The 57,463-nt window shown below is 56.0% G+C and carries 53 protein-coding genes, 2 pseudogenes and 1 other annotated feature (2 of these 56 cut by a window edge); of the genes and pseudogenes, 17 read left to right on the top strand and 38 right to left on the bottom strand.

The genetic code is table 11. The annotated features are described in order from the left end of the window. A pseudogene (locus AC4OVU_RS04045) lies at positions 1-305 on the top strand (autotransporter family protein) (its annotated part extends 499 nt beyond the left edge of the window); the annotation flags it as partial. Positions 306-353: 48 nt separating this feature from the next. Here AC4OVU_RS04045 and AC4OVU_RS04040 read toward each other — a convergent pair. The 5 genes from AC4OVU_RS04040 to AC4OVU_RS04020 all read right to left on the bottom strand — a co-directional run bounded on the left by AC4OVU_RS04040 (position 354) and on the right by AC4OVU_RS04020 (position 7,535). Continuing rightward, positions 354-587, bottom strand: a complete 234-nt coding sequence (locus AC4OVU_RS04040; protein ID WP_003856439.1) for a YgdI/YgdR family lipoprotein — start codon at positions 585-587, stop codon at positions 354-356. A gap of 140 nt (positions 588-727) precedes the next feature. Beyond that, the gene (gene carB, locus AC4OVU_RS04035; RefSeq protein ID WP_023295906.1) at positions 728-3,952 is read right to left on the bottom strand and encodes a carbamoyl-phosphate synthase large subunit; all 3,225 of its coding nucleotides are present in this window, start codon (positions 3,950-3,952) and stop codon (positions 728-730) included. 18 nt (positions 3,953-3,970) lie between these two features. Further along, complete coding sequence (gene carA / locus AC4OVU_RS04030) at positions 3,971-5,119, bottom strand: glutamine-hydrolyzing carbamoyl-phosphate synthase small subunit (RefSeq protein ID WP_023295905.1); 1,149 nt, start codon at positions 5,117-5,119, stop codon at positions 3,971-3,973. Positions 5,120-5,573: 454 nt separating this feature from the next. Continuing rightward, entirely contained in the window at positions 5,574-6,395 is an 822-nt protein-coding gene (dapB, locus tag AC4OVU_RS04025) for a 4-hydroxy-tetrahydrodipicolinate reductase (RefSeq protein ID WP_491928624.1), read from the bottom strand. A 132-nt stretch (positions 6,396-6,527) separates the two neighbouring features. After that, complete coding sequence (locus tag AC4OVU_RS04020) at positions 6,528-7,535, bottom strand: LacI family DNA-binding transcriptional regulator (RefSeq protein WP_015572642.1); 1,008 nt, start codon at positions 7,533-7,535, stop codon at positions 6,528-6,530. 187 nt (positions 7,536-7,722) lie between these two features. Between AC4OVU_RS04020 and AC4OVU_RS04015 the strand changes: the two genes are divergently transcribed. The 5 genes from AC4OVU_RS04015 to AC4OVU_RS03995 are packed head-to-tail and all read left to right on the top strand — an operon-like array spanning position 7,723 to position 12,027. Beyond that, complete coding sequence (locus tag AC4OVU_RS04015) at positions 7,723-9,465, top strand: class I mannose-6-phosphate isomerase (protein ID WP_047728772.1); 1,743 nt, start codon at positions 7,723-7,725, stop codon at positions 9,463-9,465. 2 nt (positions 9,466-9,467) lie between these two features. Next, complete coding sequence (locus AC4OVU_RS04010; RefSeq protein WP_047737167.1) at positions 9,468-9,896, top strand: PTS sugar transporter subunit IIA; 429 nt, start codon at positions 9,468-9,470, stop codon at positions 9,894-9,896. A gap of 10 nt (positions 9,897-9,906) precedes the next feature. Next, on the top strand, positions 9,907-10,401 hold the full coding sequence (locus AC4OVU_RS04005) for a PTS sugar transporter subunit IIB (RefSeq protein WP_015572639.1): 495 nt from the start codon (positions 9,907-9,909) through the stop codon (positions 10,399-10,401). Positions 10,402-10,411: 10 nt separating this feature from the next. Next, positions 10,412-11,209, top strand: a complete 798-nt coding sequence (locus tag AC4OVU_RS04000) for a PTS mannose/fructose/sorbose/N-acetylgalactosamine transporter subunit IIC (protein ID WP_110293000.1) — start codon at positions 10,412-10,414, stop codon at positions 11,207-11,209. Continuing rightward, positions 11,209-12,027: a PTS system mannose/fructose/sorbose family transporter subunit IID gene (locus AC4OVU_RS03995; protein WP_015572637.1), complete on the top strand. Its 819-nt coding sequence runs from the start codon at positions 11,209-11,211 to the stop codon at positions 12,025-12,027. Before AC4OVU_RS04000 ends, AC4OVU_RS03995 begins: the two co-directional genes overlap by 1 nt. Positions 12,028-12,054: 27 nt before the next feature. Here AC4OVU_RS03995 and AC4OVU_RS03990 read toward each other — a convergent pair whose 3' ends face one another. From AC4OVU_RS03990 to AC4OVU_RS03955, 8 genes and pseudogenes are all read right to left on the bottom strand, one after another. After that, positions 12,055-12,825 carry a glucose-6-phosphate isomerase family protein gene (locus AC4OVU_RS03990; protein WP_017694538.1) on the bottom strand — a complete coding sequence of 257 codons (771 nt, stop codon included), beginning with the start codon at positions 12,823-12,825 and terminating at the stop codon, positions 12,055-12,057. Next, on the bottom strand, positions 12,818-13,372 hold the full coding sequence (locus AC4OVU_RS03985) for a glucose-6-phosphate isomerase family protein (RefSeq protein WP_017383813.1): 555 nt from the start codon (positions 13,370-13,372) through the stop codon (positions 12,818-12,820). The genes AC4OVU_RS03990 and AC4OVU_RS03985 overlap by 8 nt, the downstream gene beginning before the upstream one ends. A gap of 156 nt (positions 13,373-13,528) precedes the next feature. Then, entirely contained in the window at positions 13,529-14,479 is a 951-nt protein-coding gene (gene ispH / locus AC4OVU_RS03980; RefSeq protein ID WP_017383814.1) for a 4-hydroxy-3-methylbut-2-enyl diphosphate reductase, read from the bottom strand. A 1-nt stretch (position 14,480) separates the two neighbouring features. Continuing rightward, the gene (gene fkpB, locus AC4OVU_RS03975; RefSeq protein WP_015572634.1) at positions 14,481-14,930 is read right to left on the bottom strand and encodes an FKBP-type peptidyl-prolyl cis-trans isomerase; all 450 of its coding nucleotides are present in this window, start codon (positions 14,928-14,930) and stop codon (positions 14,481-14,483) included. A 116-nt stretch (positions 14,931-15,046) separates the two neighbouring features. Beyond that, a complete protein-coding gene (lspA, locus tag AC4OVU_RS03970; RefSeq protein ID WP_003856452.1) occupies positions 15,047-15,547 on the bottom strand; it encodes a signal peptidase II in 501 nt (166 codons plus the stop codon). Beyond that, a complete protein-coding gene (ileS, locus tag AC4OVU_RS03965) occupies positions 15,547-18,363 on the bottom strand; it encodes an isoleucine--tRNA ligase (protein WP_023303060.1) in 2,817 nt (938 codons plus the stop codon). The genes lspA and ileS overlap by 1 nt, the downstream gene beginning before the upstream one ends. Positions 18,364-18,408: 45 nt before the next feature. After that, positions 18,409-19,335, bottom strand: a complete 927-nt coding sequence (ribF, locus tag AC4OVU_RS03960) for a bifunctional riboflavin kinase/FAD synthetase (protein WP_003856456.1) — start codon at positions 19,333-19,335, stop codon at positions 18,409-18,411. Positions 19,336-19,342: 7 nt separating this feature from the next. Beyond that, positions 19,343-19,548: pseudogene (locus tag AC4OVU_RS03955) on the bottom strand (DUF2575 domain-containing protein); the annotation flags it as partial. A gap of 115 nt (positions 19,549-19,663) precedes the next feature. Between AC4OVU_RS03955 and rpsT the strand changes: the two are divergent. Then, positions 19,664-19,927 (top strand): 30S ribosomal protein S20, encoded by a 264-nt coding sequence (gene rpsT, locus AC4OVU_RS03950; protein WP_003856458.1) that lies wholly within the window; start codon positions 19,664-19,666, stop codon positions 19,925-19,927. Positions 19,928-19,985: 58 nt separating this feature from the next. Here rpsT and nhaR read toward each other — a convergent pair whose 3' ends face one another. From nhaR to dnaK, 4 genes are all read right to left on the bottom strand, one after another. Next, complete coding sequence (gene nhaR, locus AC4OVU_RS03945) at positions 19,986-20,885, bottom strand: transcriptional activator NhaR (RefSeq protein WP_017694543.1); 900 nt, start codon at positions 20,883-20,885, stop codon at positions 19,986-19,988. Between the two features lie 59 nt (positions 20,886-20,944). Next, positions 20,945-22,120 (bottom strand): Na+/H+ antiporter NhaA, encoded by a 1,176-nt coding sequence (gene nhaA / locus AC4OVU_RS03940; RefSeq protein ID WP_017383817.1) that lies wholly within the window; start codon positions 22,118-22,120, stop codon positions 20,945-20,947. Between the two features lie 172 nt (positions 22,121-22,292). After that, a complete protein-coding gene (gene dnaJ / locus AC4OVU_RS03935) occupies positions 22,293-23,438 on the bottom strand; it encodes a molecular chaperone DnaJ (RefSeq protein WP_014830600.1) in 1,146 nt (381 codons plus the stop codon). Between the two features lie 87 nt (positions 23,439-23,525). Continuing rightward, complete coding sequence (dnaK, locus tag AC4OVU_RS03930) at positions 23,526-25,439, bottom strand: molecular chaperone DnaK (RefSeq protein ID WP_006810169.1); 1,914 nt, start codon at positions 25,437-25,439, stop codon at positions 23,526-23,528. A 296-nt stretch (positions 25,440-25,735) separates the two neighbouring features. On the opposite strand from dnaK, the gene satP reads away from it, so the two are divergent. Further along, positions 25,736-26,302, top strand: a complete 567-nt coding sequence (satP, locus tag AC4OVU_RS03925) for an acetate uptake transporter (RefSeq protein ID WP_003856474.1) — start codon at positions 25,736-25,738, stop codon at positions 26,300-26,302. Here the strand turns inward: satP and AC4OVU_RS03920 are convergent. From AC4OVU_RS03920 to tal, 3 genes are all read right to left on the bottom strand, one after another. Beyond that, positions 26,279-27,601: an MFS transporter gene (locus tag AC4OVU_RS03920; protein WP_045141628.1), complete on the bottom strand. Its 1,323-nt coding sequence runs from the start codon at positions 27,599-27,601 to the stop codon at positions 26,279-26,281. The genes satP and AC4OVU_RS03920 overlap by 24 nt on opposite strands. Before the next feature lie 122 nt (positions 27,602-27,723). Continuing rightward, positions 27,724-28,311, bottom strand: a complete 588-nt coding sequence (mog, locus tag AC4OVU_RS03915; protein ID WP_017383820.1) for a molybdopterin adenylyltransferase — start codon at positions 28,309-28,311, stop codon at positions 27,724-27,726. 110 nt (positions 28,312-28,421) lie between these two features. Next, positions 28,422-29,375, bottom strand: a complete 954-nt coding sequence (tal, locus tag AC4OVU_RS03910; RefSeq protein WP_003856481.1) for a transaldolase — start codon at positions 29,373-29,375, stop codon at positions 28,422-28,424. A gap of 262 nt (positions 29,376-29,637) precedes the next feature. Here tal and AC4OVU_RS03905 point away from each other — a divergent pair, with 262 nt between their 5' ends. Next, positions 29,638-31,071: an alanine/glycine:cation symporter family protein gene (locus AC4OVU_RS03905; RefSeq protein WP_491928623.1), complete on the top strand. Its 1,434-nt coding sequence runs from the start codon at positions 29,638-29,640 to the stop codon at positions 31,069-31,071. Positions 31,072-31,137: 66 nt separating this feature from the next. Beyond that, positions 31,138-31,911, top strand: coding sequence for a peroxide stress protein YaaA (gene yaaA, locus AC4OVU_RS03900; RefSeq protein ID WP_015572628.1), 774 nt, complete (start codon positions 31,138-31,140; stop codon positions 31,909-31,911). A 32-nt stretch (positions 31,912-31,943) separates the two neighbouring features. On the opposite strand, the gene AC4OVU_RS03895 is transcribed toward yaaA, so the two are convergent. From AC4OVU_RS03895 to yjjY, 7 genes are all read right to left on the bottom strand, one after another. Continuing rightward, positions 31,944-32,231, bottom strand: a complete 288-nt coding sequence (locus AC4OVU_RS03895; RefSeq protein ID WP_015572627.1) for a DUF2502 domain-containing protein — start codon at positions 32,229-32,231, stop codon at positions 31,944-31,946. A 248-nt stretch (positions 32,232-32,479) separates the two neighbouring features. Then, entirely contained in the window at positions 32,480-33,766 is a 1,287-nt protein-coding gene (gene thrC / locus AC4OVU_RS03890) for a threonine synthase (RefSeq protein ID WP_110292496.1), read from the bottom strand. A 3-nt stretch (positions 33,767-33,769) separates the two neighbouring features. Then, the gene (thrB, locus tag AC4OVU_RS03885) at positions 33,770-34,699 is read right to left on the bottom strand and encodes a homoserine kinase (RefSeq protein ID WP_022650380.1); all 930 of its coding nucleotides are present in this window, start codon (positions 34,697-34,699) and stop codon (positions 33,770-33,772) included. Position 34,700: 1 nt separating this feature from the next. Beyond that, positions 34,701-37,163, bottom strand: coding sequence for a bifunctional aspartate kinase/homoserine dehydrogenase I (gene thrA / locus AC4OVU_RS03880; RefSeq protein ID WP_023295899.1), 2,463 nt, complete (start codon positions 37,161-37,163; stop codon positions 34,701-34,703). Between the two features lie 24 nt (positions 37,164-37,187). Further along, positions 37,188-37,305 (bottom strand) — a sequence feature (Thr leader region). Further along, positions 37,244-37,312 carry a thr operon leader peptide gene (gene thrL / locus AC4OVU_RS03875; protein WP_015572623.1) on the bottom strand — a complete coding sequence of 23 codons (69 nt, stop codon included), beginning with the start codon at positions 37,310-37,312 and terminating at the stop codon, positions 37,244-37,246. It overlaps the preceding feature by 62 nt. Positions 37,313-37,523: 211 nt before the next feature. Then, positions 37,524-38,210, bottom strand: coding sequence for a tRNA/rRNA methyltransferase (locus AC4OVU_RS03870; protein ID WP_023295898.1), 687 nt, complete (start codon positions 38,208-38,210; stop codon positions 37,524-37,526). A 399-nt stretch (positions 38,211-38,609) separates the two neighbouring features. Then, complete coding sequence (gene yjjY, locus AC4OVU_RS03865) at positions 38,610-38,750, bottom strand: YjjY family protein (protein ID WP_001541509.1); 141 nt, start codon at positions 38,748-38,750, stop codon at positions 38,610-38,612. Positions 38,751-38,845: 95 nt separating this feature from the next. On the opposite strand from yjjY, the gene arcA reads away from it, so the two are divergent. Then, positions 38,846-39,562, top strand: a complete 717-nt coding sequence (gene arcA, locus AC4OVU_RS03860; protein ID WP_003856501.1) for a two-component system response regulator ArcA — start codon at positions 38,846-38,848, stop codon at positions 39,560-39,562. Between the two features lie 48 nt (positions 39,563-39,610). Here the strand turns inward: arcA and creA are convergent, their stop codons facing one another. Next, on the bottom strand, positions 39,611-40,081 hold the full coding sequence (gene creA / locus AC4OVU_RS03855; RefSeq protein WP_017383825.1) for a protein CreA: 471 nt from the start codon (positions 40,079-40,081) through the stop codon (positions 39,611-39,613). Positions 40,082-40,295: 214 nt separating this feature from the next. On the opposite strand from creA, the gene robA reads away from it, so the two are divergent. Next, the gene (robA, locus tag AC4OVU_RS03850) at positions 40,296-41,165 is read left to right on the top strand and encodes an MDR efflux pump AcrAB transcriptional activator RobA (RefSeq protein ID WP_491928622.1); all 870 of its coding nucleotides are present in this window, start codon (positions 40,296-40,298) and stop codon (positions 41,163-41,165) included. On the opposite strand, the gene gpmB is transcribed toward robA, so the two are convergent. Next, complete coding sequence (gene gpmB / locus AC4OVU_RS03845; protein WP_110292495.1) at positions 41,162-41,809, bottom strand: 2,3-diphosphoglycerate-dependent phosphoglycerate mutase GpmB; 648 nt, start codon at positions 41,807-41,809, stop codon at positions 41,162-41,164. The two genes, robA and gpmB, sit on opposite strands and share 4 nt — an antisense overlap. 48 nt (positions 41,810-41,857) lie before the next feature. On the opposite strand from gpmB, the gene yjjX reads away from it, so the two are divergent. After that, entirely contained in the window at positions 41,858-42,373 is a 516-nt protein-coding gene (gene yjjX, locus AC4OVU_RS03840; RefSeq protein WP_015572619.1) for an inosine/xanthosine triphosphatase, read from the top strand. Between the two features lie 27 nt (positions 42,374-42,400). On the opposite strand, the gene trpR is transcribed toward yjjX, so the two are convergent. Both trpR and sltY read right to left on the bottom strand, forming a co-directional pair. Further along, positions 42,401-42,730, bottom strand: coding sequence for a trp operon repressor (gene trpR / locus AC4OVU_RS03835; RefSeq protein WP_003856511.1), 330 nt, complete (start codon positions 42,728-42,730; stop codon positions 42,401-42,403). 55 nt (positions 42,731-42,785) lie between these two features. Next, positions 42,786-44,723: a murein transglycosylase gene (gene sltY, locus AC4OVU_RS03830; RefSeq protein WP_110292494.1), complete on the bottom strand. Its 1,938-nt coding sequence runs from the start codon at positions 44,721-44,723 to the stop codon at positions 42,786-42,788. 226 nt (positions 44,724-44,949) lie between these two features. Here sltY and ettA point away from each other — a divergent pair, with 226 nt between their 5' ends. Then, entirely contained in the window at positions 44,950-46,617 is a 1,668-nt protein-coding gene (gene ettA, locus AC4OVU_RS03825) for an energy-dependent translational throttle protein EttA (protein WP_006810191.1), read from the top strand. A 128-nt stretch (positions 46,618-46,745) separates the two neighbouring features. On the opposite strand, the gene AC4OVU_RS03820 is transcribed toward ettA, so the two are convergent. Next, complete coding sequence (locus tag AC4OVU_RS03820; protein ID WP_110292493.1) at positions 46,746-47,645, bottom strand: LysR family transcriptional regulator; 900 nt, start codon at positions 47,643-47,645, stop codon at positions 46,746-46,748. 108 nt (positions 47,646-47,753) lie between these two features. On the opposite strand from AC4OVU_RS03820, the gene AC4OVU_RS03815 reads away from it, so the two are divergent. After that, positions 47,754-48,755: a zinc-binding alcohol dehydrogenase family protein gene (locus tag AC4OVU_RS03815; protein WP_032652513.1), complete on the top strand. Its 1,002-nt coding sequence runs from the start codon at positions 47,754-47,756 to the stop codon at positions 48,753-48,755. Between the two features lie 85 nt (positions 48,756-48,840). Here AC4OVU_RS03815 and nadR read toward each other — a convergent pair whose 3' ends face one another. From nadR to serB, 3 genes are all read right to left on the bottom strand, one after another. Further along, a complete protein-coding gene (gene nadR / locus AC4OVU_RS03810) occupies positions 48,841-50,073 on the bottom strand; it encodes a multifunctional transcriptional regulator/nicotinamide-nucleotide adenylyltransferase/ribosylnicotinamide kinase NadR (protein ID WP_045344445.1) in 1,233 nt (410 codons plus the stop codon). 35 nt (positions 50,074-50,108) lie between these two features. Further along, a complete protein-coding gene (gene radA, locus AC4OVU_RS03805; RefSeq protein WP_017383829.1) occupies positions 50,109-51,494 on the bottom strand; it encodes a DNA repair protein RadA in 1,386 nt (461 codons plus the stop codon). A gap of 75 nt (positions 51,495-51,569) precedes the next feature. Continuing rightward, complete coding sequence (serB, locus tag AC4OVU_RS03800; protein WP_003856524.1) at positions 51,570-52,538, bottom strand: phosphoserine phosphatase; 969 nt, start codon at positions 52,536-52,538, stop codon at positions 51,570-51,572. 117 nt (positions 52,539-52,655) lie between these two features. On the opposite strand from serB, the gene AC4OVU_RS03795 reads away from it, so the two are divergent. Then, complete coding sequence (locus AC4OVU_RS03795; protein WP_015572615.1) at positions 52,656-53,300, top strand: YtjB family periplasmic protein; 645 nt, start codon at positions 52,656-52,658, stop codon at positions 53,298-53,300. Between the two features lie 39 nt (positions 53,301-53,339). Next, the gene (gene lplA / locus AC4OVU_RS03790; RefSeq protein WP_110292492.1) at positions 53,340-54,356 is read left to right on the top strand and encodes a lipoate--protein ligase; all 1,017 of its coding nucleotides are present in this window, start codon (positions 53,340-53,342) and stop codon (positions 54,354-54,356) included. A gap of 85 nt (positions 54,357-54,441) precedes the next feature. On the opposite strand, the gene deoD is transcribed toward lplA, so the two are convergent. The 3 genes from deoD to deoA all read right to left on the bottom strand — a co-directional run. Beyond that, entirely contained in the window at positions 54,442-55,161 is a 720-nt protein-coding gene (deoD, locus tag AC4OVU_RS03785) for a purine-nucleoside phosphorylase (RefSeq protein ID WP_003856538.1), read from the bottom strand. A gap of 125 nt (positions 55,162-55,286) precedes the next feature. Beyond that, positions 55,287-56,510, bottom strand: coding sequence for a phosphopentomutase (deoB, locus tag AC4OVU_RS03780; RefSeq protein WP_003856540.1), 1,224 nt, complete (start codon positions 56,508-56,510; stop codon positions 55,287-55,289). A gap of 53 nt (positions 56,511-56,563) precedes the next feature. After that, positions 56,564-57,463 carry the 3' portion of a thymidine phosphorylase gene (gene deoA / locus AC4OVU_RS03775; RefSeq protein WP_017383831.1) on the bottom strand. The gene runs 423 nt beyond the window's last position, so 900 of the gene's 1,323 nt are visible here — the last part of the coding sequence; its start codon lies off the right edge, out of view — the gene reads right to left on this strand; the stop codon is at positions 56,564-56,566.

Below are 57,463 nucleotides of genomic sequence, written 5' to 3'. Positions count from 1 at the left end.
CCCTGGACAATGACAGCGTCTTTGGTCGTCTCGGCGTTAAAGCAAGCTACTTCCAGCAGAAGGACGTCAAGGCCTGGCAGCCGTACGTTGCGGTTAACTGGTTGAAAGGTGCTGGTCAAAACGATCTGGCATTCAACGACGAGACCGTCAGCAACGATACGCCGGAAGATCGTGGTCAGTTAGAGTTGGGCTTAACCGGCAACCTGAACGAAACCACGACGATCTCCCTTCGTGCCAGCGGCGAGTGGGGTGAAAACAGCTATGCCGCCTACGGCGGTCATATTTTGTTAAACCATCGCTGGTAATCGATCATCCTGAAGCAAAAAAGCAGTGGCATGTGCCACTGCTTTTTTTTAGTTATCCAGCTCGCCCATTGATTTAACCTGGTCACGGTTAATCTGTTCAGTTTGACCGGTTTCGGCGTTTTTGTACGATACCAGACCGGTATCGTCATCCACCTGCGGTTTCCCGTCAGTAACAATCGTTTTGCCATCGGTGGTTTTTACGGCCTGATTGGACGAACAGCCCGCCACGGTGAACATTGCGGTGGCAGCCAGAACGGAAGCGATCAGTAGTTTATTTTGCATGGTGTATTCCCCTGCTCTCAGTTGAATTTTCGTTATCGACCTAACTATTTTAGGCTAACTGACTGAAAGCGGATGAAAAACCAGAAGGTTCTTAAGATGGGAAAATTGCCCGGTAACCGGATGGCACCGGGCAATGTGTGTTACTTGCTAATCTGAGCGTGCATTTCCTGCACCGAAATCACCTTCTCGGTGGCATCCGCATTCAGCGCCATGGCCGTCGCGAAACCGCCGTTCAGGGTGGTGTCGTAATGCACTTTGTACTGGAGCGCGCTGCGGCGAATCAGTTTGGAGTCTTCAATCGCCTGGCGACCTGCGGTGGTGTTAATGATGTAGGTGTACTCGCCATTCTTAATGCGGTCCTGAATGTGCGGACGACCTTCATGCACTTTGTTCACCAGACGCGGGTTGATACCCGCTTCACCCAACACAATCGCCGTACCGTGAGTGGCGTCCAGCTCGAAGCCCTGTTTCAGCAGCTTGGCAGCCAGGTCAACCACGCGCTCTTTATCGCCTTCGCGAACGGAGAGCAGCGCACGGCCAGATTTTCTCATGGTGGAGCTACTGCCCAGCTGCGCTTTCGCAAACGCTTCTGCGAAGGTACGGCCAACGCCCATCACTTCCCCGGTAGAGCGCATCTCTGGCCCTAACAGCGGGTCAACGCCCGGGAATTTGTTGAACGGCAGTACCACCTCTTTCACCGAGTAGTAAGGCGGGATAATTTCTTTCGTGACGCCCTGCTGAGCCAGCGTCTGGCCAGCCATCACGCGCGCCGCCACTTTCGCCAGCGGAATACCGGTCGCTTTGGAGACGAACGGTACGGTACGCGCCGCACGCGGGTTGACTTCAATCAGATAGACTTCGTTGTCTTTTACCGCGAACTGAACGTTCATCAGGCCGCGAACCTGAAGCTCGAAGGCCAGCTTCTGCACCTGCTGGCGCATTACGTCCTGAATCTCCTGGCTCAGGGTGTACGCTGGCAGAGAACAGGCGGAGTCACCGGAGTGCACGCCCGCCTGCTCGATGTGCTCCATGATGCCGCCAATCAGCACCCTTTCGCCGTCGCAGATGGCATCCACGTCGACTTCAACCGCGTCGTCGAGGAAGCGGTCGAGCAGCACAGGCGCATCGTTGGAAACGCTCACCGCCGTCTGGAAGTAGCGACGCAGGTCCGCTTCGTCGTAGACGATTTCCATCGCGCGGCCGCCCAGTACGTAGGATGGACGCACCACCAGCGGGTAGCCGATCTCTTTCGCTTTCTCAACGGCCATTTCAATTGCGGTCACGGTGGCGTTCGCCGGCTGTTTCAGTTTGAGACGGTCAACCGCCTGCTGGAAACGCTCGCGGTCTTCCGCACGGTCAATCGCATCCGGGCTGGTGCCGATAACCGGCACACCTGCTGCTTCCAGCGCGCGCGCCAGCTTCAGCGGAGTCTGGCCGCCGTACTGCACGATCACGCCTTTTGGCTTCTCGATGCGCACGATTTCCAGCACGTCTTCCAGGGTGACCGGCTCGAAGTAGAGGCGGTCGGAAGTGTCGTAGTCGGTCGAGACGGTTTCCGGGTTACAGTTGACCATAATGGTCTCGTAACCGTCTTCGCGCAGCGCCAGTGAGGCGTGTACGCAGCAGTAGTCAAACTCGATGCCCTGGCCGATACGGTTTGGACCGCCGCCCAGCACCATAATCTTGTCGCGGTCGACGGACGGGTTCGCTTCGCACTCCTCTTCATAGGTGGAGTACATGTATGCGGTATCGGTCGAGAATTCAGCCGCACAGGTGTCCACGCGCTTGTAGACCGGGTGCAGGTCGTACTGGTCGCGCAGCTTGCGGATTTCCGCTTCACGCACGCCCGCCAGCTTAGCCAGACGCGCATCGGCGAAGCCTTTACGCTTCAACATGCGCAGGAAGTCTGCGTCCAGGCCGTTGATGCCCAGCTCCGCCACTTTCTCTTCCAGACGCACCAGCTCTTCAATCTGCACCAGGAACCAGCGGTCAATGTTAGTCAGGTTAAATACGCCGTCGACGGACAGGCCCGCGCGGAAGGCATCGGCAATGTACCAGATACGCTCTGCGCCCGCGTCTTTCAGCTCGCGGCGGATTTTGGTCAGTGCTTCCGGGTCGTCCAGGCTGACTTTCGGGTCAAAGCCGGTCGCGCCCACTTCCAGGCCGCGCAGCGCTTTTTGCAGGGATTCCTGCTGCGTGCGGCCAATCGCCATGACTTCACCAACGGATTTCATCTGGGTAGTCAGACGGTCGTTGGCACCGACGAATTTCTCGAAGTTAAAGCGTGGAATTTTGGTCACAACGTAGTCGATGGACGGTTCGAAGGACGCTGGCGTGCGGCCACCGGTGATATCGTTCATCAGCTCGTCAAGGGTGTAACCCACCGCCAGTTTCGCCGCCACTTTCGCAATCGGGAAGCCGGTGGCTTTGGAGGCCAGCGCGGAGGAACGGGACACACGCGGGTTCATTTCGATAACAATCAGACGGCCGGTTTTCGGGTTCACCGAGAACTGCACGTTAGAGCCGCCGGTTTCCACGCCGATTTCACGCAGTACCGCCATCGAGGCGTTACGCATGATTTGGTACTCTTTGTCGGTCAGCGTCTGAGCTGGCGCAACGGTGATGGAGTCACCGGTGTGGATCCCCATCGCGTCGAAGTTTTCGATGGAGCAGACGATGATGCAGTTGTCATTTTTATCACGCACCACTTCCATCTCGTACTCTTTCCAGCCAATCAGCGATTCATCAATCAGCAACTCTTTGGTTGGGGAGAGATCCAGGCCGCGCTCGCAAATCTCTTCAAACTCTTCGCGGTTGTAGGCAATGCCGCCGCCGGTGCCGCCCATGGTGAAGGAAGGGCGGATAATGCACGGATAACCCACTTCAGCCGCAACGGCCAGCGCTTCTTCCATATTGTGCGCGATACCGGAACGTGCGGTATCAAGGCCAATTTTTTTCATTGCCACGTCGAAGCGGCGACGGTCTTCTGCTTTATCAATCGCGTCGGCGGTCGCACCGATCATGGTCACGCCGAACTCTTCCAGCACGCCCTGACGCTCCAGCTCCAGCGCACAGTTCAGCGCCGTCTGGCCGCCCATGGTCGGCAGCACCGCGTCCGGACGCTCTTTCTCGATAATTTTGCGTACCACTTCCCAGTGAATCGGCTCGATGTAGGTCGCATCCGCCATTTCCGGGTCGGTCATGATGGTGGCCGGGTTAGAGTTTACCAGGATGACACGGTAACCCTCTTCACGCAGGGCTTTACACGCCTGCGCGCCGGAGTAGTCGAATTCGCAGGCCTGGCCGATGACAATCGGGCCAGCGCCAAGGATCAGGATGCTTTTTATGTCTGTACGTTTTGGCATGGTCTTCTCAGCTCCTGATTATTTAGCGGTCTTACGGTATTGCTCGATAAGTTCGATGAAGTGATCGAACAGCGGCGCGGCATCGTGTGGGCCCGGGCTGGCTTCAGGGTGGCCCTGGAAGCTGAACGCAGGCTTATCGGTGCGATGGATACCCTGCAAGGTACCATCGAACAGTGACTTATGCGTCACGCGCAGGTTAGCTGGCATCGTCGCTTCATCCACAGCGAAGCCGTGGTTCTGCGCGGTGATCATCACCGTGTTGTTGTCGATATCTTTCACCGGGTGGTTACCACCGTGGTGGCCAAACTTCATCTTGACGGTGTTCGCTCCGCTCGCCAGCGCCAGCAGCTGATGGCCGAGACAGATGCCGAATACCGGGATGTCGGTTTCAAGGAAGGACTTGATGGCGTCGATAGCGTAGTCGCACGGCGCCGGGTCGCCAGGACCGTTAGAGAGGAAGATGCCGTCCGGGTTCATCTTCAGAACATCTTCAGCAGAGGTTTTCGCCGGAACCACCGTCAGGCGGCAGCCACGGTCAACCAGCATACGCAGGATGTTGCGCTTGGCGCCAAAATCGTAGGCCACCACGTGGAACGGCAGCTCGCTTTCCGGTTTCGCTTCCGGCAGGTCGCCTTCCAGCGTCCAGCTTCCCTGCGTCCAGCTGTAGGCTTCAGCGGTGGTCACTTCTTTCGCCAGGTCCATACCGTTCAGTCCCGGGAAGGCTTTCGCTTTTTCCAGCGCCAGCGTCGCATCGAGGTTATCCCCTGCGATGATACAACCGTTTTGTGCACCCTTCTCGCGCAGCAGACGCGTCAGCTTACGGGTATCGATATCGGCAATCGCCACAATGTTGTGGCGCTTCAGGTAAGAAGAGAGGTCTTCGGTGTTGCGGAAGTTGCTGGCAATCAGCGGCAGGTCGCGAATGACCAGGCCTTGCGCATGTACCTGAGAGGATTCTTCGTCAGCCGCATTGGTGCCGACATTGCCGATATGAGGATAAGTAAGAGTAACGATTTGGCGAGAATAGGAAGGATCAGTGAGGATTTCTTGATAACCGGTCATTGAAGTATTGAAAACGACTTCCCCAACCGCCGAACCCGTTGCCCCTATGGCTCGACCGATAAACTGGGTTCCGTCTTCCAGAACCAATAGCGCTGACTTAATCAAAACACCCTCCAGAGAATATTCACTCACTTTATTTGCATATTAATTCATAACCATGTCATGGATCAATGCAAATGTGTTGCCAGCGGATTTTTGGCAAACGGCGGCATTCTGGGGATTTGCCATGTAAAAGTCAACTTAAAACGGGAGTTTTGTATATTCTTTTGCAAGCCTGGCGGTCTGAACTCAGATTAAGCGGCAAAAAGATCAACTAAATCACTGTGGAAACCGCTTGCGTATGCAGTTTAATAGAAAGAAACGTCTTGCAGGAATAAAAAGTGGACCAAATGGTCAAAATTTACAGTTCAGCAACAGAAATTATCGAGAAAACACTTACTTTAAATCAGTTAGACACAATAAACACCACAAATAGACAAAATAAAAGGGCAATAAAATATTGCCCTATGCAATCAAGTAATTACGACTGCAATAACCACATCACGAAGGGTAATAATGCTTACAAATTGTTGAGTTCTAGGACATCTCGCATGTCAAAAAGACCATTACGCTTACCTTTCAGCCACAATGCCGAACGTACCGCCCCGTTTGCAAATGTCATGCGGCTGGATGCTTTATGAGTGATTTCGATCCTTTCGCCAATATCGGCGAACATAGCGGTATGTTCACCGACGATATCACCCGCGCGAACGGTGGCAAACCCAATGGTGCCAGGCACGCGCTCGCCAGTGTGGCCTTCGCGAGAATAGACCGCGATGTCTTTCAAATCTTTATCCATTGCACACGCAATCGCTTCGCCCATCGCCAGCGCCGTGCCTGACGGAGCATCGACTTTGTGGCGATGGTGCGCTTCGACGATTTCAATGTCGGTATAGTCGCCCATCACCTTCGCCGCCTTCTCCAGCAATTTCAGCATGACGTTTACCCCCACGCTAAAGTTTGCCGCAAAGACAATCGCAATCTCAGTGGACGCATCCTGAATGGCTTGCTTACCGGCCTCGTCAAAACCGGTGGTGCCAATCACCATCCCTTTACCGTGCTGACGGCAAAACGCCAGGTGAGCCAACGTGCCTTCAGGGCGGGTAAAATCGATAAACACGTCAAAGTCTTCTTTCACCGCCTCAAGGCTGCCCTGCACGGTAACGCCCGTCTGACCTGCGCCTGCCAGCTCGCCTGCATCGGCTCCCAAAAGCGATGAACCTTCACGCTCCAGCGCCGCGCCAAGCGCCACGCCATCCATCTGTAGTGCCGCCTGAATCAGCTGACGGCCCATACGTCCACCCGCGCCCGCAATGGCGACGCGGATCTGTGCATCATGCATAGTTATTCTCTTACGTTAAAATGATGTAAATCGTTTTCAGATTAACCAGCCTTTGCACAGGCTGCCACAGAAAACGCCGATAATTAGAATTTAATGATAAACAGGGTGAGATATCAGTGAAAGACATGATCGTCAGCGAAAACCGCATGATTCCCGCACCACCAGCGCAGGCGGCAGAATGATTCGTTTGGCGGGTTCGTCGTTGCCCTGTATGCGGCTGTAAAGTAACTCCCCTGCCTTACGACCAATCTCTTTCGCCGCCACCGATACGGTGGTCAATGCGGGCTGCACCAGAGCCGCTTCGGTAATATCATCGAAACCGACCAGCGCAAAATCACGTCCCGGCTCACGGCCCATCTTGCGTAAGCTTTGCATCACCCCCAGCGCCACAACATCCTGATAGCAAATTGCCGCACTGATGTGTGGATGCTCGAGAAGTAACGCCTCTGCCACGCGCGCGCCGTCGCTTTGGCTGGCGTGTGAGGTTCTGATCCAGGCAGGATTCGGCGTCACGCCGTATTCCAGCAGCTTGCTGGTAAAGCCCCCGATACGCTGCGCCCGAGAGCCCGAATTCTGACTCCCTCCAATGAACGCAATATGCCGATGGCCCATTCTGAGCAGATGCTCCGTCGCCATCTGCGTGCCTAAGAAGTTATCCGTTCCGACAAAATCAAAATCCGGATCGTTCAGCGGGCGCACAACCATGATAGCCGGAATATTGCGCCGCTTCAGACCCTCAAAAAAGGCCTGGGGCGTTTCCCGAGCCGCACACAGCACCATACCGCCGACGTTATTACGCATCAGTGAATCAACAAATTTTTGCTGTCGCTCTGCCGATTCCTCGCTATTCGCCAGAAAAAGCATCAGCTCGTGGCGCTCCATTTCATGACTTAGCCCTGCCGTCATCTCGCTATAAAAAGGGTTGGTGATATCGTGCAAGAGCAGCCCGACCTGGTTACTGCTGCGGTTACGTAAATTGGCTGCCGTCTGGTTATAGACATAGCCGGATTCATCCAGCGCCTTAAGCACACGTTCGCGCGTGCTTTGCGAAATGCGGCCTTTGTTGCAGAGCACCATTGAGACCGTCGCCGTTGACACGCCGGCGCGTTTCGCGACATCGGCCAGTGTAATTCCCGTCATGTTGTCTCCTTCATCATCACTACAGGTTAATCGAATAACCTGTTTTTTGCATTTTTCCCTGTGAGACTCTTCACATTACCGCTGTTGTTCTGGATTCGATTCGCATTTATGGCGGGTTAATCGCGTTAACCACTCTTCTCAAATACGGTTAATCGAATAACCTTAAATAACGATTACGGAGGATACAATGACAACCTACGACAAATTCCCCACGGTGGCGATACAGGGTTTTGATGACAGCGCCTGGCAAGGCTGGGAAGCAATAACCCGCGTTCTTGAGTCACAAACCCAACAGCGCAGCCGCACGGTGCTGGTGATTGATTGCTATCCGGGCGTGCGCATGACCGAGCTTGAAGAGAACGTGCTGCCGCGTCTACGCCCGACGCTGGCGATCAATGCTGAACAGGCGCGACGGGATGAGTGTGCCATTCATGAGATGCTGGCACGCAACCTCACAGACGATCGCGTCTTTGGCGTTCTCTCCTGCCACCAGCTTGGAGAGTTTTTCGATCCCGCGCGTCTGGAGGCGTTGCAGGTTCAGGTGAACCAGTGTTCCGGGGGGCTGATTGTGATCTACGGACCCGGTGCGACGCTTGTCCATCCGGGTGATGTGCTGGTGTATGCCGATCTGCCGCGCTGGGAGATCCAGCAGCGTATGCGCCGGGGTGAGACTGGGAACTGGGGCGCAGATAATCAGCAGGAAGATATGCTTCGTCGCTACAAGCGCGCCTTTTTTGTCGAATGGCGCGTCTTCGATCGCCACAAAACACCGCTGCTCAGGCGCACCGATTTTTTACTGGATACAACCCAGACGAACCAGCCCGCGATGGTCAGCGGCGAGGCCCTGCGAGCCGGGCTGAAGCAAACTACCACCCAGCCTTTCCGCGTGGCGCCCTTTTTCGATCCTGGCGTCTGGGGCGGCCAGTGGATGAAACAGCAATTCGATCTCGATCCCTCTGCACCCAATTACGCGTGGTGTTTTGACTGCGTGCCCGAGGAGAACAGCCTGTTACTGCGTTTTGGCGCAGTGCGGATCGAGATCCCCTCTCAGGATCTGGTTTTGCTTGAGCCCCGTGCTCTGCTGGGCGAGAAAGTTCACGCACGTTTCGGCGCGGAATTCCCGATCCGTTTTGACTTCCTCGACACCATGGGTGGCCAGAATCTGAGCTTCCAGGTCCACCCCATTACCGAGTACATCCAGCAGCAGTTTGGGATGCACTATACCCAGGATGAGAGTTATTACATTCTGGAAGCGGAGCCGGGTGCCATCGTCTATCTGGGGACCAAAACCGGCACAGACCCTGAGGCCATGATGGACGATCTCAGGCGCGCGGGTCGCGGTGAAAAACCGTTTGATGACGACCGCTTCGTTAATCAGATCCCGGCGAAAAAGCACGACCATTTCCTGATCCCGGCTGGGACGGTGCACTGCTCCGGCGCGGGAACCATGGTGCTGGAGATCAGCGCTACGCCGTATATTTTCACCTTCAAACTGTGGGACTGGGGCCGCCTGGGCCTGGACGGGCTGCCGCGCCCGGTACACCTGGAGCACGGTGAAAAGGTGATCGACTGGCAGCGCGACGCGCAGTGGGTTCATCAGCATCTGGTGAATCAGTTCGAACCTGTCGCGGAAGGAAACGGCTGGCGTGAAGAGCGTACTGGCCTGCACGAGCGTGAATTTATCGAAACCCGCCGCCACTGGTTTAGCGAACCCGTTTTGCACCACACCGGCGGCGGCGTGAACGTGCTGAATCTGGTAGAGGGCGACGAAGCAATTGTCGACAGCCCAACCGGTGCATTTGAGCCGTTTACCGTCCATTACGCCGAAACCTTCATCATTCCGGCAAGCGTAGGTGACTATCGCATTTCACCTTCAGCCCGTGCTTCCGGACACCCCCTCGCGACTATCAAAGCCTGGGTAAGGAGCTAACGATGATTCATTTTATTGTCGCCACTCATGGGCCGTTAGCCGCCGCGCTGCTGGAGAGCGGCCGGATGGTATACGGCGAGCTCCCCGGCGTACACACCGTTTGTCTGACCGAACAGGCGGGAATAGAGGGCTTCCGGCAGGATTTCATCTCCACACTGGAAGCGGCAAGCGTCAACGCTGACGGCGTGCTGGTGCTGTGCGACATGCAAAGCGGCACGCCGTGGAACGTGGCCTGTGAGGCCGCGCTTAACCCACATACGCAGCCGCCGGTCGCCGTGGTGGCTGGAGTCAACTTCCCGATGCTGCTGCAAACCGATGAGGTGATGATGGCTCGCGATGTTCATCAGGCTGCCGGGCAGCTTATCGAAATTACTCTGCCGACGCTGGTACAGGCGAAACCGGCAGATACTGCACAGACAGACGATTTTTAAGGAGCCGCATATGAGTATTTCTTTTGTACGCATTGACGATCGCGTGATCCACGGGCAGCTCATTACACGCTGGGCCAGGGAGCTGCCCTGCGACGGCATCGTTGCCATTGACGATGCCGTTGCGGCCGATCCGCTGTTATCGTCGGTCATGAAAGGAGCCGTATCAGATACTAAAGTGTGGCTGTTCGATACGGCAACCGCGATCGAAAAACTGCCAAAAGTGATTGCCAGCGAAAAGCGCTATTTCGTGATTGGCAAATCTCCACTCACGCTACAGCGCATTGAGCAGGCGGGCATTAGCCTGAAAAACAGCAACGGAAAAATTAACGTGGGCCCGATGAGCGCCCGGGCTAACACGATCACCATCGGCCCGAATCAATCGGTAACCCAGGATGAAGCGGCAGCATTCGAGTGGCTGACCGGGCAGGGACACGCGATTGAATTCCGCCTGGTTCCCGATGCCAGTTTTTATACCTGGCAGGATGCCAGACAAAAGCTGAAATAAGGAGCAGATCATGATTATCGAAGCGGCTTTAATTGGCCTGCTGTGTTATCTGGGCGCACTCAGTAGTCCGTGGCTTTTAGGGCTGACGGGCGGCTGGTATCTCATCTCCCGACCGCTCATTTCCGGGATGCTGGTTGGCCTGATCCTGGGCGATATCAAAACCGGGATTATGATTGGCGTAGCGGTGCAGGCGGTGTATATCGCAATGGTGACACCCGGCGGCTCGATGCCAGCAGATTTAAACTTTGTGGCTTATCCGGCCATTGCACTGGGAATACTTTCCGGCAAAGGATCTGAGGTTGCCGTCGCGCTGGCGGCGACTATTGGGATCGCCGGAACCATTCTCTTCAATGCGATGATGGTGCTGAACTCCTTCTGGAACCATCGTGCGGATGTGGCGCTGGAGAACGGCGACGAGCGCGGGATCTACCTCAACAGCGCCATCTGGCCGCAGGCGATGAATTTTGTGCTGCGCTTTGTGCCTACCTTTATCGCCGTCTTTTTTGGCGCACAGTACATTAGCGGGTTTATGGACAGCCTGCCGCACATCGTCCTCTCCACCATGAATGTGCTGGGCGGCATCTTGCCCGCCGTCGGTATTGCCATCCTGCTTAAGCAGATCATCAAAAGCTATACCATGCTCATCTACTTTCTGGTGGGCTTCGTTTGCATCGTTTTCCTGAAACTCAATATGGTCGCGCTGGTGATCGTGGGCGCCCTGCTGGCACTGATTCATTACAACTATAAACCCGAGGCACCGCAGGCCGTGGCTTCAGCACCTGTCCCTGACGACGAGGATGAATTCTGATGGAAGAACGTAAACTCACCCGCAAGGATCTGCGCCGCTGCTGGCGAGCGTGGATGATGCACAACCTCTCCTCAATGAGCTTTGAACGCCTTGAATCCTTCGGCTTTTGCCTGAGCATGCTGCCGGTCGCAAAAAAGCTCTATCCCGACCCGGTACAACGTACCGAGATGCTGCGCCGTCACGCGTCGTTCTACAACACGGAGCCACAGATTGGCGCGATCGTTAACGGTATGGCGCTGGGGCTGGAGGAGAAAAAAGCCAACGGCGAGCCGATTGACGGTGAAACCATAAATACCCTGAAGGTAGGCCTGATGGGGCCAATTGCCGGGATCGGCGATTCGATGATCCCCGGCATGCTGATCCCGATCCTGCTTAGCATTGGGATGGCGCTGGCGGCAGGCGGAAATATCCTCGGTCCACTGTTTTATACCGTTGCCTGGCTGGCCATCATTATCCCTGGCTCCTGGTTCCTGTTTCTCAAAGGCTACCAGATGGGATCAGGCTCCGTGGAGATGCTGGTCAGCAGCAAATCTACCCGGCTACGGGAAGCGCTCTCGCTACTGGGCGTATTTGTCATGGGCGGCGTGGCGGCCAGCTACGTGAAGCTCGGCACCGGGCTGGAGTTCATCACCCGGGACGGGGTTAACATTCACGTTCAGCAGATGCTGGACGGTATTTTCCCGCAGCTGCTTCCGCTGGCGGTGGTGCTGGGGACCTGGTATCTGATGGCAAAACGCGGCGTGTCGCCGGTAAAAGCCATGATATTGCTGCTTATACTGGCAGCGCTTGGCGTGGCGTCCGGTTTGTTTGCGGGATAAGAAAACCGGGGCAATGCCCCGGCTTCTTTATGGATGGAAGTTATTCCACAGTTCTGCGACTTTATCCGGACGCGAAATAAACTGGAACCGTGCGGGGTCATCAATAAACTGCTGATAAACAGGCGCATCAGTAATGCCAAATTCCGGATAACTTCTCGGCGTAATCATCTGCAAGCGCCCTGGTCTGTAGTGACTGTTATGCTGCCAGACAATATGATTACCCTGAACTAAGGGATACCAGGCCAGACCTTTTCGTGCACGAACGGCCTCATACTCAAAGCCATATTCCCGATCGCACCACGCACCAAACGTCAGCGGCTCATTGGGCGAGGCCGAAATCGTCGCATGGCCCCATCCGGGAGGGACCAGTACCTTTTCACCCGGCCCCGCGAGTACCGCAAAACAACGTCCCGGATCGTCGTCCACATACTCCTGCATGTAGATAATCGCTTTACCCTGCCAGATTTCGTACAGCTCAGGGGGCGACCATCCGCTGTGCTGGCTAATACGGTGAACATGTCCCTGGCTGCGGACCGGCTCATCGCCAAGCGTGCCTGCCGCGTAGGTGACCACACCAAAAAGCAGCATGCGTTTTTCGAGCTCCGGCCTGTCCGCCAGACGCGCCACGTCCATCGCGATGGCATATACCTGTTCAGGCCCTTCGCAGTCCGGATTGCGCAGCGACGGGCGGATCTGATCCAGCGTTCTGATCTCCGGCATCGGCCCGGTAACATCCTCTCCGTAGCAAAAACCGAGCGGCTGACGGTTGATGGTCATATCAAGGCCATAGTTAGCCATGGCGCACCTCGTAACCTTCCCCGGAGGCAAAGATCCGCAGGGTGAAGCCCTCTGCCAGCGCCGCATAGTCGTGTCCCGCAATGCTCGGCCAGACGGCAAGGGAGGATAGCGTCTCGTTGCCAGTGTTAATCAAACGATGCGCTGTAAAAGGAGGAATAATATGCACGGAGCCAGCCGTCACCTGCTCAAGCCGCGCGTCGCCCGCCTCCGTTTGCAGCAGCAACAAGCCACATCCGCGCAGGCCAAAATAGACCTCGCCCTGTTCGCGGCGCTGATGAAAATGACCGCGAGTCATAAAGAACTCATCGCCCACGTTACCCGCACGCAGGTGAGTTACCCCAACGAAGAGTGCCCCTTCCCCTACGGGCGAGCCCAGTACGTCTACGTCATACACACTTTTTTGAGGATTGCCGCACTTCCACGCCTCGCCGTCTGCGAAGATCCCAGGAAGATCCGCAAGACGAGTCGTTTTGCGGATAAGCGGCCCGCCGGCTAGCGCGCCGGTAGCCCACGTCAACTGAGGTGGCAAAAAGATGTCTGAATTCATATCGCTCTCCGGCCCGAGGAGAACAGCAATATCATGATGGCAGATTAAACGATTAACCTAGTGATAAAAGCGTCAATATTGATGGTGAATCACAGTTAACCAGAAACAAAAATGCCGGAGGCTTTCGCCACCGGCATTTTGAAGATTGAGAGGACATTATTCCACTTCGCGGGCGTCGATTCGCAGCTCTTTCGGCACTTCGAAGACAATGTTCTCTTCACGGCCTTCCAGCGGCACCGCTTCGCCACCGCCCAGCTCTTGCAGGCGGGCAATGACGTTTTGCACCAGGATATCCGGCGCTGAAGCGCCTGCGGTAACACCGACGCAGGCCGCGTTTTTCACCCACGCTTCCTGAATGTCCGTTGCGTCGTCGATCAGAAAAGCTGCTTTCCCCATACGCTGCGCCAGTTCGGCCAGTCGGTTGGAGTTAGAGGAGTTTTTCGAGCCGACCACCAGCACCACATCCGCCTGTTCAGCCAGGGCGCGTACGGCTTCCTGACGGTTGGTGGTTGCATAGCAGATATCATCTTTGCGCGGCCCGACGATTTTCGGGAAGCGCTGGCGCAGGGCGTCAATCACGTCTGAGGTGTCGTCTACGGAAAGCGTCGTCTGGGTCATAAACGACAGACGGGCTTCGTTTTTCACGTCCAGCGTAAAGACATCTTCCGGTGATTCGACCAGGTACATGCCCCCTTCCGGGTTGCTGTACTGGCCCATGGTGCCTTCAACTTCCGGGTGACCGGCGTGACCAATCAGAATTGACTCTTCACCACGACGGCTGGCGCGCGCCACTTCCATATGCACTTTTGTCACTAACGGACAGGTGGCATCGAATACGGTCAGATCGCGGCTTTTCGCCTCGTTGCGTACCGCCTGAGAGACGCCGTGCGCGGAGAAGATGAGGATTGCGCCGTCCGGCACTTCGCTGATCTGCTCGATAAAAATCGCACCGCGCTCGCGCAGGCTGTCGACCACGTAACGGTTGTGCACCACTTCGTGACGCACGTAAATCGGCGCGCCGTAAATCTCCAGCGCGTTTTCAACAATGCTGATAGCGCGGTCTACACCGGCGCAGAAGCCGCGCGGGTTAGCCAACAGGATCTGCATTTTACTCCTCCAGTGCCGGATCGATCTCCAGCACTTCGACATCAAAATGAACGGTACGCCCGGCAAGCGGATGGTTGAAATCGACGGTGATAGAATCGCCGTTGATTTCTCGGATCACGCCAGGCATTTCGCTGCCGTCCATAGCGGTAAAGAGCATAATCGCCCCGATTTCTGGTTCACCCGCATCCATAAACTCACGACGCGAGAAATACTGGATCAGGTCCGGGCTTGGCACGCCAAATGCCGCATCCGGCTCCAGCGAAAACGCTTTTTTCTCGCCCTCTTTCAGACCCAGAAGCTGCTGCTCAAGGCCTTCAGACAGGGAGGTGTCACCCAGACGAAACAGCGCCGGTTTGCCATTGTTGCGGGTGGATTCGGCCGTGGAGCCGTCATCCAGCTTCAGCGTGAAATGAACGAGAACCGCGCTGTTGCTCTGTACGGATTTAGACATGCAAATTGCTCGCTTGTTTTGGGTCACCTGTTGCCCGGTGGCGCTACGCTTACCGGGCCTACGGGGGCCACAAATTCTGTAGGCCGGGATCGCTACGCGTCACCCGGCTGGTTTTGTTACGCCTGCTCTTTCGCGGCCGGTTTAGGCAAGAAGCCTTCCAGCACGATTAACGCCGCACCAACGCATATTGCGCTATCGGCGAGGTTAAAGGTCGCGAAGTGCCAGTCGCCGACGTAGAAATCGATCATATCGACCACAAAGCCGTGCCACAGGCGGTCAAACAGGTTACCCAGCGCGCCGCCAATGATCAGCGCGTAGGCGATATTATTCAGCTTTTGCGTGGCCTTTGAGCGGTACATCAGCACCGCCAGCACGACGCAGATACCGATAGCGATACCCGCGAAGAACCAGCGCTGCCAGCCACCGCTGTCGGCAAGGAAACTAAACGCCGCACCATAGTTGCGGGCATAGTGCAGGTTAAGCGACGGAAACAGCGGGACCGTATCCCCCAGAGCGAAATTCTGGAGGATCAGGAACTTGCTGCCCAAATCAATAATCAGCACCACCACCACCAGCCACAGCCAGCGCAGTCCTGTTGAACAGAGAGTTTTACTCATCAGGCAAACTTACGTTTTTCGCCGTCACCGGCGACGTTGCTTACACAGCGACCGCAGATGTCTGCGTGTTCCGCCACCTGACCGACATCAGTGGTGTAATGCCAGCAACGCGGGCATTTTTCACCGTCGGCTTTGCTCAGTGCGACCTTCAGTCCTTTGAGCAGTTCACTCTGCTGAGCATCAGCAGTAGCTTCGGCATAATCCGCAACTTTCGCACCGGAGGTCAACAGGACAAATCGTAATTCATCGCCCAGCGCGGTCAGCTTCGCGGCCAGCTCAGGCTCTGCGTACAGGGTCACCGTCGCTTCCAGAGAGCCACCGACTTTCTTGTCAGCGCGCGCCTGCTCGATAACCTTGTTCACTTCGCCACGCACTTTCAGCAGCTCGTCCCAGTAGGCATCGTTCATTGCTTCAGTGCTGGAGAGGTCGAACAGACCTTCGTACCACTCGCCGGTGAAGACATACTTCTCGCGGTCGCCCGGCAGGTAACCCCAGATTTCATCCGCGGTGAAGGACATGATCGGCGCCATCCAGCGTACCAGCGCCTCTGCGATGTGGAACAGCGCAGTCTGGCAGCTACGACGCGCCACGCTGTCCGCTTTCGCGGTGTACTGGCGGTCTTTGATGATGTCGAGGTAGAACGAGCCCATCTCGATGGAGCAGAAGCGCATCAGGCGCTGCACCACTTCGTGGAAGTCGTAAGACTCATAGGCTTTAAGAATATCTTCCTGCGCCGCTTTCGCGCAGCCTACCGCCCAGCGATCGAGCACAACCATCTCTTCCGGCTTCACCATGTCTTTCACCGGATCGAACCCGTTCAGGTTCGCCAGCAGGAAGCGCGCGGTGTTACGAATACGACGATAGCTGTCAGCAGCACGTTTCAGGATCTCATCAGAGACCGCCATTTCGCCGGTGTAGTCGGTAGAGGCCACCCACAGACGCAGAATGTCCGCGCCCAGTTTGTTCATCACGTCCTGCGGAGAAACGGTGTTACCGATAGATTTGGACATCTTACGGCCCTGACCATCCACGGTGAAGCCGTGGGTCAATACCTGGCGGTAAGGTGCTTTACCCTTCATGGCGGTGGAGATCATCAGCGATGACATGAACCAGCCGCGGTGTTGGTCAGACCCTTCCAGATACATATCGGCAGCGTGACCAGCAAACTCCGGACGCACGTCAACCACGGAGGAGTGGGTAGACCCGGAGTCGAACCACACGTCCAGGGTATCCGGCACTTTCTCGTAGCTGTCTGCGTCAGCGCCCAGGATGTCGCGGGCGTCGAGATCCCACCACGCCTGAATGCCGTCAACTTCGACGCGCTTCGCCACTTCTTCCATCAGTTCCAGAGTGTTCGGGTGCAGCTCCTGCGTCTCTTTATGTACGAACAGAGACATCGGCACGCCCCAGGTGCGCTGACGGGAGATACACCAGTCAGGACGGTTAGCCACCATGGATTCGATACGCGCCTGGCCCCAGTCAGGGATCCACTGCACGCCTTTGATCTCTTTCAGAGACTGCGCGCGCAGGCCTTTCTGGTCCATGCTGATAAACCACTGCGGGGTTGCACGGAAGATGATCGGGGTCTTGTGACGCCAGCAGCACGGATAGCTGTGCTGCATTTTCTCAACGTGCAGCAGCGCGCCGCTGGTGCGCAGCATATCAACGATGATGTCGTTAGCTTTAAAGACGTTGATACCGTCCAGCGCCGGGTAGGTGCCAGGCAGGTAAGAGCCGTCCGGGCCAACCGGATTAGCGATTTCCAGGCCGTACTTCAGGCTGATGTTGTAGTCGTCAGGACCGTGGCCACCGGCGGTATGTACCGCACCGGTACCCGCTTCCAGCGTGACGTGGTCGCCCAGAATCGCCGGAACGTCGAAGTCCAGGAACGGGTGTTTGAAGCGCATCAGTTCCAGCGCGTCACCTTTTACGGTGCCCAGCACGGTGTAATCGGTGATGTTCGCGCGTTTCAGCACGCTTTCGACCAGGTCTTTCGCCAGGATAACCGCACGGCCATCAATCTGCACCAGCGCATACTCAAACTCGCCAGAGAGGGAGATCGCGCGGTTAGCAGGCAGCGTCCACGGGGTGGTGGTCCAGATCACCAGAGAGATCGGGCCGCTTACACCAGGCAGACCAAATTTAGCTTTGATCGCATCCTGATCGACCGCTTCGAAGGCCACGTCGATAGAAGGCGAGGTTTTGTCGTAATACTCCACTTCCGCTTCTGCCAGCGCAGAGCGGCAGTCGACGCACCAGTGCACCGGCTTCGCGCCTTTGTGCAGGTGACCGTTGCCGATGATTTTACCCAGCGCTCGGATGATGTTGGCTTCGGTTTTGAAGTCCATGGTCAGGTACGGATGCGACCAGTCACCCAGCACGCCCAGACGGATGAAGTCAGCGCGCTGACCGTCAACCTGGGTGGCAGCGTATTCGCGGCATTTCGCACGGAATTCTGCGGCGGTGAACTTCTCACCCGGCTTACCGTACTCTTGCTCAACTTTCAGCTCGATCGGCAGACCATGGCAGTCCCAGCCCGGAACGTAAGGCGAGTCATATCCCGCGAGTCCTTTGGACTTCACGATAATGTCTTTCAGAATCTTGTTTACAGAGTGACCAATATGAATGCTGCCATTCGCATATGGAGGGCCATCATGCAGAATGAAGGTTTTTTTGCCTTTTTTGGCTGCACGAATGATGCCGTACAGGTCATCATCGGTCCAACGCGCCAGCATTCCCGGTTCACGCTTGGCGAGATCGCCGCGCATCGGGAACCCTGTTTCCGGCAAATTCAGGGTTGATTTATAATCACTCATCAGATTCTCGGTTCCGTATTTATCACGTAGGCAGTTAAGCCGGTTCTAAAGCCCAAAAAACTCGCGGGCCGTTAATTCATCTCGCGCGATTTGCGCCTTAAGTTCGTCCAGCGAAGCGAATCGCTGTTCATTGCGTATTTTTTTACGCAGTATCACATCTATATGGCGACCATACAGGTCCATTACAACGTCCAGCAGGTGTACTTCTAACTGTTGACGCACACCGGCAACCGTTGGACGTGTGCCAATGTTGGCGACGCCGTAGAAAGGCTTCTCGCCCAGTCCTGCCACTTCCACCGCATAGACCCCTTTAACCGGGGAGACCTGACGACGCAGCGGTATATTCGCCGTCGGGAAACCTATCGTGCGGCCCAGCGCATCGCCATGGACCACGCGACCTGAAATTGTGAACGGGTGACCCAGCAGCGTTTCTGCCGTGTCCAGTTCATCGTTCGCCAGCGCCTGACGTACCGCCGTGCTGCTGACGCGCACGCCGCCCTCACAGAAGGTCATCGTGCTGGTGACGTCAAACCCGTACTCCAGGCCAGCCTTCTGTAATAACAAGAAATCGCCCTGACGACCAGCGCCAAAGCGGAAATCATCGCCCACGGCGAGAAACTGCACGCCAAGCTGCCTGACCAACAGGTCGCTGACAAAATTTTGTGCGGTCAGCGCGGCAAAACGACGGTCGAACCGTACGCACAGGACGTAGTCCACCCCTGACTCCGCCAGGTAGCGTAACTTCTCACGCAGACGCGTCAGCCGCGCGGGGGATTTCTCGCCTGCAAACAGCTCCAGCGGCTGAGGCTCGAAAATCATCACCACGACGGGCAGGCCTCGCGCCTCGCCTTCTTTACGCAATCCCTGCAACAGCGCCTGATGCCCACGATGCACGCCGTCGAAATTACCAATGGTCAGCACGCACCCGTGCGGGGCTTGACTGAGATTATGTATGCCGCGTATCAGCTTCATGACTGGCTCAAAACAGTGAAAATCGCCAAAGTATACCTTGTACAGCGGTTAAGGTTAACCGGCGATTGTTCACGCTAAACAGAAAGCCGTATGATTTCATCACGCTGACCTTTCGCAGCAAAAAAATCTGTCCGCGAACTGCGATTTTTACGCCGAAAAGCTGTATTCACGAACGACAAGCTGGTAGAATCCTGCGCCATCACTACGTAACGTAGCGTCGCCACATTAACGGCGCTTATTTGCACAAATCCATTGACAAAAGAAGGTATAGAGGGCATATTCCTCGGCCTTTGAATTGTCCACATAGATCATATTTGGGAGTTGGACCTTGGCTAATATCAAATCAGCTAAGAAACGTGCCGTTCAGTCTGAAAAGGCTCGTAAGCACAATGCAAGCCGTCGCTCTATGATGCGTACTTTCATCAAGAAAGTATACGCAGCTATCGAAGCTGGCGACAAAGCTGCAGCGCAGAACGCATTTAACGAAATGCAACCAATCGTGGATCGTCAGGCTGCTAAAGGTCTGATCCACAAAAACAAAGCAGCGCGTCATAAAGCAAACCTGACCGCGCAGATCAACAAACTGGCTTAATCGCCACTTGTTGTTGCTTGTTTGAAAGAACCCGCTTAACGCGGGTTTTTTTATGTCTTCAGATTACCGGCGGCGTAAACAGCGCCGAATAGTCGCGATTGCAGATTCGCTGCACCGCCGGGTGCTGAATCATCCTTTCGGCGAATATGGCGTGATACTCTTCCATCACGTTATCCACCCTGCCGATCTCGGTTATTTTGTCGTCTGAATAGAGATCGTGCGCGTACAGCGTCGGAGCAACGAAGATAGCGTTATGCGCTTCGCCAAAGGCTTTCATCAGCGCCGCATCGTCGAACTCACCGAGAATTTCTACGTTCAGCCCCTGCGAGTTAAACCAGTTCAGCAGCTTCCGTCCGAGCATGGACCTCCGACCCGGCACCAGCAAGCGGCGCTCTTCCAGGCAGGCAGGAAACGGTTTTTCCGGTGGCGGATTGATGCACCAGAAACTGACGCCGCATTCGCCAATTTTCACCGAGAACAAGCCTTCCTGCTGCGTGGAATCGATAGGGCAATCCGAAATAATCATATCCAGCTTATGCTGGCTCAGCTGTTCCAGCAGCATCTCGTGAGTGGACTCAAAGCAGCGTAAATGGATCTGTTCATCTTCCACCACCGCCGCATCCAGCACGCCACTCACCAGCCGTTTGGACAGCGCATCCGCCACCCCCACGTCAAAAAGCAGGTTAGACTCTTTGCGGTAGTTGACGATATCCAGCATCTCCTGGCTCAGGGTGAACATTTTATCCGCATAGCGGAACACCAGCTCGCCCAACTCACTGGGCTCAATCCCACGGCCCTTGCGCTTGAACAACTTGCCCTGTAACCGCTCTTCCAGGGCTTTGATTTGCCCGGTAATGGTTTGTGGCGTCAGGTAAAGCGCTTCTGCCGCCCCCACGACCGAGCCCTGTTTATAAACGTGCCAGAAGTAATAAAGATGGTTGTAATTCAAATGAGACATCGCGTGTTCTCTCCCTGAGTGTGTATCGGGAGAAGGAGCCCCCTCCTCCCGGTTTTCCGTTATGCCTGGACAGCCTGTCCGGACAATTTCACCTTCAACAAGGTATAACCAATGACTGCGGCCAGTAATGACCCGATGAGAATGCCGAGTTTTGCCCAGACGATAAGCTCAGGCGCGTTTGCGCCAAACGCCAGCGTCGAGATAAAGATCGACATGGTGAATCCAATACCGCACAGCACGCCGACGGCCATAATCTGGCTAAAGGTGGTCCCGTTTGGCAATGACGCCAGCTTCAGCTTCAGCGCCAGCCAGCAGAACAGGCTGATACCCAGCGGCTTACCGATAAACAGACCGGCGATGATACCCAGCGGCAGCACGGAGGTGAGTCCGTCCAGGGTAACCCCGGCCAGGGAAACTCCCGCGTTGGCAAACGCAAACAGCGGCAGGATCATAAAGCCCACCCACGGATGAAGCACATGCTCCAGCTGTCTGGCTGGCGATTTGCCGTCCTGTTCCTTCAGTGGAATAAAGAAGCCAACGATGACGCCCGCCAGCGTGGCATGCACGCCAGACTTCAGCACCGCCGTCCACAGCACCATGCCCACCAGAATATAAATACCCGTACGTCGGACGTTGAAGACGTTCAGCAAGGCCAGCACCACAATAGCCACGGCCGCCACGCTCAGCGACAGAACCGACAGATCGCTGGTGTAGAACAGCGCGATAATCACGATAGCGCCCAGGTCATCGATAATCGCCAGCGCCATCAGGAAAATTTTCAGTGCTACCGGGACGCGGCTACCGAGCAAGGCTAAGACCCCGAGCGCAAACGCGATATCCGTTGCAGCCGGGATCGCCCAGCCGTCACGCGCAACCGGATCCTGCCACGCAAACGCGAGAAAGAGCAACGCCGGAACGATCATCCCGCCAATCGCCGCGATCACCGGAAACGCCGCGCGCTGACGGCTGGCAAGCGAACCGATCACCAGCTCACGTTTAACCTCCAGACCCACCAGCAGGAAGAACACCGCCATCAGCGCATCGTTGATCCACAGCAGCATGTTCTTGTTAATTTCCAGCGCCCCGACTTTCAGCTCGACGGGCGTTTCCAGAAATGCGTGATAGAGATCGCGCGTCATGCCCATATTGGCGAGCAGCATGGCGGCCGCAGCAGCAATAATCAGGATGACGCCGCCGGATGCCTCACTGCTAAAGAAACGGTGTAGTAATTTCACGTTTAAACTCTCTTTTACAACAATACCTCGGTAAAACCATAATATCAGCGCAAACAGATCGGTAAAAACAGATTAATATTGGGTATATATTCAGTTTAACCGAGGAATAACGCTATAAACAAAAAGCCCGGAATCGCTTCCGGGCTTTAAAGGATAGTAACCAGCTGGCGGGTTAGCGGGTTAAATCGTCGAAGAATTTTTTGACGCCATCGAAGAAGCTTTTGGAGCGCGGGCTGTTTTTCTCACCCGTCGGGCCGCCAAAGCTTTCCTGAAGCTCTTTCAGCAGCTGTTTCTGCTTATCGTTCAGGCCGACCGGCGTTTCCACGACCACGCGGCATAACAGGTCACCCTGCGCGCCACCGCGAACGGATTTAACGCCTTTGCCGCGCATGCGGAACAGCTTCCCGGTCTGGGTTTCGCCAGGGATTTTCAGGTTAACGCGACCGTCCAGCGTCGGCACTTCGATTTCGCCACCCAGCGCCGCCATCGCAAAGTTGATCGGCACTTCACAGTACAGGTTGTTACCTTCACGCTCGAAGATGGCGTGCTGCTTCACCTGAACCTGAACGTACAGATCGCCTGCCGGTGCGCCGTGCTCGCCGGCTTCACCCTCACCTGCCAGACGGATGCGGTCGCCCGTATCCACGCCTGCCGGGATCTTAACGGACAGCGTTTTGGTTTTCTCCACGCGACCGTGACCGTGGCATTTGGTGCACGGATCTTTAATCAGCGTACCGCGACCATGACAGTGCGGACAGGCCTGCTGCACCGCGAAGAAGCCCTGGCGCATCTGCACCTGACCGGAACCGTGACAGGTTGGGCAGGTCTGTGGCTGAGTCCCCGCTTTCGCGCCGCTGCCGTGGCAAACGTCACACTCTTCCAGCGTCGGAATACGGATCTCTTTGGTGACGCCGCGAACCGCTTCTTCAAGCGTCAGCTCCATGTTGTAGCGCAGGTCTGCGCCGCGCGCCGCGCGCTGACGACCACGTCCGCCGCCGAAGATATCGCCAAATACATCACCAAAGATATCGCTGAAATCAGCGCCGCCGCCGAAGCCGCCGCCACCAAATCCACCGCCGCCCATGCCGCCCTGTTCAAAGGCCGCGTGACCGTACTGATCATAGGCCGCACGTTTTTGTGCATCGGTCAGGACTTCGTAGGCTTCTTTAATCTCTTTAAATTTGGCTTCAGCCTCTTTGTCACCCTGATTACGGTCAGGGTGGAATTTCATGGCCAGGCGCTTATACGCCTTTTTGATTTCACGCTCTTCCGCAGTTTTCGGAACGCCTAAAATCTCGTAATAGTCTTGCTTTGCCATTGGTTTTTTTAAGCCCCTTAACATGCGAGCACGGGCGTGGAGAATTCTCCTACGCCCGTGCCGATTACTTACCCTGCATCAGGGCGATTATTTTTTGTCTTTCACTTCTTCGAACTCAGCGTCGACAACATCGTCGTCTTTCGCGTTGTTCTGGGAAGCATCAGCGCCCGCCTGCTGCTGTGCGTGCTGCTGCTGAGCGATTTCCATCAGCTTCTGAGAAACCTGTGCCAGCTCCTGCATCTTCGCTTCGATGTCCGCTTTGTCTTCGCCTTTCAGAGACGTTTCCAGCGCGCTCAGTGCAGTTTCGATCGCAGTTTTGTCTTCCGCTGGCAGTTTATCGCCCGCTTCTTCAACCTGCTTACGGGTGCTGTGCAGCAGATGGTCACCCTGGTTACGGGTCTGAACCAGCTCTTCGAACTTACGGTCGGATTCCGCGTTAGCTTCGGCATCACGAACCATTTTTTCGATTTCCGCTTCGTTCAGGCCAGAAGATGCCTTGATGGTAATCTTCTGCTCTTTACCGCTATTTTTGTCTTTCGCAGACACATGCAGGATACCGTCAGCATCGATGTCGAAGGTGACTTCGATCTGTGGCATGCCGCGTGGTGCCGGGTTAATACCGTCCAGGTTGAACTGACCCAGAGATTTGTTATCCGCCGCGCGCTTACGCTCACCCTGAATCACATGGATGGTTACCGCAGACTGGTTGTCTTCAGCGGTAGAGAACACCTGGCTGTGTTTCGTCGGGATAGTGGTGTTTTTGTTGATGAGCGGAGTCATCACGCCACCCATGGTTTCGATACCCAGAGACAGCGGGGTAACGTCCAGCAGCAGTACGTCTTTTACTTCACCCGTCAGAACACCACCCTGAACCGCAGCACCGATAGCAACCGCTTCGTCCGGGTTCACGTCTTTACGTGGCTCTTTACCAAAGAACTCAGCCACTTTCTTCTGAACCATTGGCATACGAGTCTGACCACCTACCAGGATAACGTCCTGAATGTCAGACACGGACAGGCCAGCGTCCTGCAATGCAACTTTCAGTGGCTCGATAGAACGGTTCACCAGGTCTTCTACCAGGCTTTCCAGTTTCGCACGGGTCACTTTGATGTTCATGTGTTTTGGACCGGTCGCGTCTGCGGTGATGTACGGCAGGTTCACGTCGGTCTGCTGAGCGGAAGACAGCTCGATCTTCGCTTTCTCAGCGGCTTCTTTCAGTCGCTGCATGGCCAGCGGGTCGTTACGCAGGTCAATGCCCTGATCTTTCTTGAACTCGTCAACGAGGTAGTTGATCAGACGGGTATCGAAGTCTTCACCACCCAGGTGGGTATCACCATTGGTTGCCAGAACTTCGAAGGTTTTTTCGCCGTCAACGTCGTCGATTTCGATAATAGAGATATCGAAGGTACCACCACCCAGGTCGTAAACCGCGATAGTACGGTTGCCAACTTCTTTATCCAGACCGTAAGCCAGTGCTGCTGCGGTTGGTTCGTTGATGATACGTTTTACTTCCAGACCTGCGATACGGCCAGCATCTTTGGTTGCCTGACGCTGAGCATCGTTGAAGTAAGCAGGTACGGTGATAACAGCTTCAGTTACCGGCTCACCCAGGTAATCTTCCGCGGTTTTCTTCATTTTCTTCAGCACTTCAGCAGAGATCTGCGGAGGTGCCGTTTTGGTGCCTTTCACATCAAGCCATGCATCGCCGTTATCGGCTGCGATGATTTTGTAAGGCATGATGGAAACGTCACGCTGAACTTCTTCGTCCTGGAAGCGGCGGCCAATCAGGCGTTTGATCGCAAACAGGGTGTTTTGCGGGTTTGTCACGGCCTGACGTTTAGCCGGCTGACCAACCAGAGTTTCACCATCCTGGGTATAAGCAATGATAGAAGGCGTGGTGCGATCGCCCTCGGCGTTCTCCAGCACACGTGCAGTAGTGCCATCCATAATCGCTACACAAGAGTTGGTAGTACCCAGGTCGATACCAATAATTTTACCCATCTAAACGTCTCCACTAAAAATTCAGTCAACATGTGGTTGTGTACCTGTAATAAGGGCAGAACGTGCTTTTTCAACTGCCCAGATTTGATTTTTTTCAGGTCCACACACTGCGGTTGCTTACAAGATGGGGTCACAACAGCATCCATCAAGGGGGAAGGATAAAAAATTTTTTAATTTCACCCCGGTGAGATCATAGACGGCGTCGATGCCGCCCATTATGATGCCGCGCCCCGTCAGGTAGAACTGGCGCGGGTTTAACCATTTCACCATATTAATGATGATTTTTTTGAGGACTTATGGGCAACACTAAGTTGGCTAATCCGGCTCCGCTGGGCCTGATGGGTTTTGGCATGACCACCATTCTGCTGAACCTGCACAATATCGGGATGTTCCCGATGGACGGCATTATCCTGGCGATGGGCATTTTTTACGGCGGTATCGCACAGATCTTTGCGGGCCTGCTGGAATATAAGAAAGGCAACACCTTCGGCTTAACCGCCTTTACCTCTTACGGTTCCTTCTGGCTGACTCTGGTCGCAATTCTGCTGATGCCTAAAATGGGCCTGGCAGAGGCGGCAAACGCCCATTTCCTGGGCGTGTACCTGGGACTGTGGGGCGTGTTCACCCTGTTCATGTTCTTCGGTACCCTTAAGGCGAACCGCGCACTGCAATTCGTCTTCCTGAGCCTGACCGTACTGTTCGCTCTGCTGGCCATCGGTCACCTGGCGGATAACGAAGGCATCGTTCACGTTGCCGGCTGGGTAGGTCTGGTTTGCGGCGCAAGCGCAATCTACCTGGCCATGGGTGAAGTGCTGAACGAGCAGTTCGACCGCACCATTCTACCGATTGGTGAAAAACACTGATCCCTCTGTCGTGCCCGCGTCGCGGGCACGACGTCCCTCTGACTGGCGAAGCCACACCCCCAAAACCAGTCCCATCAGCGATAACGCCAGCACGTACCACGAAGGTGCAAGGGGTGACACCCCCATCAACACCGTCACCACAATCGGGGTCAGCCCACCGAAAATGGCATACGAGACATTATAAGAGAAAGAGATCCCAGTGAAGCGTACCTCCGGCGGGAAGGCGCGGACCATTACGTACGGTACGGCGCCAACGACGCCCACGCACAGCCCGACGACACCGTACAGCAGGAACAGCTGTTCAGGATGGGTGCCCGCAAGATGATAAAATGCCCAGCTCGACGCGGCCAGAAGCAAACTGCCGACAATAAAGGTCGCGCTTGCGCCGAAACGATCCGCCGCCAGCCCGGCGGCCAGACAACCAAAGCAGAGCATAATTGTCGCGATACTGTTCGCCTGTAACGTCACGGCAGGCGCAAAACCGTACTGTTTTTGCAGCCAGACCGGCGACATCAAAATGACCACCACGATCCCCGCAGACAGCAGCCAGGTCAGAAGCATCGACACCATTACCGCTTTTTTATGCCGCACTACTACGGTTTTCACCGGCAGTTCTTGCGCCAGCGCCTTCCGCTGCTGCATTTCCAGAAATATTGGCGTCTCTTGCAACCAGCGTCGCAGGTACATTGCCACCAGCCCAAACGCCCCGCCCAGCAGGAACGGTATACGCCAGCCCCAGTCGTGAACGGCCTGTTGCGTCATGCTGGTATTGATGATGGTTGCAACCACGGAGCCAAGCAGGATCCCGATCGTCAGCCCTGCGGTCAGCGTTCCGCACGCAATGCCGATGCGGCGCACCGGGACGTGCTCAGCGACAAACACCCAGGCGCCCGGCACTTCCCCGCCGATGGCCGCGCCCTGGAGAATACGCATCAGCAGCAGCAATAACGGGGCGATAATGCCCATCGACTCATAGGTAGGCAAAAGCCCAATCGCCAGCGTCGGCACGGCCATAAGCAGGATGCTGAGGGTAAACATCTTCTTGCGCCCGACCAGATCGCCAAAGTGCGCCATGACAATGCCGCCCAGCGGACGCGCCAGATAGCCGGCAGCGAAAATGCCGAAGGTTTGTACCTGACGCAGCCATTCCGGAATATCCGCCGGGAAAAACAGCGCCCCCACAACGGCGGCGAAGAAGACAAAGATGATGAAGTCGTAAAACTCCAGCGCGCCGCCCAGGGCAGCGAGCGTGAGGGTTTTGTAGTCCTGTCGATTCAGAGGTCGGGTGTTATGTGACATAGCGAACCATTGTGCATGTGTTGTGGATTATTTTTTACAGCAATCGTAAAGAAAAAATTACTATATCGTAAATCCATTTACACGCTACCGCGGCTGGCGCTAATGTCACATTTTAAAGAATTTCAGGAGATTGTTTCGCGGCGAGCGCTTTTAGGGCGAAATGCTGCTACCACATTGCCGTCAGTTTCCACATACGGACCGTCAAGCAGTTGTATACAATACGGTACACTTGCAAAGATACCGTGGACGATAACGCTGCCGTCCTCGGCTTTTACCCCTTCCAACGTTTCTTTTATCGACTTCGGCTGCCCCGGCAGGTTCAGGATCAGCGCCTGTTTGCGGATCACCCCGACCTGACGGGAAAGAATGGCCGTCGGGACAAAGTGTAGACTGATCTGGCGCATCTGCTCACCGAAGCCCGGCATTTCACGATCGGCGATAGCCAGCGTCGCGTCCGGCGTTACATCGCGGCGCGCGGGGCCGGTTCCGCCCGTCGTCAGCACCAGGTGGCAGCTCATCTCATCCACCAGTTCACACAGGGTTTGCTCGATGATCGGTTGCTCGTCCGGGATCAGGCGAGTCTGGATCTCAAACGGGGTAGTGAGCGCGCTGCCCAGCCACTCTTCCAGAGCAGGGATGCCTTTATCCTGATAAACACCGCTGGAGGCGCGGTCAGAAATCGACACTAAGCCGATGCGTAAGGTATTCATATCCATTCCATTCAAAAAGTACTGATTAAAGGGAATGATACACGCAGAGAGAAAATTCAGACAGAGGCGGGGGAAAGACGCGTGACCGGGAACCCGGTCACGCAGAATGATTACAGCAGGTCGCCGATCATTTTTTCCAGTTTTTCCTGGTCGATAGCAAACTTACGGATACCGTCCGCCAGTTTATCTACGGCCATTGGATCCTGGTTGTGCTGCCACAGGAACTCGGACTCGGTGATGCGCTCAGGGCGTGCTTTCACTTCGCCGGTGTAGGACAGTTTACGCTCGATAGCACCTTCGCTTTCTGCCAGCTCTTTCAGCAGCGCAGGAGCGATGGTCAGGCGGTCACAGCCAGCCAGCTCGATGATTTCGCCGACGTTACGGAAGCTTGCGCCCATAACAACGGTCTCATAGCCGTGCTGTTTGTAGTATTCGTAGATTTCAGTCACTGAAATCACGCCAGGATCTTCAGACGCCGCGTACTCTTTCTTGTCGGTGTTGGCTTTGTACCAGTCCAGAATACGGCCCACGAACGGAGAAATCAGGTATACGCCAGCTTCGGCACATGCACGCGCCTGCGCGAAGGAGAACAGCAGAGTCAGGTTACAGTTGATGCCTTCTTTTTCCAGCTGCTCAGCAGCGCGGATGCCCTGCCAGGTAGACGCCAGTTTGATCAGGATACGGTCATTGCTGATGCCCGCATCGTTGTACAGTTTGATCAGGCGTTTTGCTTTTGCGATAGACGCTTCGGTGTCGTAGGACAGGCGAGCATCAACTTCGGTAGAGATACGGCCAGGAACGAGCTTCAGGATTTCCAGACCGATGTTCACTGCCAGTTTGTCAGTAGCATCCACAACCTGCTGCGCGCGGTCATTGCTCTGTGCTTTTGCCCAGGTCACCGCCTCGTCGATCAGTTTGCGATACTCAGGGATCTGCGCGGCGTTAAGGATCAGAGAAGGGTTGGTTGTGGCATCCTGCGGCTGGTACAGCTTCATTGCCGCGATATCTCCGGTGTCAGCGACGACAGTGGTGAACTGACGAAGGGAGGTCAATTTATCCGTCATGATAGTGTTTCTCTTTTAACGTGCCCTGGATAATTCACACTACCGACAGCTTGCCAGCAGCGGAAAAATGACAGGTTTACTTGTTAGGGGGATGTAACCGGTCTGCCCTGATGATAACACGAGTGAGAGGCAGCGCAACCGCAGACAGTGCGCTTAGGCAGAGTATGATAAACTCAGAATATTAACAGGCTGCTAAGTAACAGCATGCACAATCAGTGGTAGCGCTTACATATTCACTTTGGCATCAACAAGAGGGACGTTAGTGCCTGATTTCTTTTTCTTTATCAACGAAGTCCTCTGGGGTTCGATCATGATATACCTGCTTTCAGGAGCAGGTATCTGGTTTACGTGGCGCAGCGGTCTGATTCAGTTTCGCTATATCCGCAAATTTGGCAGAAGTCTGAAAAACAGCGTCACCACACAGCCGGGCGGCCTGACCTCGTTTCAGGCGCTCTGTACCAGCCTGGCCGCGCGCGTCGGCAGCGGTAACCTGGCCGGTGTCGCGCTGGCGATCGGCGCGGGCGGTCCGGGCGCGGTATTCTGGATGTGGGTGACGGCGATTATCGGTATGGCCACCTCCTTTGCTGAATGCTCGCTTGCGCAACTCTACAAAGAAAAAGACGGCAAAGGTCAGTTTCGCGGCGGTCCCGCCTGGTATATGGCTCGCGGGCTGGGAATGCGCTGGATGGGCGTTCTGTTCTCGATCTTTTTGCTGATTGCCTATGGCCTTATTTTCAATACCGTTCAGGCAAATTCCGTCGCCCACGCGCTGCGCTTTGCCTTCAATTGTCCGGAGTGGCTGACGGGCGGCGCGCTTGCCCTTCTCACCCTGCTGACCATTGTGACCGGGCTCAAAGGGGTTGCCCGCCTGATGCAGTGGTTGGTTCCGCTGATGGCGCTGCTGTGGGTGTCCACCAGCCTGATGGTATGCGCGATACATATCGACGAGGTGCCGAACGTCATCGTCACCATTTTCCAAAGCGCGTTCGGCTGGCGCGAAGCGGCTTCCGGCGCGCTGGGTTACACCCTTAGCCAGGTACTCACTGCGGGTTTTCAGCGGGGTATGTTCTCCAACGAAGCGGGAATGGGCTCCACGCCGAATGCCGCCGCAGCGGCCGCATCCTGGCCCCCACATCCCGCCGCGCAGGGCATTGTACAGATGATTGGCGTCTTCACAGACACCATTGTTATCTGCTCCGCCAGCGCGATGATAATGCTGCTGGCCGGTGCCGCTGAACAACCGTCCGGTAGTACGGCAGGCATTCATTGGGTACAACAGGCGCTGGTCTCCCTCGTCGGCGGCTGGGGCGCGGGCCTTGTCGCACTTGTCGTGGGACTTTTTGCCTTTAGTTCCATTGCGGTGAACTATATCTATGCCGAAAACAACCTTATCTTCCTGAAAGTTGACTCGCGTCTGGCCCGCAACATCCTTCGCGCGGGCGTGCTGGCGATGGTGTTTGTAGGTTGCCTGCTCAGCATGCCGATGATCTGGCAAATAGCGGACGTCATTATGGCGCTGATGGCCATCACGAACCTGACGGCCATTTTGCTGCTTTCACCGGTTGTGGCGCTGATCGCGCGCGATTATCTGCGTCAGCGCAAGCTCGGCGTACAGCCCGTCTTTGACGCCTCACGCTATCCCGAAATCGAGTCACAAATTGCCCCTGGCACCTGGGATGATTTGCCGCGGCAATAACAGCTATCGATCAATTCAGGGCGATTTTTTGTTAAAGTCGCTCTAAATTTCCTGCAAGGACTGGATATGCTGATTCTGATTTCACCTGCCAAAACGCTCGACTACCAGAGCCCGCTCGCCACTGAGCGTTATACCCAGCCGGAATTGCTGGACTACTCGCAACAGCTGATCCACGAGGCGCGTAAGCTTTCGGCTCCGCAAATCGCTTCGCTGATGAGCATCAGCGATAAACTCGCCGACCTGAATGCCACCCGTTTTCATGAGTGGCAGCCTGACTTCACGCCCGCCAACGCCCGCCAGGCGCTGTTGGCCTTCAAAGGTGACGTCTACACTGGCCTGCAAGCAGAAACGTTTAGCGAAGCCGATTTCGATTTTGCCCAGCTGCATCTGCGCATGTTATCCGGCCTGTACGGGGTGCTGCGACCGCTGGATCTGATGCAGCCGTATCGTCTGGAGATGGGTATCCGCCTGGAAAACGCTAAAGGTAAAGATCTGTACCAGTTCTGGGGCGATGTCATTACCGACAAGCTTAACGCGGCGCTGCAAGCCCAGGGGGACAACGTGGTGATCAACCTGGCCTCCGATGAGTACTTCAAATCGGTGAAACCGAAAAAGCTGGATGCGGACATTATCAAGCCGGTGTTCCTCGACGAGAAAAACGGCAAATTTAAAGTGATCAGCTTCTACGCCAAAAAAGCGCGCGGTCTGATGAGCCGCTTCATCATTCAAAACCGTCTGACGAAGCCAGAGCAGCTCACTGGCTTTAACAGTGAAGGGTATTTTTTCGACGAGGCATCGTCAGGAAAAAACGAGCTGGTGTTTAAGCGTCACGAGCAATAAAAAGACAACCCCGCCAGCTGGCGGGGTTTGTGTTAATGGTGCTTCCGGTCCGGGCCCGGGCGACGATCGTCATGACGGTGGTGATCGTCACGATCGCGATGTTCATCGTGCGGACGCCAGTGGTTATCGCGCCAGTCATAGTGCGCTTTCCACCAGTCATGGTCGCGCCAGCGGCCGCCATCCCAGTAGTGCCCGTTATTATCCCGATCGCCAATTTGCAGTTTTACCGCTGGCACGAGGGTGATCTCAGCTGCCTGCACCGCCATGGGAGCGACCAGCATCAGTGAAAGCGCGATAAGTGCAGGTTTCAGTGTAGACATAGGTGACTCCTTATTCTTCTTGCCCAACGTGGGCCGATGTAAGGAGAGTACGTGATGGGGACGGGGGATGTTATTCTCTGCAATCCTAAACGCTAAGTGACCGCATTTATTGGGAATTTCTGCTTTTTTCCTGCTGTTTTTCTCCTTAATTTCTTCACAAAAAAGCCGGGTGGCGCTGCGCTTACCCGGCCTACGATGAGTTCGCCGTTGTAGGCCCGGTAAGGCGAAGCCGCCACCGGGCAGCACAATCACGCTCGGGTCATCATCAGCTTACGCAGCGCGGCAAAGTCTGCGGGCAGCTCATGAGACAGCAGCGGCAGGTCGGCGCGATCGGCCAGCTCTTTTGGCAGCGGCAGCGTTTCCCCCAGGATCGCTTCCACGCTCTCTTTGAACTTGGCCGGATGGGCGGTGCCGAGGAACAGGCCATACTCACCCGGTTGAAGCTGATCGCGCAGGGCACGATAGGCAATCGCCGCGTGCGGCTCAGAGATATAGCCCACCGCTTTCAGCTCGCGCATGGTGGCTTTAGTGGTTTCGTCCGTCACCGCTGCGTAACCCAGATCGCCCAGACGCCAGACCTTACGGCGGAACAGCTCTTCCACACGCGGCCAGTTGTTAGGCTGTGACACATCCATCGCATTGGAGAGCGTGGCCTGAGTCGCATTCGGCGCCCATTTTCCGTCCTTCAAGAAACGCGGCACGGTGTCGTTGGCGTTGGTGGCGGCGATAAAGCGCTTCACCGGCAGGCCGAGTGCTTTCGCCAGCAGGCCTGCCGTCAGGTCGCCGAAGTTCCCACTTGGCACGGAAACCACCAGCTGATTGCGCGCGTCCTGCGGCAGCTGCGCCACCGCTTCGAAGTAGTAGCAGATCTGCGCCAGCAGACGGCTGATGTTGATGGAGTTGGCAGAGTTCAGCCCCAGCGCCGCCTTCAGCTCTTCGTCATCGAAGGCCTGCTTCACTAGCGCCTGACAGGCATCGAAATCGCCGTCGATCGCCACGGTTTCAATGTTGCCCCCAAGGGTGCAGAACAGTTTTTCCTGAAGCGGGCTGATTTTGCCTTTCGGATAGAGGATCACCACGCGGACGTTTTTCAGGCCGTAGAACGCATGGGCCACCGCCGCTCCGGTATCGCCTGAAGTCGCGGTAAGAATGGTCACCGGTTTGTCGCCGCTAATGTGGGTCAGCATCTGCGCCATAAAGCGACCGCCGAAATCTTTGAACGCCAGCGTCGGGCCGTGGAACAGCTCCAGACAACCAACGTCAGGCTCCACCTGCTTCACCGGCGCCGGGAAAGCAAACGCCGCACGCACGCGCTCTTCGAGCAGCTCCTGCGGGATTTCGTCGCCGATAAAGGCAGACAGAATTTTGGTGCTGCGGGTGACAAAGTCCTGCTTCAGCAGCTCATCGATTTCGGTCAGCTGAAATTCCGGCAGGTCGTGGGGGAAGAACAGCCCCTGATTTTTGCCAAGCCCCTGCGTTACCGCCTGCGCGAAGCTGACCTGCTCGTTATGATCTTTAAGGTTGTAGAGTTTCATTCGTTATCCCAGTACTCGTGCGCCAGCCGTGTCCAGACGGCAAATATGAACAAAGCCTTCCTGATTTTGCAGGTAGTGTTTAGAGAGCCAGTCCGCCACGCGCTGCGCGGTGTCTGGCTTGTCGCATAAGGCGAACAGCGTCGGGCCGGAGCCGGAGATGCCGCACGCCTGTGCGCCGATATCCATGGATGCCTGTCGCGCTTCGTTAAAGCCCGGCAGCAGCTTCGTGCGATACGGCTCGGCAATGACGTCTTTCATCAGTTTCGCCGCCAGCTGCGGCTGACGGGTGTAGCAGGCGTGAATAAAGCCCGCCAGATGACGCCCGTGGGCGATACAGTCCTGACGACGATACTGCGCTGGCAGGATCGCACGCGCTTCGGCGGTAGACACTTTAATGCCCGGATAGGCCAGCACCCACAGCCACTCATCAAACCCTGGCACCTGCTGGCTGATGATGCCATTTTCTTCAATCATCAGCTGCATGCCGCCAAGGAAGCACGGCGCCACGTTATCATAATGAATGCTGCCGGAGATGCGCCCTTCCAGCTCGCCCATCAGCGCCAGCAGACGGCTGTTGTTCAGCGGCTTGCCGCAATGCTCATTCATCGCCACCAGCGCGGCGACCACCGAGCAGGCGCTCGAGCCCAGCCCCGAACCAATCGGCATGCTCTTTTCCAGCGTCATGGCGACCGGCACGTTTTTGCCGATCTCCTGACAGAAGCGTTCCCAGCACTGATAAACGATATTCTCGCGCGGTTCAGACGGCAGCTTACTGGCGAAGCGGCCGATGTTATTCAGACTGAAGCGCTCTGCCGCCTCAACCGTAACCGTATCGCCCAGCAGCGAACCGTCCACCGGCGTGACCGCCGCGCCCAGCACGTCAAATCCGACGCTCATATTGGCGCTGGAAGCCGGGGCATATACTTTAACCATCTTAAACTCCTAACTTCCATGACAGGGTACGCAGCAGATCGGCAAACACGCCTGCCGCCGTCACATCATTCCCTGCGCCATAGCCGCGAAGCACCAGCGGCAGTGGCTGATAATAATGGCTGTAGAACGCCAGGGCGTTCTCGCCGTTTTTCACCTTGTACAGCGGATCGTTGCCATCCACTTCGGCAATCTTCACCCGGCAGACGCCGTCTTCTTCAATGTTGCCAACATAGCGCAATACCTTACCTTCATCACGGGCTTTCGCAACGCGTGCGGCAAAGGCGTCGTCAAGCTGCGGCAACCTGGCCATAAAGGCGCTGACGTCACCGCTGTCATCAAATTCTGCTGGCAGCACCGGCTCAATCACGATATCCGAAAGCTCCAGCTCGCGGCCAGTTTCGCGCGCCAGGATCAGCAGCTTACGCGCCACGTCCATGCCGGAGAGGTCGTCGCGCGGATCCGGCTCGGTGTAGCCCAGCTCGCGCGCGGCGCGGGTGGCTTCCGACAAGCTCATCCCTTCGTCCAGCTTGCCGAAGATAAACGACAGGGAGCCGGAGAGGATGCCGGAGAAACGCTGTAGTTCGTCGCCCGCGTTCAGCAGGTTTTGCAGGTTCTCGATGACCGGCAGGCCCGCGCCCACGTTGGTGTCATACAGAAACTTACGGCGCGACTTACTCGCCGCCAGCCGCAGCTGATGATAGTAATCCATCGACGAGGTGTTGGCCTTTTTGTTTGGCGTCACCACGTGGAACCCTTCGCGCAGGAAGTCGGCGTACTGATCGGCCACCGCCTGGCTGGAGGTACAGTCAACAATCACCGGGTTAAGCAGGTGATATTCTTTCACCAGGCGGATCAGGCGGCCCAGGTTAAATGGCTCTTTCGCCTCTTCCAGCTCCGCCTGCCAGTTTTCCAGATTCAGACCGTGGACGTTAGTCAGCAACGCTTTCGAGTTCGCAATGCCGCAAACGCGCAAATCGATATGTTTCTTCTTAAGCCACTCCTGCTGGCGCTTCACCTGCTCCAGCAGCGCGCCACCGACACCACCGACGCCCACCAGGAACAGCTCAATCACCTGGTCGGTGTTGAACAGCATCTGATGCACCACGCGCACGCCGGTAGTGGCGTCATCGTTATCCACGACAACGGAAATGGAACGCTCTGATGAGCCCTGGGCAATCGCCACGATATTGATATTAGCCCGCGCCAGCGCGGCAAAGAATTTGGCGGAGATACCGCGAAGGGTGCGCATGCCGTCGCCGACCACAGAGATAATCGCCAGACGTTCCTGAATCGAGAGCGGCTCCAGCAGCTCTTCTTTCAGCTCCAGATAGAACTCTTCTTCCAGCGCGCGACGGGCACGCAGGCAATCACCCTGCGGAACGCAGAAGCTGATGCTGTATTCGGAAGAAGACTGCGTGATCAGCACCACGGAGATCCCGTTGCGGGACATAGCGGCAAAGACGCGTGCCGCCATGCCGACCATGCCCTTCATCCCCGGGCCGGAGACGCTGAACATCGCCATGTTATTGAGGTTAGAAATGCCTTTCACCGGCAGGTCATCTTCATCCGCGCTGGCGCCAATCAGCGTGCCCGGCGCCTGAGGGTTACCGGTATTCTTAATCAGGCAAGGGATTTGGAACTGGGCAATCGGGGAGATGGTACGCGGGTGAAGAACTTTAGCGCCGAAGTAGGAAAGCTCCATCGCTTCCTGGTACGACATCGACTTCAGCAGCCTGGCGTCCGGCACCTGGCGCGGATCGCAGGTATAAACGCCGTCGACGTCAGTCCAGATCTCACAACAGTCTGCGCGTAAACAGGCGGCCAGCACGGCGGCGGAGTAGTCAGAGCCGTTACGCCCCAGCACCACCAGTTCGCCCTTCTCGTTACCGGCGGTAAAGCCTGCCATCAGGATCATATGGTCAGACGGGATTTTGCTCGCCGCAATACGGCGTGTCGACTCGGCAATGTCGACGGTGGATTCAAGGTAGTGGCCCACAGCCAGCAGTTTTTCAACCGGATCGATGACCGTCACGTGGTGACCGCGCGCTTCCAGCACGCCTGCCATGATGGCGATAGAGAGTTTTTCACCCCGGCAAATCAGCGCCGCGTTGATGCTGTCCGGACACTGACCAAGCAGGCTGATACCGTGAAGAACGTGTTTAATCTGGGCAAATTCAAGTTCAACGGTGCTTTTCAACTGCGCCAGCGGGAAACCAGGCTGGGCGTCGGCCAGCCCCTGAAGCAGATCGGCAAAGATACGCTCGGCGTCGCTGATGTTCGGTAGTGCATCCTGACCACCGATGGTTTTTTCAATCATCGCCACCAGGTGGTTCGTGATTTTGGCCGGGGCAGAGAGCACGGTGGCAACCTGCCCCTGCCTGGCGTTGCTTTCCAGGATATCGGCAACACGCAGAAAACGTTCTGCATTTGCCACTGACGTACCGCCGAACTTCAACACTCGCATGGTTCTACCTCATTTCCTTTAGCCGAAAAAAAAGCCCGCACTGTTCAGGTGCGGGCTTTTTTCTGTTTTTCCTGTACGCGTCAGCCCGCATCGTTACCTGTGGTAATGATGATGGTTGTAGTAATGGTGGTGATGCTGATGCGTTTCATGGATGTTGTGTACTCTGTCATTATTATCTGTCTGTGCTCTATTCTTTTAGGGTTAAAGGATCGAGCCCCTTAAGTCAATGAATTTTTAATTCGATCACAATTCGGGACATTCTCACGTCCCGCTGCGGGCAGATTTATTTTCATCGGAATAACCCAGATGCAACCCCAGACATCAGCAGGATCGGCCATAATAAAAACCTATGACACTATTTTACTCGGCTAATTTTTTTTCAATATCATGAAGCAATCGGTGCAGCATTGCCGTATCGCGCTGCTCAAGACGCCCCAGGCGCTGCTGTAACCAGTCCACCATTTTCTGATCGTCAGCGACGCCCAACTGCTCAAGAAGGTTATTTGCACGAACACGCAGTGCCGCCAGCTGGTTTTCATCCGAAACTGTCACCGGTGGCTGAGAAATTTGTATTAAGGATGCTAATTGATAGCAATAGACCATCACCGCCTGCCCCAGATTGAGTGACGGATAATCCGCCACCATCGGCGCGCCCGTCAGCACGTCAGCCAGCTCCAGCTCTTCGTTAGTCAGCCCGGAATCTTCTCGCCCAAACACCAGCGCGGCTTTCTCCAGCCACTGGCTTTTCTCTTCCAGCATCGGCACCAGTTCAGCAGGCGTGGCGTAATAGTGAAACTTCGCCCGGCTGCGCGCGGTCGTCGCGACGGTAAACGAAATATCGTGGAGTGCGTCGGCGAGCGTAGCGTAAGTGGTTATATTATCGAGAATATCACCCGAACCGTGCGCTACCCAGCGCGCAGCAGGCTCCAGATGCGCCGTGCTGTCCACAATACGCAAATCGGTAAAACCCATAGTCTTCATGGCACGCGCCGCAGCGCCTATATTTTCAGCTCTTGCTGGTGCCACCAGCACAATCGACAGATGCATTTACGCTCTCTTTTTAATCAGTTAGCAGGTAAAAATGTGATTCAGTTCAACATATTACGCAGCGCGAATTTACAATTTTGCAACACAAATCACCGAAATAGCGTTTCATAACAATTAAAAAAAGCTAAACTATTTTGTGGCTGAACAATCAGTTAGAATGTTAACAGAAGTCCATTATCCTTATGTTTTGTAATGATAATGACCATATGAATACTCTTTCCTGATTGGATTCGTACCGTTTATCAATCAGTGTCCGCAACTAGTTGGTTTATTGAAAAATTGTGACAAAGGCTAGCATTCAGCTACGATGATTTCATCAAACTGTTAACGTGCTACAATTGAACTTGATATATGTCAACGAAGCGTAGTTTTATTGGGTGTCCGGTGTCACTTAGCCTGTTATGTTGCTGTTAAAATGGTTAGGATGACAGCCGTTTTTGACACTGTCGGGTCCAAAGGGAAAGTACCCACGACCAAGCTAATGATGTTGTTGACGTTGATGGAAAGTGCATCAAGAACGCAATTACGTACTTTAGTCACGTTAAGCCGATCATGTTAATTTGCGACATGCATCAGGCAGGTCAGGGACTTTTGTACTTCCTGTTTCGATTTAGTTGGCAATTTAGGTAGCAAACATGCAGACCCCGCACATTCTTATCGTTGAAGACGAGTTGGTAACACGCAACACGTTAAAGAGCATTTTCGAAGCAGAAGGCTACGATGTCTTTGAAGCGACCGATGGCGCAGAGATGCATCAGATCCTTTCTGAAAATGATATCAACCTGGTGATTATGGATATCAACCTGCCGGGCAAAAACGGGCTTCTTCTGGCGCGCGAACTGCGTGAACAGGCGAACGTCGCGTTGATGTTCCTGACAGGCCGTGACAACGAGGTTGATAAAATTCTTGGTCTGGAAATCGGCGCGGATGACTACATCACCAAGCCGTTCAACCCTCGCGAGTTAACCATTCGTGCACGCAACCTGCTGTCCCGCACCATGAATCTGGGTACGGTCAGTGAAGAGCGTCGTAGCGTCGACAGCTACAAATTCAACGGCTGGGAACTTGATATCAATAGCCGTTCGCTGATTAGCCCGAACGGTGAGCAGTACAAACTGCCGCGCAGTGAATTCCGCGCGATGCTGCACTTCTGCGAAAACCCGGGCAAGATTCAGTCCCGTGCAGAACTGCTGAAGAAAATGACCGGTCGTGAGTTGAAGCCACACGATCGTACCGTTGACGTAACCATCCGTCGTATTCGTAAGCACTTCGAATCTACGCCGGATACGCCGGAAATCATCGCCACGATCCATGGTGAAGGCTATCGTTTCTGCGGTGACCTCCAGGAGTAATTCTCCCTTCACGCAGTAAAAAACGGCGCATTTGCGCCGTTTTTTTTATCAATGCCACGGCATAATCGGTACCGCGCTTATCGCGTTTTTCGGTGAGCCGTCCACGACTTTGTCGGAATAAGCCAGATAAGCCAGGGTGTTACGCTTCGCGTCATAAAAACGGACCACCTGTAACTTTTTGAACACCAGCGAGGTCCGTTTCTGGAATACGACGTCGCCCTGCGCTTTGCCGTTTTTGATTTTATCACTCAATTCCACCGGGCCAACCTGCTGGCAGGAGATGGCCGCGTCAGACGTGTCTTCAGCCAGCCCCAGGCCGCCTTTAATCCCGCCGGTCTTTGCCCGGCTGACATAGCAGGTGACGTTTTTAACGTCCGGATCGTCAAAGGCTTCCACCACAATTTTGTGGTCCGGCCCAAACATTTTAAACACAGTATCCACGGAGCCAATTTGCTCCGCCTGTGCCACGCGCCCAGCCATCAGCGCCAGTGCTGCAAAGACTAAAACCTTGTATTTCATATTGTTACCATTCATAAAAATTACGCTGAGCGATTATTCAACAGGTTAGATAAAAATGTAGCAAGATCACAGGATTAGAATATATCCGCACATAAATCACTACAAAAAGCATTTATGCGCAAAAAAAACACTGAATGCTAAAACGTCAAAAAATGCTATTATCCGCTAACCTGTAAACAGGCACCTGCGGCAGTTTTAAGGATGAGCATAGTATATGGATCAGGCTGGAATTATTCGCGACCTGCTCACCTGGCTGGAAGGTCATCTCGACCAGCCTTTGTCACTGGATAATGTGGCGGCAAAAGCAGGCTATTCCAAGTGGCATCTGCAAAGGATGTTCAAGGATGTCACCGGTCATGCTATCGGTGCCTATATTCGCGCACGTCGTTTATCAAAGTCTGCTGTCGCGTTGCGCCTGACCGCGCGACCAATCCTGGATATTGCCCTGCAATATCGCTTCGATTCACAGCAAACCTTCACCCACGCCTTTAAAAAACAGTTCTCGTTAACGCCAGCGCTTTATCGCCGCTCGCCGGACTGGAGCTCCTTTGGTATGCGTCCGCCGCTGCGTCTGGGCGAGTTTGCGATGCCAAAATATGAAATCATCACCCTGCCGGAAACGCACCTGGTCGGCACCACGCAGAGCTACTCCTGTTCCCTGGAGCAGATCTCCGAGTTCCGCCATCAGATGCGCGTTCAGTTCTGGCGCGAATTTTTAAGCCATGCTCCGGCGCTCCCGCCGATTCTGTATGGCCTGAACGAAACGCATCCCAGCCAGGAAAAAGACGACGAGCAGGAGGTGTTCTATACCACGGCGCTGACACCTGACATGGCGAACGGTTACATTCATGGCTCGAAGCCTGTCGTGCTGGAAGGCGGCGAGTATGTGATGTTCTCATACGAAGGTTTAGGAACGGGCGTTCAGGAGTTCATCCTGACCGTTTACGGGACCTGCATGCCGATGCTGAATCTGAATCGCCGTAAAGGTCAGGACATTGAGCGCTACTATCCGGCGCAAGATGCTAAACCGGAAGAAGGCCCTATCAATCTGCGTATGGAATTCCTGATTCCGGTACGTCGTTAACGCTGCAATTCGTCCAGAGCAGGGGCATCAAGATGCGAAATGTCCCCTGCCATCTCAACTACCCACCCCGATGCCAGCCAGGCACTTTCCTGATAGTCGATACGGGAAATGGAACAGTTGCGCAGCCGCAAACGGCGTTCGGCGTAAGCCGGCAGTCCCAGAATGGTGCTCACCAGGCAACCCAGCGCGATACCGTGGCTCACCAGCAGCGGTCGGCTACCTGCCGGGAGTTTCAGGCACTCGGCCAGCGCGGCATGCATGCGCACGCTCAGCTCCTGCATGGATTCCCCTTCAGGGATGCGACCATCTTCAGTGCCGTTCACCAGCGTGCGGCGCCAGCCTTCTTCGGTTTCCGTCAGCGTATCGATAGGATGTTTTTCCAGCACGCCCATATCCAGCTCGCGCAGACGCGGTTCGAGGGTCACGTCGCAGCCACAGGCATCGGCGATGATGCGTGCCGTCTGCTGCGTGCGGCCTAAATCACTGGAGATGACGTGAGTTATACCCAGCGTTCTGGCGCGCTCCGCCACCTGCCACGCTTGCTGCACACCTTTGTCGGTGAGAGGACTGTCTGACTGGCCTTGAATACGTCGCTCGGCGTTCCACTGCGTTTCACCGTGGCGAACAAGGTATACCTGTAACATGCTTTTTTTCCGTTATACTGCGATGAATTTTTTAAATCGAGCTTAATTATGCACCATGTTGTCTCTGCTACCACCAATCCTGCCAAAATTCAGGCAATTCTAAGGGCATTTGAAGAGATCTTCGGCGAAGGATCCTGCCATATTGACGCCGTCGGCGTCGAGAGCGGTGTGCCGGAACAGCCGTTTGGCAGCGAGGAAACACGCGCTGGCGCACGAAATCGCGTGGCGAATGCAAAAGCCGCCGCGCCAGACGCTGACTTCTGGGTCGCGATTGAAGCAGGCATCGACGAAGGGGCGACCTTCAGCTGGGTTGTCATCGAAAGCCGTGAGCAGCGCGGCGAAGCGCGTTCTGCCACGCTGCCGCTGCCGGAAGTCATACTGGAGAAAGTCCGCGCGGGTGAGGCGCTGGGGCCGGTAATGTCGCACTACACCGGCATTGATGAAATTGGTCGTAAAGAGGGGGCGATTGGCGTCTTTACGGGTGGCAAGCTTACGCGTTCAGGCGTTTACCACCAGGCCGTTATTCTGGCGTTAAGTCCGTTTCATAACGCGATTTATCGTTAAGTTTGCAGGCCGGATAAGGCGAAGCCGTCATCCGGCGTTTTTCAGCAATACCGCTTCCAGCCACTGACGCAGTTCAACCGGCGCCGACTTCAGGCTGTTTGAACCCCGGGTGATGGTCGCGATACCCGCGCCCAGCTCGTTTTTCAGCTCGCGCTGGCTCATTTCGCCGCGCAGCAGTTCCTCAATAATGCGTACCCGCGTGCCCAGCGCTTCGCGTTCATCGGGCGTCAGCATCAGCTGTAGCAACGGTAAATGCAGATCTTTGTCGTAAGACTGGCGGAGCAACTCCACAAAACGAAGCCACTCCTGATGACGCTGTTCGGCCATGGCCGAGGAATACGGGGAATGCTGGGTCATGTTATGCTGCCTCTTGTACTCATTAGCGAGTACAGCATAACACAACCCGCGCCGATCAGTAACGTCTCTGCCACTCGGCATCGCTCATCAGGGTATCTTTCTGCCCCATGAAGTAGCGATAGTAGGCGTCATAAGCCAGCACATTCTTCACATAGCCGCGCGTTTCCGAGAACGGAATGCTCTCGACAAACGCCACGGCGTCGATGCGCCCTGCGCTGTTGCCAAGCCATGTCCGCACGCGGCCAGGCCCGGCGTTGTACGCCGCTGACGCGAAGATACGGTTATTACCGAACTGCTGATAGACGTACTGCAAGTAGCTGGTACCGATGTTGATGTTAGTCTCCGGATCCAGCAGCTGGGACGGGCTGCTGTAGCCTGGAATATTAAACATCTTCACCGTGTGCGTCGCGGTACCCGGCATAATCTGCATCAGGCCGCTGGCACCCACCGGAGAACGCACTTTCGGGTTCCAGGCGCTCTCCTGACGGGCAATGGCCATCGCGTAGCTTTGCGGAATATCTTTGCCGCTGGTGTAGCGATCGAACAGATCCTTATAAGCCAGCGGGAAACGCTCTTCGAGATGATCCCACAGTTTGCCGGCGATCGTCGCCTGAACGCTCAGATCCCACCAGCGATTATCAAATGCATAGCGGGCAAGCTGCGCTTTCTCATCGGTGGTACGGCTGGTGACCAGATTCGCCCATTCGCTGCGCGCGGTATTATCCAGATTCCAGTACATCAGCTCGCGCACGCGCGCCATTTCCGGCCCCTGCGTCAGCGCCGGGTTCGCGTTGGCTGGCGCTTTGTCGATCTTCAGGGTGTACTCCTCGCCCAGACGCTGCGCCGCCGCCATCGGGTAGAATCCACGCTGCTGCATCAGGGAGTGGAGGATCTCTTTGGCTTCATCTTCACGACCACGTTCCAGCAGCATGTCCGCCTGCCAGTAACGCCATTCATCTTTCTCTTTGGCATCCATCGGCAGACGCGCCAGCCAGGTATTGAGGCCGCGACGATCGCCCGTTCCCAGTGCCATGCGCACGCGACGCTCCACCAGCGAGACAGAGTTTGAACGCATCACCGCATCATCACGCCAGCGCGCCTGTTCGTCGGTGACATCTGTCCCCATCAGTCGCCATGCCACGATATCGCGCAGCTCCTGGGTTTGATCGTCATTAAGCTGCTGGGCCTGCACCAGCTGCGGGATCATCAGCCGGGCGTTTTCCACATCATCGCGCGCCACGCTGGCAAAGGCCACCGCCGCCATCTGGCGGGTAAAATCGGTCGCGCCGGTGGTACGCGCAAACGTCAGCACAGTATTGGGATCGTTTGCCAGACTGATAACGGCAGACGCAATGGTCTGATAATCTGCGGGCATCTGGCCCGCCAGCACGGTGACCAGCCGGGTGTTTCCGGCCTTCATCGCCAGGCGAATACGTTCCAGGTAAGAGAGCGGATCCTGCTTGCCCGAGGCGCGCCAGGCGCTGAACAGCGGGTCACAGGCGTTTGGCTGGCTTTTGCCCGTCAACCACAGCTCTTTCGCGCCGGTCCAGGCTTCCTCCTGCTGACCGGTCGCCCATTTCGCATAATAATAATTACACTGCGCTTCCGTCGCGCCCGGTTTATCCGGGCTGAAAGCCAGCAGGCCGCGCCAGTCTTCGCGACGGGCCAGCTCGCTCACAAACCGGGACTTCAGGGTGCGCGCAGGCGGCAGGGTCGGGTTCGCCTGAATGAAGTTATTCACGGTGACGGTCGGTTGATTCATGAGATCGTCCGTGATCTGACGATACTCAAGATACGGATACAGCGGATAATCCTTCAGCGTCGGCATCAGCGCCTGCACGGTATCCATCTGCTTGTTGTCCCATGCCTGTTTAATCTGGGCATAGCGGTTACGTTGTTCATCCAGTGAATCGGCATGCACCGCCTGGCTTACCGCCATTACGCATACGCTGGCAGCCAGCAGACGCCAGACCACCCGTTTGGCTTTTTCCACAAGCTCTTCCTCATTGTTTTTCGTCAGTTGCAGCGTCTTGCCACGTCAAAGTTACATCAACTTATGCTAACCAGGCATCCCACAACGCGCCACGTCATGGACACTTTTTTACCTTTCTTGCGCGTTTTAACACTCCCGACGTTCCTGGCTGGGATTAGGGCGTGAAAAAGGCTACACTTCGAGGCTGAAATTCATTCTCATCACGATAAAAGAGGCGAAGTCCAACGTGGCTCAATTCGTTTATACCATGCATCGTGTCGGCAAAGTTGTCCCGCCGAAACGTCATATTCTTAAAAATATCTCGCTGAGCTTCTTCCCGGGCGCAAAAATCGGTGTTCTGGGTCTCAACGGTGCCGGTAAGTCCACCCTGCTGCGCATCATGGCCGGCATCGATACAGACATCGAAGGTGAAGCCCGTCCGCAGCCTGGCATTAAGATCGGCTACCTGCCGCAGGAACCCCAGCTGAACCCGGAACACACCGTGCGTGAATCCGTTGAAGAAGCGGTATCCGAGGTGGTTAACGCCCTGAAAGGTCTGGATGAAGTGTATGCCAAATACGCCGAGCCGGATGCGGACTTCGACAAACTGGCCGCTCAGCAGGGCAAATATGAAGAGATTATCCAGGCGCACGACGGTCACAACCTGAACGTGCAGCTGGAGCGCGCGGCTGATGCCCTGCGTCTGCCAGACTGGGATGCGAAAATCGCTAACCTGTCCGGTGGTGAACGCCGCCGCGTGGCGCTGTGTCGCCTGCTGCTGGAAAAACCAGACATGCTGCTGCTCGACGAACCTACCAACCACCTGGATGCGGAATCCGTGGCGTGGCTGGAGCGCTTCCTGCACGACTTCGAAGGCACCGTGGTGGCGATTACCCACGACCGTTACTTCCTCGACAACGTCGCAGGCTGGATCCTGGAGCTGGACCGCGGCGAAGGTATTCCGTGGGAAGGCAACTACTCCTCCTGGCTGGAGCAGAAAGATCAGCGTCTGGCGCAGGAAGCATCTCAGGAAGCGGCGCGTCGTAAGTCTATCGAGAAAGAGCTGGAGTGGGTGCGTCAGGGCGCGAAAGGCCGTCAGTCCAAGGGCAAAGCACGTCTGGCACGCTTCGAAGAGCTGAATAACACTGAATACCAGAAACGTAACGAAACCAACGAACTGTTTATTCCACCTGGCGCACGTCTGGGGGATAAAGTGGTTGAAGTGACCAACCTGCGTAAGTCCTACGGCGACCGTCTGCTGATCGACGACCTGACCTTCTCCGTGCCGAAAGGCGCTATCGTTGGCATCATCGGTCCGAACGGCGCAGGTAAATCGACCCTGTTCCGCATGATGTCCGGTCAGGAACAGCCTGACAGCGGCTCTATCACCCTGGGTGAAACCGTGAAGCTGGCTTCCGTGGACCAGTTCCGCGACGCAATGGATAACAGCAAAACCGTGTGGGAAGAGGTTTCCGGCGGTCTGGATATCATGCGTATCGGCAACACCGAGATGCCAAGCCGCGCTTACGTTGGCCGCTTTAACTTTAAGGGCACTGACCAGGGCAAACGCGTGGGCGAGCTGTCCGGCGGTGAGCGCGGTCGTCTGCACCTGGCAAAACTGCTCCAGGTTGGCGGCAACGTTCTGCTGCTTGATGAACCTACCAACGACCTGGACATCGAAACCCTGCGCGCGCTGGAAAACGCCCTGCTGGAGTTCCCGGGCTGCGCGATGGTTATCTCGCACGACCGCTGGTTCCTGGACCGCATCGCAACCCACATCCTGGACTACCAGGACGAAGGTAAGGTGGAGTTCTTCGAAGGTAACTTCACCGAATACGAAGAGTACAAGAAACGCACGCTGGGCGCAGACGCGCTGGAGCCGAAGCGTATTAAGTACAAGCGTATTGCGAAATAAAAGCAAAACGGCAACTTCGGTTGCCGTTTTTTATGTTTGTAACCTCTCCCCTTGGGAGAGGGCCAGGGTGAGGGCATCAGGCCGCACAGTGTGTAGGCCGGGTAAGGCGAAGCCGCCACCCGGCTTTTTTATTTGCCCACGTAATACCGCTTCACCTCATCAAACTGCATCGCAAAGTCGATATAGCTCATCAGCGCAGGCGAATTGAGCTTACGGCTCGGGTAGGCCAGCCAGAGATCGTTTCCCTCAACGCTCCACGCCGGCAGCACCTTCACCAGCGCGCCCTTTTCGATCTTATCTTCCAGCAGGAATGCGGGTAACAGCGTGATCCCCGCCCCGGCAATGGCGCATTCCCGGGCGTACACCAGGTTATCCGTCATGTGGGCGTTATCCGGCAGGTAGCGGTAATCCTCACTCTCGCTTCGCAGAAGCCACTCCGACCATGCCCGGTGCGTAATGCAGCGGTGCTCCACCAGCTGTCGGGGATGGATTAACGGCACCCGACGCGCCAGGTAGTCGGGCGAGGCCAGCATGTAGCGAGGACAGTGCCCAATCATGCGGCCAATCAGGGAAGAATCCTGCGGTTTGCCGGTGCGCAGCGCCACGTCAAAGCCAGACTCGACCAGATCCACCACGTCGTCTGAGATCGACACATCCAGCGACACGTCCGGATAGCGAAGCTGGAACTCGGCATTCATATGCGCCAGCAGCGTCGCGCCAATTCCCGCCGGACAGGTGATCCGCAGCCGCCCGCTGGGGTTTTCGCGCAGCCGCTGAATGGCATACTCCGCGCGCTCGCTGGCCGCCAGCATCTCGCGACAGTGCACCAGATAGTGCTCGCCTGCAAACGTCAGGCTGATCCTGCGCGTGGTGCGATTCAACAGACGGATCCCCACCTGCTGCTCCAGCTGGCTAATCCGCTGGCTGACGCTGGATTTCGGCAGTTCCGCCTTCTGCGCCGCCGCGGTAAAGCTGCCCATCTCGGCCACCAGCGCAAACAGCGCCATATCCTGAAGCTGTTTAAACATGATTGTTCACCCTGTACGAACGCTGAGTTCTGGATTGTCCATCTTATCATGCAGCTGACCACTTAATAGACTAGCCTCAACAAAACGCATGCCATTGAGGAGCACACCATGTCAGTGAAAGCCATTGCCGTTAACCCGGAAAATCCGTCCACCTTCGTTGAAATCACTCCGCCGATGCCGCAGCCCGGTGAACACGATCTGCTGGTGGAGGTAAAAGCCGTCTCCGTAAACCCGGTGGACACCAAGGTACATGCAGGCATTGCCAAAAGCGGACTGAAGGAGCCGCGCATTCTCGGGTGGGATGCCAGCGGTATCGTACAAGCCGTTGGGGCTGGCGTCACCGGATTCAAACCGGGTGACGAAGTGTGGTACGCGGGGGATATCACCCGTCCGGGCAGTAATACCACGCACCAGCTGATCGATGCGCGCATTGTCGGGCACAAGCCTGCAAGCCTTGACTGGGCCGCCGCGGCTGCATTGCCGCTGACGGCGCTCACCGCGTGGGAAGGCCTGTTTGAACGGCTGAAGATTCAGGATGCCGACGCAGATAAAACGCTGCTGATAATTGGCGGCGCGGGTGGAGTCGGATCGCTGGCGATCCCGTTTGCGAAGCACAACAGCAAGGTGAAGATCGTCGCAACCGCTTCACGAGAAGATTCCGCCCGGTGGTGTCGCGATCGCGGGGCTGACATTGTTGTAAATTACCACGACCTGAAGGGAGAACTGGCGAAACAGGGGCTCACCTTTGTGGATTACATTTTTATCCTCAACGATACCGACGGGCACTGGGATGCGGTCAGCGATCTGATTGCCCCTCAGGGAGACATTTGTTCCATCGTTGAAAACGCGCATCCGCTGAACCAGGACAAGCTGAAGTCCAAATCTGCCGCCCTGCACTGGGAATTTATGTACACCCGTAGCATGTACCAGACCACGGATATGGCGCGTCAGGGTGAGATTTTAGATGAGGTGGCGAAGCTGGTGGATAACGGCGTGGTGGAAAGCTCGCTCAGCGAAACGCTGCACGGGCTAAGCGTGGAAAGCATTACCGAAGCGCACCGCAGGGTGCTGGAGGGGCATATGCGTGGGAAGGTGGTGGTTGAGTATTGAGTGTGGACTGATTCCCTCACCCCGGCCCTCTCCCAAAGGGAGAGGGCGATTAAAGCCCCCTCTCCTGGTGGGAGAGGGGAAGTTATTAACCCTGCTCCCCCATCATCTCCTTCACCAGCTCGACGCAGCGCAGGAAGCGGGAGTCGTAGTCCGACTCTTCCACATGTACAAACTCAACGTTGTTCTCGTTAAGCATCTCTACCAGCATGGTCTGGAACTCCCGCCTGTCCACCGAGCTGCCCAGGCTGCGCATGCCGTCGGCCACCCACGGGGTATTGTTTTCCAGCAGGATCACCAGGTCAAAGCGGTATTCGTCAATCAGCGCCTGCACAAACGGGTGCTCGCGCCCTTCGTACTTTTTGCAGAACGCCTGCGTGGTGACGAAATCGGTATCAATAAAGGCGACTTTATTGGCGTATTTCACCGCAAAATCAATGTACTGGGCATGACCGAGCGCGATTTTATCGTAGTCGGAATACTGCAACGCCATCTCGTCGCCGCCAAGGTGTGAGAAGACGTAATCGCGACCATACTCCCACGCACTGGTGGTATTGAAGATGTTCGCCAGCTTATTTACCAGCGTCGATTTCCCGCTCGACTCGCCGCCGAGGATCGCCACCGTACGCACGAAGAACGGCTTCACCTCGGTCGGGATGTAGTCCCAGTAACGGAACGGGTTCTCGCGGATCTGCGCCCCACTGATGTTCATGAAGGTGCGTTTAGGATCGATCAGCACCGTCTCGATGCCCAGATGCTCGCGGAACTGCGGCGCGTCGGACTCTTCAGAGGTGTAGATCCAGTTAGGCGCAATGCCCTTCTCTTCCATAAACGCTTTGACGCCGTTGCTCCACACGTCCCAGCCGTGCGGATACGGCTCCATGCCCTCTTCGTTAAAGGCATGAATACGAATATTTTTCTGATATTTAAAGGTCTGAAGCAGCCAGCGCAGGCGGTCCGGCACGGTGGGCTGCTGCGACATGGCGCTGTCTTCAAACAGCTGGCGATCGCGGGTTTCATCATAACCCATGATGATATGCAGTTCGTCGACCTGGCTACAGGCGCGCTGGATCAGATAGATATGCCCGGTATGCAGCGGGTAGAACTTACCGAACACCACGCCAATGTTCTTTTGCATCCGCGGAAATTCAAGCCCCAGAAAACGGTGCAGCGCTTCCAGCTTCTGCGCGCTGGGGCTTTTGATTTTGGCGTTCAGCAGTTGGCTCAGGTAGCCCTTGGTCATGCCGCTGGCGTCCGCCACCTGCTGCAACGTGCAGCCCTTCTGGCGGATAGCGGTCTTGATGTAGTCAAATGATGACATAAATTACGGTGCCTCCTGCAAAATCGAATACGTAATTATAAGTCGTCAAAGACATTTAACGCATCTGCAAGTTTTTTAACGCCAAAAACCTGCATCCCTTCCGGAATTTTTTTCGGCACGTTGGCGGCCGGAACAATCGCGCGGCGGAAGCCATGTTTTGCCGCTTCGGAGATACGCTCCTGACCGCTCGGCACCGGGCGGATCTCGCCGGCCAACCCTACCTCACCAAATACCACCAGATCCTGCGGCAACGGTCTGTCGCGCAGGCTGGAGACCATTGCCAGCAGCAGCGCCAGGTCCGCGCTGGTTTCCGTAACCTTCACCCCACCAACCACGTTGACGAACACATCCTGATCCGCCATTTGCAGACCGCCGTGACGGTGCAGCACCGCCAGCAGGATCGCCAGGCGGTTCTGTTCCAGACCGACCGCCACGCGCCGCGGGTTGCCCATCATCGATTGATCCACCAGCGCCTGAATTTCAACCAGCAGCGGACGCGTCCCCTCCCACAGCACCATCACCGAACTACCGGACGTGATCTCGTCGCCACGGCTCAGGAAGATGGCCGACGGGTTGCTGACTTCGCGAAGCCCCTGCTCGGTCATGGCAAACACGCCCAGCTCATTCACCGCGCCAAAGCGGTTTTTATGGCTGCGCAGGGTACGAAAACGGGAATCCGCATCGCCATCGAGCATCACCGAGCAGTCGATACAGTGTTCAAGCACTTTCGGTCCCGCCAGCGAGCCGTCTTTGGTCACATGACCAACCATTACAATCGCCACGCCGCGCGTTTTGGCAAAGCGCGTCAGGTAGGCCGCGGTTTCACGCACCTGCGCCACGCTTCCCGGTGACGACTGAATGTCAGCCATATGCATCACCTGAATGGAGTCAATCACCATCAGCTTCGGCTGCTCTTCTTCGGCGATCATGCAGATCTGCTCGATGCTGGTTTCCGAAAGCATATTCAGATTGCCGGTCGGCAGGCCGAGGCGGTGCGCGCGCATCGCCACCTGCTGAAGTGATTCTTCCCCCGTGACGTACAGGGTTTTCATCTGTTCGGCTAGCTTGCAGAGCGTTTGCAGCAGCAGGGTCGATTTACCCGCGCCCGGGTTACCGCCGATCAGAATGGCGCTGCCCGGCACTACGCCACCGCCGAGCACGCGGTCAAATTCTTTGAATCCGGTGGAAAAGCGCGGCAGCGCTTCCAGGCTGATATCCGAAAGTTTTTGTACCTTCGACACGCCTGCATTGCCCGCATAGCCGCTCAGCCGTTCATTGCGGGCCACGCTCGGCGAAGCCGCCACACCACGCACTTCGGTGATGGTGTTCCAGGCATGACAGGCGCTGCATTGCCCCTGCCAGCGCGGATAATCCGCACCACATTCATTACAGACAAATGCGCGTTTTGGAGCTTTCGCCACGGTTTACCTCGTTATTTCTGTGCGGTCTGCGCGCCGGGTGGCGCTGACGCTTACCCGGCCTACAAAAGCAGGCCGCTATTTTTGATTAATGCTGCCGGAGAGAATGCAGAACACCCCCATCAGATCAGCATGACGGATAGTGACTTCCGTCTTTTCATTCACTTTCGGCTTGGCATGGTAGGCAATACCCAGCCCGGCAACTTTGATCATCGGCAGATCGTTCGCGCCATCGCCGATGGCGACGGTCTGCTCGACCGGAATGGCATATTTCTCCGCCAGACGCGTCAGCGTATTGGCTTTGTACTGCGCGTCCACGATGTCGCCGATGACCTGTCCGGTGAGTTTGCCGTCCATGATCTCCAGCTCGTTTGCCACCACGGTGGTCAGACGCAGCTTGTCACGCAGGTAGTCGGCAAAGAAGGTGAACCCGCCGGAGGCAATCGCCACTTTCCAGCCGAGCGTCTCCAGCTTGAGCACCAGCTGCGTCAGCCCAGGCATCAGGGGCAGTTCATCGCGCACCTGACGCAAAATGTTAGCATCGGCCCCCTTCAGGGTCGCCACGCGCTGTCTCAGGCTGGCGGTAAAATCCAGCTCGCCGCGCATCGCGCGCTCGGTGACTTCCGCCACCAGCTCGCCGCTGCCCGCCAGTTTAGCAATCTCGTCAATACATTCGATCTGAATGGCGGTGGAGTCCATGTCCATTACCAGCAGGCCGGGCGTTTTCAGGTGCGGAATTTTGCCGAGGGGGGCAACGTCCAGCCCGGCGTCGTGCGCCAGACGCGTGGCGCGCTGCGTCAGGGAACCCGCCAGGCGAATAACCTGATAATCTTCCACGCACCAGGCCGCAACGATGACCATCGCTGCGCCCAGTTTGGTTTGATACTGGGTGAGGCGTTGCTTATCCAGGCCGCGTCCGTACAGCAGCCAGCCGCTACGGCCAGCGTGGTAATCGAGAGGCATCACCTCATCGCCACTTAAAGAGAGCGGCAATCCTGGCCATAAAGAGACATCCGTTGGCAGGTCGCACCAGGTAATGTTCGGCATTGAAGCTCCTGTAATTTCGTTCGCGCCGGAAGGTTCCAGAGGGAAAATAACGCATGAGGCTACCCTGTAACCATCACTTCTGGCAACATTAAGCCGTAAATTTTAAGCAGGTGGAATATGGCTCGCGCAAAACTGAAATTCCGGCTTCATCGCGCCGTGATTGTCCTGATCTGTCTCGCACTATTAGTGGCGCTGATGCAGGGGGCATCCTGGTTTAGCCAGAATCACCAACGACAGCGTAACCCGCAGTTTGAGGAACTGGCCCGGACGCTGGCGCGCCAGGTGACGCTCAACGTTGCGCCGTCTATGCGTACCGAAACGCCGGATGATAAGCGGATAGCCCAGGTATTGCGCCAGCTTACGGAAAACAGCCGCATTCTGGATGCAGGCGTGTACGATGAACAGGGCGACCTGATTGCCCGCGCGGGTGAGCATGTCGACGTGCGTGACAGGCTGGCGCTGGATGGCAAAAAAGCCGGTGGTTATTTCAACCAACAAATCGTCGAACCCATTCAGGGCAAGAATGGTCCGCTCGGCTATTTACGTCTGACACTCGACACCCACACCCTGCCAACCGAAGCCAAACAGGTGGATAACACCACCAATATTTTGCGCCTGATGCTGCTGCTCTCGCTGGCGATTGGCGTGGTACTGGCACGTACGTTGCTCCAGGGCAAGCGCACCCGCTGGCAGCAGTCGCCGTTCCTGTTAACCGCCAGCAAGTCGGTTCCCGAAGAGGAAGAGAGCGAGAAGAAAGAATAGTGATAAAGTAGGCGGATGATTCGGAAAAGGAACTCTGCCATGTCGACGTTACGCCTGCTAATCTCTGACTCTTACGATCCCTGGTTTAACCTGGCGGTGGAAGAGTGCATCTTCCGCCAGATGCCTGCCACCCAGCGCGTCCTGTTTCTCTGGCGCAACGCCGATACGGTCGTTATTGGTCGCGCGCAAAATCCGTGGAAAGAGTGTAACACCCGCCGTATGGAAGAGGACAACGTCCGCCTGGCGCGCCGCAGCAGCGGCGGCGGTGCGGTGTTTCACGATCTGGGCAACACCTGCTTTACCTTTATGGCGGGCAAGCCGGAATACGACAAAACCATCTCGACCTCCATTGTGCTTAACGCGCTCAATTCACTCGGCGTGACGGCTGAAGCCTCGGGACGTAACGATCTGGTCGTGAAAACGCCTGAAGGCGACCGGAAAGTGTCAGGCTCAGCCTACCGCGAAACGATGGATCGCGGATTCCACCACGGCACACTATTGCTGAATGCCGATCTGAGCCGTCTGGCAAACTATCTGAACCCGGACAAGAAAAAGCTCCAGGCCAAAGGCATTACCTCCGTGCGCGGTCGCGTGGCGAATCTGGTGGAGCTCCTGCCGGGGATTACCCATGAGCGCATTTGCGATGCGATCCGCGAGGCCTTTTTCAGGCATTACGGTGAACGCGTAGAAGCCGAGGTGATTTCTCCGGATAAAACCCCGGATCTGCCAAACTTCGCGGAAACCTTCGCCCGCCAGAGCAGCTGGGAGTGGAATTTCGGTCAGGCACCGGCGTTTTCACACCTGCTGGATGAGCGATTTACCTGGGGCGGCGTTGAGCTGCACTTTGACGTCGAGAAAGGCCATATCTCTCGTACCCAGGTATTTACGGATAGTCTTAATCCGGTACCGTTAGAAGCGCTGGCTGCACGTTTGCAGGGCTGTCTCTATCGGGCAGATATGCTGCAACAGGAGTGTGACGCGTTACGTGTTGATTTTCCGGAACAGGAACAAGAGTTGCGGGAGTTATCGGCGTGGATTGCGCAGGCAGTACGCTAATAAAAAAGCCCGCTGGCGCTCTGCTTAGCGGGCCTGGAAAACCGCTGGCCGGGTCAGGCGAAGCCGCCACCCGGCACAACAGGTATTACTCTTTATCGCCGAGCAGAACGGATTCCAGCGCGATTTTGATCATGTCGTTGAAGGTGGTCTGACGCTCGGCAGCGGTAGTCTGCTCGTGGGTACGGATGTGGTCAGACACGGTGCAGATGGTCAGCGCTTTCGCACCGAATTCAGCCGCCACGCCGTAGATACCGGCCGCTTCCATTTCCACGCCCAGAATGCCGTATTTTTCCATCACGTCGAACATGTCGCCTTCAGGCGAGTAGAACAGATCGGCAGAGAACAGGTTGCCCACGCGCGCGTCAACGCCCAGCGCTTTTGCCGCGTCAACCGCGTTACGCACCATGTCAAAGTCAGCGATGGCCGCAAAGTCATGATCTTTAAAGCGGATGCGGTTGACTTTAGAGTCGGTGCACGCGCCCATGCCGATCACCACGTCACGCAGCTTAACGTCCATGCGCACCGCGCCGCAGGAGCCAACACGGATGATTTTCTTCACGCCGAAATCGGTGATCAGCTCTTTGGTGTAGATGGAGCAGGATGGGATACCCATGCCGTGACCCATCACGGAGATTTTGCGGCCTTTATAGGTGCCGGTGAAGCCCAGCATGCCGCGCACGTTGTTCACTTCACGCACGTCTTCGAGGAAGGTTTCTGCAATGTGCTTCGCGCGCAGCGGGTCGCCCGGCATCAATACGACGTCAGCGAAATCACCCATTTCTGCATTAATGTGAGGAGTTGCCATCTTCAGTTCCTTTTACATTGTTGTTTTTGCCGGGTGGCGGCTACGCCTTACCCGGCCTACATTCTGTTCTCCCTCTCCCTGTGGGAGAGGGCCGGGGTGAGGGCATCAGGCCGCACCCAATCCGCTTAGAACATAGCCTTGCCATATTCCATGTCAGACGTACCAAAGTATTTCGCAATCGTCTGGCCGATGTCCGCGAAGGTTTCACGGTGACCCAGCGAGCCCGGTTTGACTTTCGGGCCGTACACCAGCACCGGAATATGCTCACGGGTGTGGTCGGTACCGGTCCAGGTCGGGTCACAGCCATGGTCAGCGGTCAGGATCAGAATGTCATCTTCCCCCACCAGCTCCATCAGCTCTGGCAGACGGCGGTCAAACAGCTCCAGACCCGCAGCATACCCGGCGACGTCGCGACGGTGGCCCCAGGAGGAGTCGAAGTCCACGAAGTTGGTGAAGACAATGGTCTTATCGCCCGCTTCTTTCATCTCTTTGATGGTGGCGTCGAACAGCGCATCCAGACCGGTCGCTTTGACCTTTTTGGTAATGCCGCAGTTGGCGTAAATGTCCGCGATTTTACCCACGGAAACCACGTGGCCGTCTTTCTCGTCGACGAGTTTTTGCAGCACGGTCGGCGCCGGTGGCTCCACGGCCAGATCGTGACGGTTGCCGGTACGCTGGAAGTTACCCGCTTTGTCGCCAATAAACGGACGCGCGATAACGCGGCCAATGTTGTAGCCGCCTTCGGTCAGCTCTTCACGGGCGATCTCGCACAGCTCGTACAGTTTATCCAGGCCAAACGTCTCTTCATGGCAGGCGATCTGGAACACGGAGTCAGCAGAGGTATAGAAAATCGGCTTGCCGGTTTTCATATGCTCTTCGCCGAGCTGATCCAGAATCACGGTACCGGAAGAGTGGCAATTGCCGAGGTAGCCCGGCAGGTTGGCGCGCTTCACCAGCTTATCGAGCAGCTCCTGCGGGAAGCTGTTCTCGTGATCGGAGAAGTAGCCCCAGTCAAACAGCACCGGCACGCCGGCAATTTCCCAGTGACCGGACGGAGTATCTTTCCCGGAAGAGAGCTCGTGCGCCCACGCGTAGGCGCCCACCACTTCCGCGTTACCGTCCATACCGGCTGCGATCTTACCGGTAGAGCCTTCATGCGCTTTTACCAGCCCCAGACGGGTCAGGTTTGGCAGGTTCAGAGGGCCTTTACGACCGTTGTCCGCTTCGCCTTTTGCACAGGCTTCCGCGATGTGACCCAGGGTATCGGAACCCACGTCACCAAATCGTTCTGCATCTTCGGTTGCGCCGATGCCGAATGAGTCCAGCACCATAATAAATGCACGTTTCATAATTGTTCTCCGTACTTAGTGCTTCATAAAAATGCGATCAGATCAGTATACCGCTATTCAGTGATACGACGATAGACCGTCGGTGTGGTTTCCGGTGCTTTATCGTCAAGAGATATTGCCGCCTTCACCGCTTTCGCCGCGTCCTGCCAGCTGGCTTCATCTTTCGCGTGGATCACCGCCAGCGGACGTTGGCCGTCAACGCTGTCGCCCAGACGGGCCATATCGGTAAAGCCGACGCTGTAATCAATGGTGTCCGATGCCTGACGACGACCGCCGCCCATAGACACAACAGCCATGCCGAGCGCGCGGGTATCCATAGCCGAGACAAAGCCTTCGCTGTCCGCATAGACCGCTTTGCTGAGCATCGCGGTGGGCAGGTATTTCGCGTAGTTTTCCACGAAGTCGGTCGGGCCTTTCTGCGCCGCCACCATCCGACCAAAGATCTCCGCCGCTTTGCCGTTGTCCAGCACCGCCTGAAGCTTCGCGCGGGCTTCCGCGTCGTCTTTGGCCAACTTGCCGGAGATTAACATCTCAACGCACAGCGCCATGGTGACATCGAACAGGCGCGGGTTACGGTATTCGCCTGTGAGGAACTGCACGGCCTCACGGACTTCAACCGCGTTACCGGCGCTGGAGGCTAGCACCTGGTTCATGTCCGTCAGCAGTGCAGTGGTGCGCACGCCCGCGCCGTTGGAGACGCCAACGATCGCTTCGGCCAGCGCCTCAGAGAGTTCATAGGTTGGCATAAACGCGCCGCTGCCCACTTTCACATCCATCACCAGCGCATCCAGACCTTCCGCCAGTTTTTTGGCAAGGATAGAGGCGGTGATCAGCGGGATGGAGTCTACGGTCGCGGTAATGTCACGCGTCGCGTAGAAACGCTTGTCAGCCGGAGCAAGAGAGCTGGTCTGGCCGATAATCGCCACGCCAACGTCTTTAATAATGTCGCGGAA

Source organism: Enterobacter sp. 6722112 (assembly GCF_058661685.1).
This window is presented reverse-complemented; position numbering and strand designations above follow the sequence as displayed.

Excerpts from the sequence above, each read along its gene's own strand:
- AC4OVU_RS04040 (WP_003856439.1), bottom strand. The coding sequence starts at position 587 with ATGCAAAATAAACTACTGATCGCTTCCGTTCTGGCTGCCACCGCAATG.
- carB (WP_023295906.1), bottom strand. The coding sequence starts at position 3,952 with ATGCCAAAACGTACAGACATAAAAAGCATCCTGATCCTTGGCGCTGGC.
- dapB (WP_491928624.1), bottom strand. The coding sequence starts at position 6,395 with ATGCATGATGCACAGATCCGCGTCGCCATTGCGGGCGCGGGTGGACGT.
- AC4OVU_RS04020 (WP_015572642.1), bottom strand. The coding sequence starts at position 7,535 with ATGACGGGAATTACACTGGCCGATGTCGCGAAACGCGCCGGCGTGTCA.
- AC4OVU_RS04015 (WP_047728772.1), top strand. The coding sequence starts at position 7,723 with ATGACAACCTACGACAAATTCCCCACGGTGGCGATACAGGGTTTTGAT.
- AC4OVU_RS04010 (WP_047737167.1), top strand. The coding sequence starts at position 9,468 with ATGATTCATTTTATTGTCGCCACTCATGGGCCGTTAGCCGCCGCGCTG.
- AC4OVU_RS04005 (WP_015572639.1), top strand. The coding sequence starts at position 9,907 with ATGAGTATTTCTTTTGTACGCATTGACGATCGCGTGATCCACGGGCAG.
- AC4OVU_RS04000 (WP_110293000.1), top strand. The coding sequence starts at position 10,412 with ATGATTATCGAAGCGGCTTTAATTGGCCTGCTGTGTTATCTGGGCGCA.
- AC4OVU_RS03995 (WP_015572637.1), top strand. The coding sequence starts at position 11,209 with ATGGAAGAACGTAAACTCACCCGCAAGGATCTGCGCCGCTGCTGGCGA.
- AC4OVU_RS03990 (WP_017694538.1), bottom strand. The coding sequence starts at position 12,825 with ATGGCTAACTATGGCCTTGATATGACCATCAACCGTCAGCCGCTCGGT.
- AC4OVU_RS03985 (WP_017383813.1), bottom strand. The coding sequence starts at position 13,372 with ATGAATTCAGACATCTTTTTGCCACCTCAGTTGACGTGGGCTACCGGC.
- ispH (WP_017383814.1), bottom strand. The coding sequence starts at position 14,479 with ATGCAGATCCTGTTGGCTAACCCGCGCGGCTTCTGCGCCGGTGTAGAC.
- fkpB (WP_015572634.1), bottom strand. The coding sequence starts at position 14,930 with ATGTCTAAATCCGTACAGAGCAACAGCGCGGTTCTCGTTCATTTCACG.
- lspA (WP_003856452.1), bottom strand. The coding sequence starts at position 15,547 with ATGAGTAAAACTCTCTGTTCAACAGGACTGCGCTGGCTGTGGCTGGTG.
- ileS (WP_023303060.1), bottom strand. The coding sequence starts at position 18,363 with ATGAGTGATTATAAATCAACCCTGAATTTGCCGGAAACAGGGTTCCCG.
- ribF (WP_003856456.1), bottom strand. The coding sequence starts at position 19,335 with ATGAAGCTGATACGCGGCATACATAATCTCAGTCAAGCCCCGCACGGG.
- nhaR (WP_017694543.1), bottom strand. The coding sequence starts at position 20,885 with ATGTCTCATTTGAATTACAACCATCTTTATTACTTCTGGCACGTTTAT.
- dnaJ (WP_014830600.1), bottom strand. The coding sequence starts at position 23,438 with ATGGCAAAGCAAGACTATTACGAGATTTTAGGCGTTCCGAAAACTGCG.
- dnaK (WP_006810169.1), bottom strand. The coding sequence starts at position 25,439 with ATGGGTAAAATTATTGGTATCGACCTGGGTACTACCAACTCTTGTGTA.
- satP (WP_003856474.1), top strand. The coding sequence starts at position 25,736 with ATGGGCAACACTAAGTTGGCTAATCCGGCTCCGCTGGGCCTGATGGGT.
- AC4OVU_RS03920 (WP_045141628.1), bottom strand. The coding sequence starts at position 27,601 with ATGTCACATAACACCCGACCTCTGAATCGACAGGACTACAAAACCCTC.
- mog (WP_017383820.1), bottom strand. The coding sequence starts at position 28,311 with ATGAATACCTTACGCATCGGCTTAGTGTCGATTTCTGACCGCGCCTCC.
- tal (WP_003856481.1), bottom strand. The coding sequence starts at position 29,375 with ATGACGGATAAATTGACCTCCCTTCGTCAGTTCACCACTGTCGTCGCT.
- yaaA (WP_015572628.1), top strand. The coding sequence starts at position 31,138 with ATGCTGATTCTGATTTCACCTGCCAAAACGCTCGACTACCAGAGCCCG.
- AC4OVU_RS03895 (WP_015572627.1), bottom strand. The coding sequence starts at position 32,231 with ATGTCTACACTGAAACCTGCACTTATCGCGCTTTCACTGATGCTGGTC.
- thrC (WP_110292496.1), bottom strand. The coding sequence starts at position 33,766 with ATGAAACTCTACAACCTTAAAGATCATAACGAGCAGGTCAGCTTCGCG.
- thrB (WP_022650380.1), bottom strand. The coding sequence starts at position 34,699 with ATGGTTAAAGTATATGCCCCGGCTTCCAGCGCCAATATGAGCGTCGGA.
- thrA (WP_023295899.1), bottom strand. The coding sequence starts at position 37,163 with ATGCGAGTGTTGAAGTTCGGCGGTACGTCAGTGGCAAATGCAGAACGT.
- AC4OVU_RS03870 (WP_023295898.1), bottom strand. The coding sequence starts at position 38,210 with ATGCATCTGTCGATTGTGCTGGTGGCACCAGCAAGAGCTGAAAATATA.
- arcA (WP_003856501.1), top strand. The coding sequence starts at position 38,846 with ATGCAGACCCCGCACATTCTTATCGTTGAAGACGAGTTGGTAACACGC.
- creA (WP_017383825.1), bottom strand. The coding sequence starts at position 40,081 with ATGAAATACAAGGTTTTAGTCTTTGCAGCACTGGCGCTGATGGCTGGG.
- robA (WP_491928622.1), top strand. The coding sequence starts at position 40,296 with ATGGATCAGGCTGGAATTATTCGCGACCTGCTCACCTGGCTGGAAGGT.
- gpmB (WP_110292495.1), bottom strand. The coding sequence starts at position 41,809 with ATGTTACAGGTATACCTTGTTCGCCACGGTGAAACGCAGTGGAACGCC.
- yjjX (WP_015572619.1), top strand. The coding sequence starts at position 41,858 with ATGCACCATGTTGTCTCTGCTACCACCAATCCTGCCAAAATTCAGGCA.
- trpR (WP_003856511.1), bottom strand. The coding sequence starts at position 42,730 with ATGACCCAGCATTCCCCGTATTCCTCGGCCATGGCCGAACAGCGTCAT.
- AC4OVU_RS03820 (WP_110292493.1), bottom strand. The coding sequence starts at position 47,645 with ATGTTTAAACAGCTTCAGGATATGGCGCTGTTTGCGCTGGTGGCCGAG.
- AC4OVU_RS03815 (WP_032652513.1), top strand. The coding sequence starts at position 47,754 with ATGTCAGTGAAAGCCATTGCCGTTAACCCGGAAAATCCGTCCACCTTC.
- nadR (WP_045344445.1), bottom strand. The coding sequence starts at position 50,073 with ATGTCATCATTTGACTACATCAAGACCGCTATCCGCCAGAAGGGCTGC.
- serB (WP_003856524.1), bottom strand. The coding sequence starts at position 52,538 with ATGCCGAACATTACCTGGTGCGACCTGCCAACGGATGTCTCTTTATGG.
- AC4OVU_RS03795 (WP_015572615.1), top strand. The coding sequence starts at position 52,656 with ATGGCTCGCGCAAAACTGAAATTCCGGCTTCATCGCGCCGTGATTGTC.
- lplA (WP_110292492.1), top strand. The coding sequence starts at position 53,340 with ATGTCGACGTTACGCCTGCTAATCTCTGACTCTTACGATCCCTGGTTT.
- deoD (WP_003856538.1), bottom strand. The coding sequence starts at position 55,161 with ATGGCAACTCCTCACATTAATGCAGAAATGGGTGATTTCGCTGACGTC.
- deoB (WP_003856540.1), bottom strand. The coding sequence starts at position 56,510 with ATGAAACGTGCATTTATTATGGTGCTGGACTCATTCGGCATCGGCGCA.